General features: G+C 63.0%; 54 protein-coding genes (2 of these 54 running past the window's edge). 30 read left to right on the forward strand and 24 right to left on the reverse strand.

What is annotated here, in order from left to right:
- The 3 genes from BMY68_RS26065 to BMY68_RS26075 all read left to right on the forward strand — a co-directional run.
- Positions 1-169: the 3' portion of a glycogen/starch/alpha-glucan phosphorylase gene (locus BMY68_RS26065; protein ID WP_085533480.1), read on the forward strand. 2282 nt of this gene lie to the left of the window's left edge; only the last 169 of its 2451 coding nucleotides appear in the window; the start codon falls outside the window, past its left edge; it ends in the stop codon at positions 167-169.
- 198 nt (positions 170-367) lie between these two features.
- Complete coding sequence (locus BMY68_RS26070) at positions 368-1378, forward strand: class 1 fructose-bisphosphatase (protein ID WP_085533482.1); 1011 nt, start codon at positions 368-370, stop codon at positions 1376-1378.
- A 3-nt stretch (positions 1379-1381) separates the two neighbouring features.
- Complete coding sequence (locus BMY68_RS26075) at positions 1382-1984, forward strand: DUF924 family protein (RefSeq protein WP_085533484.1); 603 nt, start codon at positions 1382-1384, stop codon at positions 1982-1984.
- A gap of 128 nt (positions 1985-2112) precedes the next feature.
- On the opposite strand, the gene BMY68_RS26080 is transcribed toward BMY68_RS26075, so the two are convergent.
- The 3 genes from BMY68_RS26080 to BMY68_RS26090 all read right to left on the reverse strand — a co-directional run bounded on the left by BMY68_RS26080 (position 2113) and on the right by BMY68_RS26090 (position 4697).
- Positions 2113-2445 carry a type II toxin-antitoxin system RelE/ParE family toxin gene (locus BMY68_RS26080; RefSeq protein ID WP_085533485.1) on the reverse strand — a complete coding sequence of 111 codons (333 nt, stop codon included), beginning with the start codon at positions 2443-2445 and terminating at the stop codon, positions 2113-2115.
- Positions 2442-2714 (reverse strand): type II toxin-antitoxin system Phd/YefM family antitoxin, encoded by a 273-nt coding sequence (locus BMY68_RS26085; protein WP_009041784.1) that lies wholly within the window; start codon positions 2712-2714, stop codon positions 2442-2444. Before BMY68_RS26085 ends, BMY68_RS26080 begins: the two co-directional genes overlap by 4 nt.
- A 90-nt stretch (positions 2715-2804) precedes the next feature.
- Positions 2805-4697 (reverse strand): methyl-accepting chemotaxis protein, encoded by a 1893-nt coding sequence (locus tag BMY68_RS26090; protein WP_204840082.1) that lies wholly within the window; start codon positions 4695-4697, stop codon positions 2805-2807.
- A gap of 283 nt (positions 4698-4980) precedes the next feature.
- On the opposite strand from BMY68_RS26090, the gene BMY68_RS26095 reads away from it, so the two are divergent.
- The gene (locus BMY68_RS26095; protein ID WP_007925924.1) at positions 4981-5235 is read left to right on the forward strand and encodes a hypothetical protein; all 255 of its coding nucleotides are present in this window, start codon (positions 4981-4983) and stop codon (positions 5233-5235) included.
- Between the two features lie 35 nt (positions 5236-5270).
- Positions 5271-5840 (forward strand): lipocalin family protein, encoded by a 570-nt coding sequence (locus tag BMY68_RS26100; protein ID WP_009041786.1) that lies wholly within the window; start codon positions 5271-5273, stop codon positions 5838-5840.
- A gap of 43 nt (positions 5841-5883) precedes the next feature.
- Here the strand turns inward: BMY68_RS26100 and BMY68_RS26105 are convergent, their stop codons facing one another.
- Positions 5884-7248: a formimidoylglutamate deiminase gene (locus BMY68_RS26105; protein WP_085533489.1), complete on the reverse strand. Its 1365-nt coding sequence runs from the start codon at positions 7246-7248 to the stop codon at positions 5884-5886.
- 188 nt (positions 7249-7436) lie between these two features.
- Here BMY68_RS26105 and hutC point away from each other — a divergent pair, with 188 nt between their 5' ends.
- The 19 genes from hutC (at position 7437) to BMY68_RS26200 (ending at position 31488) form a co-directional block, all read left to right on the forward strand.
- On the forward strand, positions 7437-8105 hold the full coding sequence (hutC, locus tag BMY68_RS26110) for a histidine utilization repressor (RefSeq protein ID WP_238437480.1): 669 nt from the start codon (positions 7437-7439) through the stop codon (positions 8103-8105).
- 9 nt (positions 8106-8114) lie between these two features.
- Positions 8115-8687, forward strand: a complete 573-nt coding sequence (locus BMY68_RS26115; protein ID WP_085533491.1) for a HutD/Ves family protein — start codon at positions 8115-8117, stop codon at positions 8685-8687.
- Positions 8688-9181: 494 nt separating this feature from the next.
- Positions 9182-10864, forward strand: a complete 1683-nt coding sequence (gene hutU / locus BMY68_RS26120; RefSeq protein WP_007925917.1) for a urocanate hydratase — start codon at positions 9182-9184, stop codon at positions 10862-10864.
- A 117-nt stretch (positions 10865-10981) separates the two neighbouring features.
- Positions 10982-12445 carry a purine-cytosine permease family protein gene (locus BMY68_RS26125; RefSeq protein ID WP_009041789.1) on the forward strand — a complete coding sequence of 488 codons (1464 nt, stop codon included), beginning with the start codon at positions 10982-10984 and terminating at the stop codon, positions 12443-12445.
- Positions 12446-12519: 74 nt separating this feature from the next.
- On the forward strand, positions 12520-13488 hold the full coding sequence (locus BMY68_RS26130; RefSeq protein ID WP_007925914.1) for an ABC transporter substrate-binding protein: 969 nt from the start codon (positions 12520-12522) through the stop codon (positions 13486-13488).
- Between the two features lie 71 nt (positions 13489-13559).
- Complete coding sequence (locus tag BMY68_RS26135; RefSeq protein ID WP_009046564.1) at positions 13560-14411, forward strand: ABC transporter permease; 852 nt, start codon at positions 13560-13562, stop codon at positions 14409-14411.
- Positions 14408-15238 (forward strand): quaternary amine ABC transporter ATP-binding protein, encoded by an 831-nt coding sequence (locus BMY68_RS26140; protein WP_007925912.1) that lies wholly within the window; start codon positions 14408-14410, stop codon positions 15236-15238. The genes BMY68_RS26135 and BMY68_RS26140 overlap by 4 nt, the downstream gene beginning before the upstream one ends.
- A 135-nt stretch (positions 15239-15373) precedes the next feature.
- Positions 15374-16897: a histidine ammonia-lyase gene (gene hutH / locus BMY68_RS26145; RefSeq protein WP_085533493.1), complete on the forward strand. Its 1524-nt coding sequence runs from the start codon at positions 15374-15376 to the stop codon at positions 16895-16897.
- A gap of 152 nt (positions 16898-17049) precedes the next feature.
- A complete protein-coding gene (gene hutH / locus BMY68_RS26150; protein WP_088019069.1) occupies positions 17050-18588 on the forward strand; it encodes a histidine ammonia-lyase in 1539 nt (512 codons plus the stop codon).
- 155 nt (positions 18589-18743) lie between these two features.
- Positions 18744-20153, forward strand: coding sequence for an amino acid permease (locus BMY68_RS26155; RefSeq protein WP_085533495.1), 1410 nt, complete (start codon positions 18744-18746; stop codon positions 20151-20153).
- Between the two features lie 16 nt (positions 20154-20169).
- Positions 20170-21375, forward strand: coding sequence for an imidazolonepropionase (gene hutI / locus BMY68_RS26160; RefSeq protein WP_085533497.1), 1206 nt, complete (start codon positions 20170-20172; stop codon positions 21373-21375).
- Positions 21376-21385: 10 nt separating this feature from the next.
- Positions 21386-22189 carry an N-formylglutamate deformylase gene (hutG, locus tag BMY68_RS26165; protein ID WP_062823920.1) on the forward strand — a complete coding sequence of 268 codons (804 nt, stop codon included), beginning with the start codon at positions 21386-21388 and terminating at the stop codon, positions 22187-22189.
- A gap of 282 nt (positions 22190-22471) precedes the next feature.
- The gene (gene pip, locus BMY68_RS26170; protein ID WP_085533499.1) at positions 22472-23443 is read left to right on the forward strand and encodes a prolyl aminopeptidase; all 972 of its coding nucleotides are present in this window, start codon (positions 22472-22474) and stop codon (positions 23441-23443) included.
- Entirely contained in the window at positions 23440-23877 is a 438-nt protein-coding gene (gene dtd, locus BMY68_RS26175) for a D-aminoacyl-tRNA deacylase (protein ID WP_007925900.1), read from the forward strand. Before pip ends, dtd begins: the two co-directional genes overlap by 4 nt.
- A 277-nt stretch (positions 23878-24154) precedes the next feature.
- Positions 24155-25948, forward strand: coding sequence for a glucan biosynthesis protein G (locus BMY68_RS26180; RefSeq protein ID WP_085533787.1), 1794 nt, complete (start codon positions 24155-24157; stop codon positions 25946-25948).
- The gene (gene mdoH, locus BMY68_RS26185; protein WP_085533501.1) at positions 25941-28511 is read left to right on the forward strand and encodes a glucans biosynthesis glucosyltransferase MdoH; all 2571 of its coding nucleotides are present in this window, start codon (positions 25941-25943) and stop codon (positions 28509-28511) included. The genes BMY68_RS26180 and mdoH overlap by 8 nt, the downstream gene beginning before the upstream one ends.
- Positions 28512-28866: 355 nt before the next feature.
- The gene (locus tag BMY68_RS26190; RefSeq protein WP_009041799.1) at positions 28867-29664 is read left to right on the forward strand and encodes a transporter substrate-binding domain-containing protein; all 798 of its coding nucleotides are present in this window, start codon (positions 28867-28869) and stop codon (positions 29662-29664) included.
- A gap of 134 nt (positions 29665-29798) precedes the next feature.
- Positions 29799-30761 carry an amino acid ABC transporter permease gene (locus tag BMY68_RS26195; protein WP_062823918.1) on the forward strand — a complete coding sequence of 321 codons (963 nt, stop codon included), beginning with the start codon at positions 29799-29801 and terminating at the stop codon, positions 30759-30761.
- The gene (locus BMY68_RS26200) at positions 30754-31488 is read left to right on the forward strand and encodes an amino acid ABC transporter ATP-binding protein (RefSeq protein WP_085533503.1); all 735 of its coding nucleotides are present in this window, start codon (positions 30754-30756) and stop codon (positions 31486-31488) included. The genes BMY68_RS26195 and BMY68_RS26200 overlap by 8 nt, the downstream gene beginning before the upstream one ends.
- 186 nt (positions 31489-31674) lie before the next feature.
- Here BMY68_RS26200 and BMY68_RS26205 read toward each other — a convergent pair whose 3' ends face one another.
- The 10 genes from BMY68_RS26205 to ubiE all read right to left on the reverse strand — a co-directional run bounded on the left by BMY68_RS26205 (position 31675) and on the right by ubiE (position 39799).
- Entirely contained in the window at positions 31675-33591 is a 1917-nt protein-coding gene (locus BMY68_RS26205; RefSeq protein ID WP_085533505.1) for a methyl-accepting chemotaxis protein, read from the reverse strand.
- Between the two features lie 154 nt (positions 33592-33745).
- A complete protein-coding gene (locus BMY68_RS26210) occupies positions 33746-34453 on the reverse strand; it encodes a 16S rRNA (uracil(1498)-N(3))-methyltransferase (RefSeq protein WP_009041803.1) in 708 nt (235 codons plus the stop codon).
- Complete coding sequence (tatC, locus tag BMY68_RS26215) at positions 34450-35244, reverse strand: twin-arginine translocase subunit TatC (RefSeq protein ID WP_053259344.1); 795 nt, start codon at positions 35242-35244, stop codon at positions 34450-34452. The genes BMY68_RS26210 and tatC overlap by 4 nt, the downstream gene beginning before the upstream one ends.
- Complete coding sequence (tatB, locus tag BMY68_RS26220; RefSeq protein WP_009041805.1) at positions 35241-35681, reverse strand: Sec-independent protein translocase protein TatB; 441 nt, start codon at positions 35679-35681, stop codon at positions 35241-35243. The genes tatC and tatB overlap by 4 nt, the downstream gene beginning before the upstream one ends.
- A gap of 10 nt (positions 35682-35691) precedes the next feature.
- A complete protein-coding gene (locus BMY68_RS26225; protein ID WP_007925884.1) occupies positions 35692-35970 on the reverse strand; it encodes a twin-arginine translocase TatA/TatE family subunit in 279 nt (92 codons plus the stop codon).
- A gap of 25 nt (positions 35971-35995) precedes the next feature.
- Entirely contained in the window at positions 35996-36328 is a 333-nt protein-coding gene (locus BMY68_RS26230) for a phosphoribosyl-ATP diphosphatase (RefSeq protein ID WP_007925883.1), read from the reverse strand.
- A gap of 2 nt (positions 36329-36330) precedes the next feature.
- Positions 36331-36723 carry a phosphoribosyl-AMP cyclohydrolase gene (gene hisI, locus BMY68_RS26235; RefSeq protein ID WP_007925882.1) on the reverse strand — a complete coding sequence of 131 codons (393 nt, stop codon included), beginning with the start codon at positions 36721-36723 and terminating at the stop codon, positions 36331-36333.
- An 81-nt stretch (positions 36724-36804) separates the two neighbouring features.
- The gene (gene ubiB / locus BMY68_RS26240) at positions 36805-38409 is read right to left on the reverse strand and encodes a ubiquinone biosynthesis regulatory protein kinase UbiB (RefSeq protein ID WP_009041806.1); all 1605 of its coding nucleotides are present in this window, start codon (positions 38407-38409) and stop codon (positions 36805-36807) included.
- Complete coding sequence (locus BMY68_RS26245) at positions 38406-39029, reverse strand: ubiquinone biosynthesis accessory factor UbiJ (protein WP_009041807.1); 624 nt, start codon at positions 39027-39029, stop codon at positions 38406-38408. The genes ubiB and BMY68_RS26245 overlap by 4 nt, the downstream gene beginning before the upstream one ends.
- A complete protein-coding gene (ubiE, locus tag BMY68_RS26250) occupies positions 39029-39799 on the reverse strand; it encodes a bifunctional demethylmenaquinone methyltransferase/2-methoxy-6-polyprenyl-1,4-benzoquinol methylase UbiE (RefSeq protein ID WP_009041808.1) in 771 nt (256 codons plus the stop codon). Before ubiE ends, BMY68_RS26245 begins: the two co-directional genes overlap by 1 nt.
- Before the next feature lie 155 nt (positions 39800-39954).
- On the opposite strand from ubiE, the gene BMY68_RS26255 reads away from it, so the two are divergent.
- From BMY68_RS26255 to BMY68_RS26265, 3 genes are all read left to right on the forward strand, one after another.
- Positions 39955-40230, forward strand: coding sequence for a polyhydroxyalkanoic acid system family protein (locus tag BMY68_RS26255; RefSeq protein WP_007925878.1), 276 nt, complete (start codon positions 39955-39957; stop codon positions 40228-40230).
- Between the two features lie 207 nt (positions 40231-40437).
- Positions 40438-40860, forward strand: a complete 423-nt coding sequence (locus BMY68_RS26260) for a phasin family protein (RefSeq protein WP_009041809.1) — start codon at positions 40438-40440, stop codon at positions 40858-40860.
- A 10-nt stretch (positions 40861-40870) separates the two neighbouring features.
- Positions 40871-41686: a phasin family protein gene (locus BMY68_RS26265; protein ID WP_085533507.1), complete on the forward strand. Its 816-nt coding sequence runs from the start codon at positions 40871-40873 to the stop codon at positions 41684-41686.
- A gap of 75 nt (positions 41687-41761) precedes the next feature.
- Here the strand turns inward: BMY68_RS26265 and BMY68_RS26270 are convergent, their stop codons facing one another.
- The 10 genes from BMY68_RS26270 to BMY68_RS26315 form a co-directional block, all read right to left on the reverse strand.
- On the reverse strand, positions 41762-42382 hold the full coding sequence (locus tag BMY68_RS26270) for a TetR/AcrR family transcriptional regulator (protein WP_009041811.1): 621 nt from the start codon (positions 42380-42382) through the stop codon (positions 41762-41764).
- A 57-nt stretch (positions 42383-42439) separates the two neighbouring features.
- Positions 42440-44122 carry a class II poly(R)-hydroxyalkanoic acid synthase gene (gene phaC, locus BMY68_RS26275; RefSeq protein WP_009041812.1) on the reverse strand — a complete coding sequence of 561 codons (1683 nt, stop codon included), beginning with the start codon at positions 44120-44122 and terminating at the stop codon, positions 42440-42442.
- 108 nt (positions 44123-44230) lie between these two features.
- A complete protein-coding gene (phaZ, locus tag BMY68_RS26280) occupies positions 44231-45088 on the reverse strand; it encodes a poly(3-hydroxyalkanoate) depolymerase (protein WP_007925872.1) in 858 nt (285 codons plus the stop codon).
- Positions 45089-45184: 96 nt separating this feature from the next.
- Positions 45185-46864 (reverse strand): class II poly(R)-hydroxyalkanoic acid synthase, encoded by a 1680-nt coding sequence (gene phaC / locus BMY68_RS26285; RefSeq protein WP_085533509.1) that lies wholly within the window; start codon positions 46862-46864, stop codon positions 45185-45187.
- A 258-nt stretch (positions 46865-47122) separates the two neighbouring features.
- A complete protein-coding gene (locus BMY68_RS26290; protein WP_009041814.1) occupies positions 47123-47503 on the reverse strand; it encodes a gamma-butyrobetaine hydroxylase family protein in 381 nt (126 codons plus the stop codon).
- A 75-nt stretch (positions 47504-47578) separates the two neighbouring features.
- A complete protein-coding gene (gene hslU, locus BMY68_RS26295; RefSeq protein ID WP_085533510.1) occupies positions 47579-48919 on the reverse strand; it encodes an ATP-dependent protease ATPase subunit HslU in 1341 nt (446 codons plus the stop codon).
- Positions 48920-48976: 57 nt separating this feature from the next.
- Positions 48977-49507, reverse strand: a complete 531-nt coding sequence (hslV, locus tag BMY68_RS26300; RefSeq protein ID WP_007925866.1) for an ATP-dependent protease subunit HslV — start codon at positions 49505-49507, stop codon at positions 48977-48979.
- Between the two features lie 211 nt (positions 49508-49718).
- Positions 49719-50438 (reverse strand): SPOR domain-containing protein, encoded by a 720-nt coding sequence (locus tag BMY68_RS26305; protein WP_007925864.1) that lies wholly within the window; start codon positions 50436-50438, stop codon positions 49719-49721.
- Between the two features lies 1 nt (position 50439).
- Complete coding sequence (gene argS / locus BMY68_RS26310) at positions 50440-52176, reverse strand: arginine--tRNA ligase (RefSeq protein ID WP_085533512.1); 1737 nt, start codon at positions 52174-52176, stop codon at positions 50440-50442.
- A gap of 189 nt (positions 52177-52365) precedes the next feature.
- Positions 52366-54585, reverse strand: a complete 2220-nt coding sequence (locus tag BMY68_RS26315; protein WP_085533514.1) for a primosomal protein N' — start codon at positions 54583-54585, stop codon at positions 52366-52368.
- A 169-nt stretch (positions 54586-54754) separates the two neighbouring features.
- Between BMY68_RS26315 and rpmE the strand changes: the two genes are divergently transcribed.
- The 3 genes from rpmE to BMY68_RS26330 all read left to right on the forward strand — a co-directional run.
- Positions 54755-54973 (forward strand): 50S ribosomal protein L31, encoded by a 219-nt coding sequence (rpmE, locus tag BMY68_RS26320; RefSeq protein ID WP_007925855.1) that lies wholly within the window; start codon positions 54755-54757, stop codon positions 54971-54973.
- 41 nt (positions 54974-55014) lie between these two features.
- A complete protein-coding gene (locus BMY68_RS26325; protein WP_085533516.1) occupies positions 55015-55797 on the forward strand; it encodes a thermonuclease family protein in 783 nt (260 codons plus the stop codon).
- 184 nt (positions 55798-55981) lie between these two features.
- Positions 55982-56587: the start of a malic enzyme-like NAD(P)-binding protein gene (locus BMY68_RS26330; protein ID WP_085533518.1), read on the forward strand. It continues 663 nt past the right edge of the window; the window shows 606 of its 1269 coding nt (coding positions 1-606); it begins with the start codon at positions 55982-55984; its stop codon lies off the right edge, out of view.

Genomic DNA, 56587 nt, shown 5'->3' on the forward strand with positions numbered 1-56587 from the left:
CGCCGATTTCGACTCCTACTGGAATGCCCAGCTGCATGTCGAAGAGCGCTGGCGCGACAGTAATCAATGGTGGCGTTCGGCGGTGCTCAACAGCGCGCGCATGGGCTGGTTCTCTTCGGACCGGACCATTCGCGAGTACGCCACGGAGATCTGGAAGGCTCTGGAATAGGCCGCTCGGCGCTCCCCGTAGTGTCGAAAGGGCGCAGGCTATCGCAGCCTGCGCCAACGTCTGCGGATCGGATTTCGGGCTACGCTCAACCCCATGCATGAACTCTCTGTGGCGGATCTCGTCTCATAGGAGGAAATGCACCCCGACTCGCGTTAAACTGCGCGGGTTTTTAGCCCCCCCATTCCTCCGGAGCCGTCCATGTCCCGCGTTACCCTGAGTCGCTATTTGATTGAGCAGACCCGCAGCAACAACACTCCTGCCGATCTGCGCTTCCTGATCGAAGTGGTGGCGCGTGCCTGCAAGGAGATCAGCCATGCCGTGTCCAAAGGCGCCCTGGGCGGTGTTCTGGGCAGCATGGGCACTGAAAACGTCCAAGGCGAAGTGCAGAAGAAGCTCGACGTGCTCTCCAACGAGATCCTGCTCGAAGCCAACGAATGGGGCGGCCACCTGGCCGGCATGGCGTCCGAGGAAATGGACAATGCCTACCAGATCCCGGGCAAATACCCGAAAGGCGCGTACCTGCTGGTATTCGACCCGCTGGACGGCTCGTCGAACATCGACATCAACGCCCCGGTCGGCACGATTTTCTCGGTATTGCGTTGCCCGAACGAATACCTGAGCCAGAACGAACCGCTCAATGAAAAGGCCTTCCTGCAGCCAGGCACCCAGCAGGTTGCCGCCGGTTACGCCATCTACGGCCCGCAGACCATGCTGGTGCTGACCCTGGGCGACGGCGTCAAGGGTTTCACCCTGGATCGCGAAATGGGCAGCTTCGTGCTGACCCACGAAGACATCACCATTCCTGAAACCACCCAGGAATTCGCCATCAACATGTCCAACCAGCGTCACTGGGAAGCGCCGGTGCAGCGTTACGTGAGCGAATTGCTGGCAGGCGAAGAAGGCCCGCTGAACAAGAACTACAACATGCGCTGGGTGGCCGCGATGGTCGCCGACGTGCACCGTATCCTGACCCGCGGTGGCCTGTTCATGTACCCACGCGACAGCCGCGAGCCATCCAAGCCGGGCAAGCTGCGCCTGATGTACGAAGCCAACCCGATGTCGTTCCTGGTGGAACAGGCGGGCGGCGCTTCCACCGACGGTCACCAGCGCATTCTCGACATCCAGCCTGAAGGCCTGCACCAGCGCGTAGCGGTGTTCCTCGGCTCGAAGGAAGAAGTCGCCCGCGTCACCGCCTACCACAAGGAATAACCCATGGCCGCGCCCTGGCAGCCTTTGCTCGACTGGTGGTTCGGTTCGTCCGAGAAACCCGCGGACATCAAGGCTGAAAAGGGCAGGCTGTGGTTTGGCAAGCGCGATAGCCAGGACCTCGAAGCGCGCGAGCGTTTCGGGGATCTGGTGGAACAGGCCTTGGCCGGCGGATTGACCGAGTGGGCGCAACGCCCGCAAGGCTGGCTGGCCCTGGTGGTGCTGCTCGACCAGCTACCGCGCATGCTGTATCGCGAAACCCCCAAGAGCTTTGCCGGCGACCTGCGCGCCCAGGCGCTGGTGGCCCAGGGCATTGCCGCGGATTTCGACCGCCAGCTGGCGCCGATGCAGCGCAGCTTTATCTACCTGGTGTTCGAGCATTGCGAAAACCTGGCGGTGCAGAACGAAGCGATCTCCAGGTTCGCCGCCTTGCACGACGAGCAGCCGCTGGCCGACCAACCGGTGTTCGCCGATCTGCTGGACTACGCCGAACGGCATCAGAAAATCATCGCCCGCTTCGGGCGCTTCCCCCATCGCAACCAGATTCTCGGGCGTGAATCGACGCCGGAGGAACTGGCGTTCCTGCGCGAGCCGGGTTCCAGCTTCTAGTTCTTCTGCGTTCCGTAATCGCTATCGCGCGCGGGCAAGTCTCGCTCCTACGGACGCTTGGGTTCTTCTGTAGGAGCGGCCGGTCGACGCTCGATTGCCCGCGATAGGTCTTCAAGACCCATGAATACTTAGCGCCTGACTCGCAGCAGCCGCTTCATCAGCAAGGTTTGCAGGTCTTGGCGGGTATTGGCGATGACATGGATGTAGACGGTAGCGTCTCGTACTTCATAGATGATTCGATTCATCCCCGAGAGTATCTGTCGGTAGTGGCCGACATGCAGTTGTTCGAGTTCTGCGGGAATCACCCCGGCGTAGGGCAGGGTGGCCAGTTGGCGAATGGCCTGTTTCAGGCTGCTGTAGCTGTTGTGCCAGGTAGCGGTGGAGAACCGCTGGGTGAGGTAGGTACGCAACTCGATGAGGTCGGTTTCCGCCGAATGCAGAAGCACTACCTTGAATGTCACGGCTGGTCGGCCTGGTCCAGGTCGGCAAACACGTCCTGCGCATCGCGGAATTGGCCTTCATCGATCTCACGATTACCGAGGGCGAGGATCTTCAGCAGCGCCATGGTTTCTTCCTGCTGCTCGAAGCTTTTCACATCCATGACCACCAGTTTTGCCTCGCCGTTCTGGGTAATGACCATGGGCTCACGGCTTTCGGTGATGGTTTTGACGATCTCGGCGGTGTGGCTTTTCAGGTAACTGATCGGTTTGATCTGAGAAGAAAGCTTCATGGGAGCATCTCGTCTGGGGAAGCAGGACTGAGTTTAGTCTTTATTCAGTCCTATGTGCGCCGCGCCAGACGAGTTGAGTGTTGCTGATCGTTAAATCCGGAAGCTGCCCACCAACTGCTGCAACCGCGCCGCTTGCTGCTCCAGGTCGGCGCAGGCGCGCAGGGTCGCCTGCAGGTTTTCCACGCCTTCCTGGTTGAGGGTGTTGATCTCGGTGATGTCGACGTTGATCGACTCCACCACGGCGGTCTGCTCCTCGGTGGCGGTGGCCACGGACTGGTTCATGCCGTCGATCTCGCCGATGCGCTGGGTCACGCTGCCCAGGCGCTGGCCGGCCTGGTTGGCGATGCCGACGCTGCTTGCGCTCTCGCGCTGGCTTTCGGTCATGGTGTCCACCGCCTGGCGGGCGCCGACCTGCAGTTCCTCGATCATCTTCTGCACTTGCTGCGCCGAGTCCTGGGTGCGGTGGGCGAGGTTGCGCACCTCATCGGCGACCACCGCGAAACCACGGCCGGCCTCACCGGCGCGGGCGGCTTCGATGGCGGCGTTGAGGGCCAGCAGGTTGGTCTGCTGGGAGATGCTGGTGATGACTTCGAGGATCTGGCCGATGTTCACCGTGTTGCTGTTCAGGGTTTCGATATGGCCGCAGGAGTCGCTGATCTTCGCCGACAGTTGCTGCATGGCGGCGATGGTCTGGTCGACCACGGCCTGGCCTTCGCCCGCCAGGTTGCGCGCATCGCTGGAGTGCTGCGACGCCAGGGCGGCGTTCTGGGCGATTTCCTGGGCGGCGGCGCCGAGCTGGTTGATGGCCGCGGCGACGCTGCTGGTGCGCGAGGCCTGCTGGCCGGAGTTGAACATCGACGAGTTCGAGGCACTGACCACCCGCAGGGCGACTTCGTTGACCTGGCCGGTGGCCGAGGCGACTTCGCGGATCGAGCCGTGAACCCGTTCGACGAAACGGTTGAACGACACGCCCAGGGTGCCGAACTCGTCGTGGCCATGGATGGTCAGGCGCTTGGTCAGGTCGCCTTCGCCCTCGGCGATGTCGTGCATGGCGCGGCCCATCAGGTGCAGCGGCTGCATCAGCACGCGGATCAGCATGCCCAGCAGGCTGATGATGATCACTACGGCAATCAGCATGGCGATGATTGCCGAGGTGCGGAACTCGCTGAGCATCGAGAACGCGGTGTCCTTGTCCAGCACCAGTGCCACGTACCAGTCCGCCGACGGTACGCCGTTGACGCGGGTGAAGGAGATGAGCTGGGTCTTGCCGTCCAGCTCGACTTCCTTCAGGCCCGGGCCGACCTGCGGGGCGCCATTGGGGTAGGCGTCGCTGAGGTTCTTGAGCACCAGCTTGCTGTCCGGGTGGATCAGGATCTTGCCGCCGGCGCTGACGATGAACGCCTGGCCATGGCCGCCGAAATTCAGCGAGTTGATGATGGCGCTGACGTTGGACAGGTCGATATCGGCCCCGGCGACGCCGATGAAGCTGCCCTGGTGCTGGACCGGGGTGGCGACGGTGATCACCAGCTTGCCGGAGGAGGCGGCGATGTAGGGTTCGGTGACGATGGTCTGCTGGGCCGAGTTGGCCGCCTTGTACCAGCCACGGGCGCGCGGGTCGTAGTCGGGCGCGCGGTTGCCCGCCGGGACCGAGAACATCGCGCCGTCCTGGCCGCCGAAATAGCTGAGCTGGAAGTTGCTGGCGTAGGCGGGGAGGCCGACGCTGCGTTTCAGGCCATCGGCGCCGCTGCCGTCCACGGCGATTTGCTGGGCCAGGGTGTGCAGCAACTGGATACGGCTTTCCAGCCAGGTCTGGATGTTGCTGCTGGTCAGGCTGCCGAGTTCCTGCATAGAGGACTCGTTGCTGCTGCGCAGGGCCTCGCGCTGTCGATAGTCGTTGAACAGGATAAAACAGGCGAACGCAACGGCGACCACAAGAGCGGCGGCAAGCAGGATCTTATGGCTGAATTTCATGTTTCTGGTCATTAAGTGAGCTACCGCGAAAGGGTGGTCAGCGAGGGGGTGTCAATTTGCCATAGCGGCAGCTTTTGCGCTGCGTTTATGTCGACTGGCCATCATGAAAGATGAGGCGCGCCGACGCCTGCCCGACGAAATGCGTTTTGCCCCCGCAAAGTGGTTGATTCCGGAGGAAATGCTGGGCGCTGCGTCACAATAAATAGGCGTCTGGCTGGGGAACCAGATGGGGCTTTTCTCTTCTAAGCTTCTGGTTGGCAGCATGCCATCCCCCCGTCCGCCCAGGAGTTTCACCATGTCCCTGCGTTCTCTCGCTCTGTTGTCGTTCTGCGTGCTGTTGGCTGCATGCGGCAAGATCAATCAGGAAAACTATTCCAAGCTGTCGGCCGGCATGCCCAAGGCCGAAGTTGAAAAACTGCTGGGCAAACCAACCGATTGTTCCGGCGCGCTGGGCATGTCCAGCTGCACCTGGGGTGACAAGAACAGCTTTATCAGCGTGCAGTACGCCGGTGACAAAGTGCTGATGTTTTCCGGGCAAGGCCTGAAGTAAAAAAACCGGGGCCACGTGCCCACGGGAGAAAAATAATGATGCGTTTGCTAGTCACTCTTCTGGCCGGTCTGTTGTTGGCCGGCTGCGCCACTTCCCGGGACGATTCACTGGCGCCCAAGACCGCTAATCACGTCGATCTCAAGCGTTACCAAGGGACCTGGTACGAGCTGGCGCGTTTGCCGATGTATTTCCAGCGCAATTGCGCGCAATCCGAAGCCCGCTACACCCTGTTGCCAGAAGGCAATATGGCGGTACTCAACCGCTGCCTGACCTCCAATTGGCAATGGGAAGAGGTGCGGGGCACCGCGACGCCGCAGGCGCCGGACAAAACCGACAAGCTGTGGGTCGAGTTCGATACCTGGTTTTCCCGGTTGATACCGGGCCTGGCCAAGGGCGACTACTGGGTGCTGTATGTGAGCGACGACTACAAGACCGCCATTGTCGGCAACCCGGATCGTCGATACCTGTGGCTGTTGTCGCGCCGGCCGAATGTCAGCGAGGCGGTTCGCGAGGACCTGCTGAGCAGGGCGCGCCAGCAGGGTTATGACACCACTCGCCTGATCTGGCGCGTGTCGGACAAGGCGATGGCCAAGACCTCGAAGTGAATCCATGCGGGAGCCAGCGTGCTGGCTCCCGCGGTGACTAGCTTCAGCCGAGCAGGTCGCGCAGCACCTGGGTAAAGGCCCGATTACTTTCTTCCTCGCCTGCGTGACGTCCGTCGCGCACTACCCACTGACCGTTGACCAGCACATCGCGCACCTGGCGATCGCCACCGGCGAACAGCCAGCGGTTGAGAATGCCGTCGCCCTCGGCGGTGGCCAGGTAAGGATCGCTGCCGTCGAGCACCAGCCAGTCGGCGCGCTTGCCCACTTCCAGGGCGCCGATCGGTTGCCCCAGGGCCTGGGCGCCGCCGTCCAGCGCGGCGTCGTACAGGGTCCGGCCAACCATCGGCTGGTCGCTGCGATACAGGCGGTTGCGGCGTTGATCGCGCAGGCGCTGGCCGTATTCCGCCCAGCGCAATTCTTCCACCACGCTCAGCGACACATGGCTGTCGGAACCGATGCCCATGCGGCCGCCTTGGGCGAGAAAATCCACCGCCGGGAAAATCCCGTCGCCGAGGTTGGCTTCGGTGGTCAGGCACAGGCCGGCAATCGCTCGGCTCTGCGCCATGAGGCTGACTTCTTCGGCATTCGCGTGGGTGGCATGGACCAGGCACCAGCGCTGATCGACCTCGGTGTTTTCATATAGCCATTGCAGCGGCCGACGCCCGCTCCAGGTCAGGCAGTCGTCGACTTCTTTCTGCTGTTCGGCAATGTGGATATGCACCGGGCACTGTTTGTCGCTGGCGGCCAGCACCTCGCTGATCTGCTGCGGGGTGACCGCGCGCAACGAGTGGAAACACAGCCCCAGCTGCTGGGCCGGTTGCCGGGCCAGCAGCGGTTGCAGGCGGCTTTGCAGCTTGAGGTAGTTTTCCGTGCTGTTGATGAAGCGGCGCTGGCCTTCGTTGGGCGCCTGGCCGCCGAAACCGGAGTGGCTGTACAGCACTGGCAGCAGGGTCAGGCCGATGCCGGCGGCGCTGGCGGCCTGGCTGATGCGCAGGGACAGCTCGGCCGGGTCGGCGTAGGGCTGGCCGTTGGTGTTGTGATGCACGTAGTGGAATTCGGCGACCGAGGTGTAACCGGCCTTGAGCATTTCGATGTACAGCTGACGGGCGATGATGCCCAACTGGTCCGGGCTGATCTTGCCCACCAGGCGATACATCAGGTCGCGCCAGGTCCAGAAGCTGTCGTTGGGGTTGCCGGCCACTTCCGCCAGCCCGGCCATCGCCCGCTGGAACGCATGGGAGTGCAGGTTGGGCATGCCCGGCAGCAGCGGGCCCTGTAGCTGCTCGGCGCCTTCTGCGCTGGCATCGGCCTGGATGTGGGTCAACAGGCCGTCGGCGCTGACCTCGAGACGTACGTTGTTGGCCCATCCGTTAGGCAGCAGTGCGCGTTCGGCAAAGAAGGCGGACATGGTTCAAGCACCCCGTCGTGTGTTATTTGTATATACATATACAGACGTTTGCCTGCTCGGTAAACTCCGGCAAGCTAGCCTCTTTCTTCAGCCAACAAGGATTTCCCGTGCCGACTCCGCCCGCCAACTCCCCGCTGGCCGCCCATCTGGGCGATAGTCCGGCGCCCCTGTACGCCCGCGTCAAGCAGATGATCACCCAGCAGATCGAGAGTGGAAACTGGCCGCCGCATTACCGCGTTCCCTCGGAAAGCGAGCTGGTCAGCCAGCTGGGTTTCAGCCGCATGACCATCAACCGCGCCCTGCGCGAGATGACCGCCGAAGGCCTGCTGGTGCGCATGCAGGGCGTGGGGACTTTCGTCGCCGAACCGAAAAGCCAGTCGGCGCTGTTCGAGGTGCACAACATTGCCGACGAGATCGCCTCGCGCGGTCATCGCCACACGTGCAAGGTCATCACCCTGGGGGAAGAGGCAGCCGGTTCCGAGCGCGCCGTGGCCCTGGAAATGCGCGAAGGGCAGAGGGTCTTCCACTCGCTGATCGTGCATTTCGAGAACGATATCCCGGTGCAGATCGAGGACCGTTTCGTCAACGCGCTGGTGGCGCCGGATTACCTCAAGCAGGATTTCACCCTGCAGACCCCCTACGCCTACCTGAACCAGGTCGCGCCGCTGACCGAGGGCGAGCACGTGGTCGAGGCGATTCTGGCCGAGCCGGAAGAATGCAAGTTGCTGCAGATCGAGCGCGGCGAGCCGTGCCTGCTGATTCGCCGCCGGACCTGGTCCGGCCGCCAGCCGGTGACCGCCGCGCGCCTGATCCACCCGGGTTCTCGTCACAGCCTGGAAGGGCGGTTTCATAAGTAAGGGGCATCAATGACTCAGTTGAACGTTTTGCGCGCGGCCAACTACCCGCGCATGCCATGGAAGAACGGTGGCGGCAGCACCGAAGAGATCACCCGGGACGCCGGCGTCGGCCTGGAAGGTTTCGGCTGGCGGCTGTCGATCGCCGATATCGGTGAGTCCGGCGGCTTCTCCAGCTTTGCCGGCTACCAGCGGATCATTACCGTGCTGCAGGGTGCGGGCATGACCCTGACGGTGGACGGCCAGGACACCCGCGCACTGTTACCGCTGGACCCCTTTGCCTTCAGTGGCGCCAGCCAGGTCGCGTGCACCCTGATCGACGGGCCGATTCGCGACTTCAACCTGATCTACGCGCCGGACCGCTACAGCGCTCGCTTGCAATGGCTGCAGGGTGGCCAGCGCTTCTTCACCCAGGCCGGCACGGTGCTGGTATTCAGCGTGGCCGAGGAAATGCGCGCCGACCTGGGTGGCGGTGTCGCCGCGTTGCTTGAGCGCCATGACTGCCTGCAACTGCTCGGTAACCCCGGTTTGCGGGAAGTCAGCGTCAGCGGCGCTTGCTGCGTGATCGAGCTGACAGCCATCTGACCTGTAGCCGCTGCCGCAGGCTGCGATAGGCCGGGGTCGCGCTCGACTCGAAGAGCCTCCGGGGCCTGCAAGAGCGCGTCTCCTTTGGAGCCGATCGCAGCCTTCGGCAGCGGCTACACAAGGCTTGTTTCTCTCCCTCCCTGATGTTGTTTCCCTCGCGCACCAATTTGTTACCGAACGCCCCAGCGTGGCGCAAAGCCCTGGCGAAGTAACAGCTCTCACTCCTCTCGTCATATCCCCCGCGAAAAAATAATCGACGCTGAAACCCTTGATCCAAGGGCCTCTTCACCGGTTTCAAGATTTTCTTGAAGGCTCGTTCAGCGAGTTGGCCGATCGATTGCATATGCTTGTATGTACAAGTAAAGACGTATGCGTATGAGTCACTGAAGACTCTTCGCAGCGTCCCCTGATTCGCTTGCTGCGCAGCGCCCTGCGCGTAGGCACGCTCGCCCACTGCCTGGGTTGGTTTGGATTGATCGCTGAGGAGTTTTTTCGTGACTGAGAATAAACCTACGAAATACCGGAACGTCGAAATTCGCGCTGCCCGCGGCAACAAGCTGACCGCCAAGAGCTGGCTGACGGAAGCACCGCTGCGCATGCTGATGAACAACCTCGATCCGGAGGTCGCCGAGAACCCGAAAGAGCTGGTGGTCTACGGTGGCATCGGCCGCGCCGCGCGCAACTGGGAGTGCTACGACAAGATCGTCGAGAGCCTGACCAACCTGAATGACGACGAGACCCTGCTGGTGCAATCCGGCAAGCCGGTCGGCGTGTTCAAGACCCACAGCAACGCCCCGCGCGTGCTGATCGCCAACTCCAACCTGGTACCGCACTGGGCCACCTGGGAACACTTCAACGAACTGGATGCCAAGGGCCTGGCCATGTATGGCCAGATGACCGCCGGCAGCTGGATCTACATCGGCAGCCAGGGCATCGTCCAGGGCACCTATGAAACCTTCGTCGAAGCCGGTCGCCAGCACTACAACGATGACCTCAAGGGCCGCTGGGTCCTGACCGCCGGCCTCGGCGGCATGGGTGGCGCCCAGCCTTTGGCCGCGACCCTGGCCGGCGCCTGCTCGCTGAATATCGAATGCCAGCAGACCAGCATCGATTTCCGTTTGAAGACTCGCTATGTCGACGAGCAGGCCAAAGACCTGGACGACGCCCTGGCGCGTATCGCCAAGTACACCGCCGAAGGCAAGGCGATCTCCATCGCCCTGTGCGGCAACGCGGCTGAAATCCTTCCGGAAATGGTCCGTCGCGGCGTGCGTCCGGACATGGTCACCGACCAGACCAGCGCCCACGACCCGCTCAACGGCTACCTGCCGGCCGGCTGGACCTGGGAGCAGTACCGCGAGCGCGCCAAGACCGAGCCTGCCGCGGTGGTCAAGGCGGCCAAGCAATCGATGGCCGTGCACGTCAAGGCCATGCTCGACTTCCAGAAGCAGGGCATCCCGACCTTCGACTACGGCAACAACATCCGTCAGATGGCCCAGGAAGAAGGCGTCGAGAACGCCTTCGACTTCCCAGGCTTCGTACCGGCCTATATCCGTCCGCTGTTCTGCCGCGGCATCGGTCCGTTCCGCTGGGCCGCGCTGTCGGGCGACCCGCAGGACATCTACAAGACCGACGCCAAGGTCAAGGAACTGATCCCGGACGACGCGCACCTGCACAACTGGCTGGACATGGCGCGCGAGCGCATCAGCTTCCAGGGCCTGCCGGCGCGTATCTGCTGGGTTGGCCTGGGCCTGCGCGCCAAGCTCGGCCTGGCGTTCAACGAAATGGTGCGCAGCGGCGAGCTGTCGGCGCCGATCGTGATCGGTCGCGACCACCTGGACTCCGGTTCGGTATCCAGCCCGAACCGCGAAACCGAATCGATGCAGGACGGTTCCGACGCCGTGTCCGACTGGCCGCTGCTCAACGCTCTGCTGAACACCGCCAGCGGCGCGACCTGGGTTTCCCTGCACCACGGCGGCGGCGTCGGCATGGGCTTCTCCCAGCACTCCGGGATGGTGATCGTCTGCGACGGTACCGACGAAGCGGCCGAGCGTATCGCCCGTGTGCTGCATAACGACCCGGGTACCGGTGTCATGCGTCACGCCGATGCCGGTTACCAGATCGCCATCGACTGCGCCAAGGAACAGGGTCTGAACCTGCCGATGATCACTGGCAAGTAAGCTCCCGGCGGATTGCCGCCAGGATTAGGGAAGAAGCCGTCGCACGCTGTAGTGCGGCGGCTCGGTCCATGTAGCAGTGCTTTGACATGACAAGAATCTCCCGGGAGAACAATAACGATGTCCACGGCCAGCGATAGCTCCAAACCCCTGATCGAACGGCGCTCGATCAACTACATCCCCGAGGCTGAACGCCACGGCAAGCTCTACAGCCAGTTCACCCTGTGGTTGGGGGCTAACCTGCAGATCACGGCCATTGTCACTGGCGCTCTGGCGGTGGTGCTGGGCGGTGATGTGTTCTGGTCGCTGATCGGCTTGCTCATCGGGCAACTGCTGGGCGGCGGTGTGATGGCGTTGCACGCGGCGCAAGGGCCCAAGCTCGGCCTGCCGCAGATGATCTCCAGTCGGGTTCAGTTCGGCGTCTATGGCGCGGCCATTCCGATCGTCCTGGTCTGCCTGATGTACCTGGGCTTCACCGCCACCGGCACGGTGCTTTCCGGCCAGGCGCTGGGCCAGCTGTTCGGGGTCAGCGACAGTGTCGGCATCCTGATCTTCGCCAGCGTCATCGTGCTGGTCACGGTGCTCGGCTACCGGGTGATCCATTTCATCGGTCGCGCCGCCAGCGTCATTGGCGTGATCGCTTTCGTTTATCTGTTCAGTCGCCTGATGAGTCAGACCGACATTGGCGCACTCCTGGAAATCCGCCACTTCAGCTGGAGCAGCTTCCTGCTCGCGGTGTCGCTCGCCGCGTCCTGGCAGATCGCCTTCGGCCCCTACGTGGCCGACTATTCGCGCTACCTGCCGAGCAAGACCTCTTCGGTGAAAACCTTCCTCGCCGCTGGCGCAGGCTCGGTGATCGGCGCGCAGGTGGCGATGATGCTCGGCGTGTTCGCCGCGGCCATGGCCGACGGGCAGTTCGCCGGCCACGAAGTGGCCTACATCGTCGGCCTGGGCGGCAGCGGTGCCACCGCCGCGCTGCTGTACTTCAGCATCGCCTTCGGCAAGATCACCATCTCGACGCTGAACTCCTACGGCAGCTTCATGTGCATCGCCACCATCATCAGTGGCTTTCGTGGCCACCTGGAAGTGACGCGCTTGCAACGCCTGGTGTTCGTGCTGGTCATCGTCGGTACCGCGACCCTGATCGCCTTGCTCGGCCAGCACTCGTTCCTCGGTGCGTTCAAGTCTTTCATCCTCTTCCTGCTGGCCTTCTTCACCCCGTGGAGCGCGGTCAACCTGGTGGACTACTACTGCATTACCCGCGAGCACTATGACGTGCCGGCGCTGGCCGATCCGAACGGTCGCTATGGCCGCTGGAACATCCTCGGTATCAGCGTCTATGTGATCGGTGTGCTGGTGCAGCTGCCGTTCATCGCCACCAAGTTCTACACCGGCCCGCTGGTGGAAACCCTGGGTGGCGTGGATATCTCCTGGATCGTCGGCCTGGTGGTTCCCGCGGCGCTGTATTACGTCTGCGCGAAAAAATGGCATGGCGCCGTACCCGATCGCCTGATCCTGCCGGTAGAGCAGGACTCGATCACAGAACAAAAGCTGAGTGGGGCAGGCCGCGCTACTGCGGTCTAGACCTGATTGGACGTGGACGGGCTGGATGCCTCTTGACTGCCGTAATCCATTTCAATGATTGGGAGCGTCACACAATGAAAATGAATAAGACCCTGCTGACCACTTTGCTTTCCATGGGCCTGCTGGCCAGCGCCGGCGCTACCCAGGCGGCCGGCTGGTGCGAGTCCGGTAAACCGGTGAAATTCGCCGGCCTGAACTGGGAAAGCGGCATGTTGCTGACCGACGTGCTGCAAGTGGTCCTGGAAAAAGGCTACGGCTGCAAGACCGACAGCCTGCCAGGCAACTCCATCACCATGGAGAACGCCCTGAGCAGCAATGACATCCAGGTTTTCGCCGAGGAATGGGTCGGTCGCAGCGAGGTCTGGAACAAGGCCGAGAAGGCCGGCAAGGTGGTCGGCGTCGGCGCCCCGGTGGTGGGCGCCATCGAAGGCTGGTACGTGCCGCGCTACGTGATCGAAGGCGATGCCAAGCGCAAGCTGGAAGCCAAGGCCCCGGACCTGAAGAACATCGCCGACCTGGGCAAGTACGCCAGCGTATTCAAGGACCCGGAAGAGCCGAGCAAGGGCCGTTTCTATAACTGCCCGGCCGGCTGGACCTGCGAGCTGGACAACAGCGAGATGCTGAAAAGCTACGGCCTGGAAAGCAGCTACACCAACTTCCGCCCAGGCACCGGCCCGGCGCTGGATGCCGCGGTGCTGTCGAGCTACAAGCGTGGCGAACCGATCCTGTTCTACTACTGGTCGCCAACCCCGCTGATGGGCCAGGTCGACCTGGTGAAGCTGGAAGAAAAGCCGGGCGTGGACAAGAGCGTGACCATCAAGGTCGGCCTGTCCAAGACCTTCCACGAGGAAGCGCCCGAGCTGGTGGCCGTGCTGGAAAAGGTCAACCTGCCGATCGACCTGCTCAACCAGAACCTGGGTCGCATGGCGAAGGAACGTATCGAATCGCCGAAGCTGGCGAAAATTTTCCTCAAGGAACATCCTGAAGTCTGGCACGCATGGGTGAGCGACGACGCAGCCAAGAAAATCGACGCGGCCTTGTAGGTAGAGCCTTCCCGGCTGCATGAAGCGCAGCCGGGAGCCTTACCGCAACCCACTTGATCGAGAGCCTCTCTATGTTTCCTGAAAGCTTCACGTTTTCCATCGCCGACTGGGTCAACGGTTGGGTCGATTCGCTGGTGACCAACTACGGCGATGTGTTCCGCCACATCTCCGACACCCTGTTGTGGGCCATCGTCAATCTCGAAGGCCTGCTGCGCCTGGCGCCCTGGTGGCTGATGCTGGCGATCGTCGGCGGCATCGCCTGGCATTCGACCCGCAAGCTGGTGACCACCGCGGTGATCGTCGGCCTGCTGTTCCTGGTGGGCGCGGTCGGCCTGTGGGACAAGCTGATGCAGACCCTGGCGCTGATGCTGGTGGCGACCTTCATTTCGGTGCTGATCGGCATTCCCCTGGGGATCCTCTCGGCGCGCAGCAATCGCCTGCGTTCGGTGCTGATGCCGCTGCTGGACATCATGCAGACCATGCCGAGCTTCGTGTACCTGATCCCGGTGCTGATGCTGTTCGGCCTGGGCAAGGTACCGGCGATCTTCGCCACCGTGATCTACGCCGCGCCGCCGCTGATCCGCCTGACCGACCTGGGCATTCGCCAGGTCGACGGCGAAGTCATGGAGGCGATCAACGCCTTCGGCGCCAACCGCTGGCAGCAACTGTTCGGCGTGCAACTGCCGCTGGCCCTGCCGAGCATCATGGCCGGGATCAACCAGACCACCATGATGGCCCTGTCGATGGTGGTGATCGCCTCGATGATCGGTGCCCGTGGCCTGGGCGAAGACGTGCTGGTGGGCATCCAGACCCTCAACGTCGGCCGTGGCCTGGAAGCCGGCCTGGCGATCGTGATTCTGGCCGTGGTCATCGACCGTATTACCCAAGCCTATGGTCGTCCACGCCATGAGGTGAGCAAATGAACGACGCAATCGTGAGCAAGATCGAAGTCAAGAACGTCTTCAAGATTTTCGGCAACCGTTCGGCCGACGCGCTGAACATGATTCGCCAGAACAAGACCAAGGACCAGGTGCTGGCCGAGACCGGCTGCGTGGTCGGGGTCAACGACCTGTCGCTGAGCATCGGCACCGGCGAGATCTTCGTGATCATGGGCCTGTCCGGCTCCGGCAAGTCGACGTTGGTGCGCCACTTCAACCGCCTGATCGATCCGACCAGCGGCGCGATCCTGGTGGATGGCGTGGACATCCTGCAATACGACATGGAAGCCCTGCGCGAATTTCGCCGGCACAAGATCAGCATGGTGTTCCAGAGCTTCGGCCTGCTGCCGCACAAGACCGTGCTGGAAAACACCGCCTACGGCCTCAAGGTGCGGGGCGAGAGCAAGGAAGTCTGCACCGAGCGCGCGCTGCACTGGATCAACACCGTGGGCCTCAAGGGCTACGAGAACAAGTACCCGCACCAGCTGTCCGGCGGCATGCGCCAGCGCGTCGGCCTGGCCCGCGCCCTGGCGGCGGACACCGACATCATCCTGATGGACGAGGCCTTCAGCGCCCTCGACCCGCTGATCCGCGCCGAGATGCAGGACCAGCTGCTGGAGCTGCAAAAGACCCTGCACAAGACCATCGTCTTCATTACCCACGACCTCGACGAGGCCGTGCGCATCGGCAACCGCATCGCGATCCTCAAGGATGGCCGGCTGATCCAGGTCGGCACGCCGAAAGAGATCCTGCATTCGCCGGCGGACGAGTATGTCGACCGTTTCGTGCAGCGACGCGCGGCGGTGGTTTAAAGGCTTGGGAGTGGGTGGGCTGTAGGTTTTTATCGCGAGCAAGCTCGCTCCTACAGATTTTTCACAGCCTGTAGGAGCGAGCTTGCTCGCGATAGGCCGCGAAGCGGTCTCAATAAAGTATTCGAGGGTCCTGGCATGTCGCAGGCTGAAAAAATCGTTATCGCCGACGCCCCGCTGCGTTGGCAGGATGTGGTCGCCGTGGCCCGGCATGGCGCGCAGCTCGAGCTGTCGGCCCAGGCCTGGGCGCGCATCGAGAATGCCCAGGCCATCGTCCAGCGCATCGTCGTCAGCGGCGAACGCGCCTATGGCATCAACACTGGCCTTGGCGCGCTGTGCAACGTTTCGCTGCAGGACGAACAGCTCAGCCAGCTGTCGCGCAACACCCTGCTCAGCCATGCCTGTGGCGTGGGTGCGCCGCTGGCCGACGAGCAGACCCGGGCGATCATCTGCGCGGCTGTCGTCAACTACAGCCACGGCAAGTCCGGCCTGCATCGCCGGGTGGTCGAGGCGCTGCTGGCCCTGCTCAATCGCGGTATTACTCCGCAAGTACCGTCCCAGGGTTCGGTGGGTTACCTGACTCACATGGCCCATATCAGCATCGCCTTGCTCGGTGTCGGCCAGGTCAGCTATCGCGGGCAGGTCGTGTCGGCCGAGCAGGCGCTGGCGGCGGAAGGCCTGGAACCGGTGCAACTGGGGGCCAAGGACGGTCTGTGCCTGGTCAACGGTACGCCGTGCATGACCGGCCTGAGCTGCCTGGCCCTGGCCGATGCCACGCGCCTGCTGCAATGGGCCGACGTGATCGGCGCCATGAGCTTCGAGGCCCAGCGCGGGCAGATCGCCGCGTTCGACGCCGAGATCATCGCGCTCAAGCCGCACCCGGGCATGCAGCAGGTCGGCATCAACCTGCGCGCCTTGCTCGACGGCAGCGAAGTGATTGCCGCCAGCAAAGGCATCCGCACCCAGGATGCCCTGAGCATCCGTTCCATCCCGCAGGTTCACGGCGCCGCCCGCGATCAGTTGGCGCACGCGACGCAGCAGGTCGAAACCGAGCTCAACTCGGTCACCGATAACCCGATGGTGCTGGGCACCCCGGACAACTACCGGGTGATGTCCCAGGCCAACCCCCACGGCCAGTCGGTGGCACTGGCGGCGGACCTGCTGGCGATCGCCATGGCTGAGATCGGCTCGATCGCCGAGCGCCGCCTGGACCGCCTGATCAACCCCCATGTCAGCGGTTTGCCGGCGTTCCTGGTGAGCAACCCCGGGGTCAACTCCGGGATGATGATCGTGCAGTACGTCGCTGCCTCGCTGTGCGCGGAAAACCGCCAGCTGGCGCAACCGGCGGTGCTCGACAACTACGTCACCTCCGGCCTGCAGGAAGACCACCTGAGCCTGGGCACCAACGCCGCGCTGAAGCTTTCCCGCGCGCTGGAAAACTGCACCCAGATCCTCGCCATCGAGTACCTGCTGGCGGCCCAGGCCTTCGAATTTCTCAAGGAGCAGCGTTTCGGTGCCGGCACCGAGGCGGCCTGGAAGCTCCTGCGCCAGCGGGTTCCGGCCTATGACCAGGACCGCTGGCTGGCCCCGGACATCGCCAGCGCGGCGGCGCTGCTCAAGGCTCCGGCCTTGCTGCAGGAGGTTTTACCGGGCGTGCGCTGAAGCGCGCCCTGCAAGTACAGGATTTTCCAAGACAACGGTTTCCACGAAAAACCAGCGTGCCAAGGCGCCACTCGCTCACAAACGGCGGGCTGCGACGGACAACGGAAGCTTCCGGAGCGACTGGTAGTTAATAACAAACTCTCAAAAGGAGCATGAATGTGACTGCGCTAAATCTGATTCCCGGCCAACTGACCCTGGCCCAATTGCGTGCCGTCTACCAACAGCCGGTAACCCTCAGCCTCGATAACAGCGCCTCGGCACAGATCGACGCCAGCGTCGCCTGTGTCGAGCAGATCCTCGCCGAGAACCGCACCGCCTACGGCATCAACACCGGTTTCGGCCTGCTGGCCTCGACCCGTATCGCCAGCGAAGACCTGGAAAACCTCCAGCGCTCCCTGGTGCTGTCCCATGCCGCCGGTGTCGGCGAGCCGATCAGCGACGCCTTGGTGCGCCTGGTCATGGTGCTCAAGGTCAACAGCCTGAGCCGTGGTTTCTCCGGTATCCGCCGCCAGGTGATCGACGCGCTGATCGCCCTGGTCAACGCCGAGGTCTACCCGCATATCCCGCTCAAGGGTTCGGTGGGCGCTTCCGGCGACCTCGCGCCGCTGGCCCATATGTCCCTGGTGCTGCTGGGTGAAGGCAAGGCCCGTTATAAAGGCCAATGGCTGGACGCCACCGAAGCCCTGAGCGTGGCCGGCCTCAAGCCGCTGACCCTGGCGGCCAAGGAAGGCCTGGCGCTGCTCAACGGCACCCAGGTTTCCACCGCGTTTGCCCTGCGTGGCCTGTTCGAAGGCGAAGACCTGTTCGCCGGTGCCCTGGCCTGCGGCGGCCTGACCGTCGAGGCGGTGCTGGGCTCGCGTTCGCCGTTCGATGCGCGGATTCATGCCGCCCGTGGCCAGAAAGGCCAGATCGATGCCGCCGCGGCTTACCGCGACCTGCTGGGCGACAGCAGCGAAGTCTCCAAGTCGCACCAGAACTGCGACAAGGTGCAGGACCCGTACTCCCTGCGCTGCCAGCCACAGGTCATGGGCGCCTGCCTGACCCAGTTCCGCCAGGCCGCCGAGGTGCTGGTGGTCGAAGCCAACGCCGTGTCGGATAACCCGCTGGTGTTCGCCGCCGAGGGCGATGTGATCTCCGGTGGCAACTTCCACGCCGAGCCGGTGGCCATGGCCGCCGACAACATGGCCCTGGCCATCGCCGAAATCGGTTCCCTGAGCGAGCGCCGCATCTCGCTGATGATGGACAAGCACATGTCCCAGCTGCCGCCGTTCCTGGTGGCCAATGGCGGGGTCAACTCCGGCTTCATGATCGCCCAGGTGACCGCCGCGGCCCTGGCCAGCGAAAACAAGGCGCTGGCCCATCCGCACTCGGTGGACAGCCTGCCGACTTCCGCCAACCAGGAAGACCACGTGTCCATGGCGCCCGCCGCTGGCAAGCGCCTGTGGGAAATGGCCGAAAACACCCGTGGCATCCTCGCCGTGGAATGGCTGGCGGCCTGCCAGGGCCTGGACCTGCGTGACGGCCTGAAGACCTCGACCAAGCTGGAAAAAGCCCGTGCCACCCTGCGTAGCAAAGTGCCGTTCTACGAGAAGGACCGCTTCTTCGCCCCGGACATCAATGCCGCGAGCGAACTGCTGGCATCCCGTTGCCTGAACGAGCTGCTGCCGGCCAAGTTGCTGCCGAGCCTGTAACGATCATGCCTGTAGCCGCTGACGAGGCACGAGGCTGCGATGGGCTGCGCAGCAGCCCCCGAGGGCGGTCCTGCGGACCGCTTCGCAGCCTCGTGCCTCGGCAGCGGCTACAGGTGGTTCCGGTTTTCTCCGATAAAAATAATTAGGAACGAGAAATGCAACAGCAAGCTCAAGGATTGAAACGCGGGCTGTCCGCCCGACATATTCGCTTCATGGCGCTGGGGTCGGCGATCGGCACCGGGCTGTTCTATGGTTCCGCCTCGGCCATCCAGATGGCCGGTCCCGCGGTCCTCCTGGCCTACCTGATCGGTGGCGCCGCGGTGTTCATGGTGATGCGCGCGCTGGGTGAGATGGCCGTGCACAACCCGGTGTCCGGCTCGTTTGGCCACTACGCCAGCAATTACCTGGGACCACTGCCGGGCTTTATCCTCGGTTGGACCTACGCCTTTGAAATGATCATCGTCTGCCTGGCCGACGTCACGGCTTTTGGCATCTATATGGGCTTCTGGTTTCCGGAAGTGGCGCGCTGGGTCTGGGTGCTCGGCATCGTGTTCCTGATCGGCGGCCTCAACCTGTGCAACGTCAAGGTCTTCGGCGAAATGGAGTTCTGGCTGTCGCTGCTGAAAGTCGGCGCGATTGTCGCGATGATCCTCGCCGGCTTCGGCATCATGTTGTTCGGTATCGGTTCGGCCGGCAACGAGCAGGCCACCGGGGTGGCCAACCTCTGGGCCCACGGCGGCTTCATGCCCCACGGCATCGGCGGCCTGATCGCTTCGTTCGCGGTAGTGATGTTCGCTTTTGGCGGCATCGAGATCATCGGTATCACCGCCGGTGAAGCCAAGGACCCGCAGCGGGTCATCCCCAAGGCGATCAACGCGGTGCCGATGCGCATCCTGCTGTTCTATGTGCTGACCCTGTTCGTGCTGATGGCCATCTATCCATGGCCGCAGATCGGCAGCCAGGGCAGCCCGTTCGTGCAGATCTTCGACAACCTGGGCATCGGCTCGGCGGCGACCATCCTCAATATCGTGGTGATCTCGGCGGCGGTGTCGGCGATCAACAGCGACATCTTCGGCGCCGGACGCATGATGTACGGCCTGGCCCAGCAAGGGCAGGCGCCAAAAGGCTTTGCCCAACTGTCGAAGCACGGCGTGCCGTGGATGACCGTGGTGGTCATGGGCGCCGCGCTGCTGGGCGGTGTGCTGCTGAACTACCTGATTCCGGAAAACGTGTTCCTGTTGATTGCCTCGATCGCTACTTTCGCCACGGTCTGGGTCTGGCTGATGATCCTGGCCACCCAGGTGGCCATGCGTCGCTCGATGAGCGCCGAGCAGGTTGCCCAACTGAAATTCCCGGTGCCGTTCTGGCCCTGGGCGCCGGCAGCCGCCATCGTGTTCATGCTGTTCGTCTTCGGTGTGCTGGGTTATTTCCCGCAAACCCAGGCGGCGCTGGCGGTGGGGGCGGTGTGGATCATGCTGCTGGTGATCGCTTATCTGTTGTGGGTCAAGCCGGCCGCCGGTCAGGCGGTCCAGGTGCACCGCGACCCTTCTTTGTCCCATCGATAATTAACGGAGTCCTCGGATGAAAACTCTCTGGCAACACTGTCACGTCGCAAGCATGGCGCAAGGTGCTTACTCGATCATCGAGGATGCCGCCATCGTGACGTCAGGAGCGCTCATAGAGTGGATCGGCCCGCGCGACCAGGTCCCGGCTGGTAACTATGCCGAGCTGCATGACCTGGCGGGGGCCTGGGTCACCCCGGGCCTGATCGACTGCCACACTCACACGGTATTCGGCGGCAACCGCAGCGGCGAATTCGAGCAACGCCTGCAAGGGGTGAGCTACGCCGAGATCGCCGCCGCCGGTGGCGGTATCGCCAGCACCGTGCGGGCTACCCGCGCGGCGAGCGAGGACGAACTGTTCGACAGCGCCCGCAAGCGCTTGAAAAGCCTGCTGCGCGACGGCGTGACCAGCGTCGAGATCAAGTCCGGCTACGGCCTGGACCTGGCCAGCGAACGTAAGATCCTGCGGGTGATCCGGCGCCTGGGCGCCGAGCTGCCGGTCAGTGTGCGCAGCACCTGCCTGGCGGCCCACGCCTTGCCGCCGGAATACGCCGAGCGTGCGGACGACTATATCGAGCACATCTGCAACGAAATGCTCCCGGCCCTGGCGGCCGAGGGCCTGGTGGACGCGGTGGACGCGTTCTGCGAATACCTGGCGTTCTCGCCGGAGCAGGTGGAGCGGGTGTTCATCGCCGCGCACAAGCTTGGCCTGCCGGTGAAACTGCACGCCGAGCAGCTGTCGTCGTTGCATGGCTCCAGCCTGGCGGCGCGTTATCACGCGCTGTCGGCCGACCACCTGGAGTTCATGACCGAGGAGGACGCCGTCGCCATGGCCGAGGCCGGCACCGTCGCCGTGCTGCTGCCGGGCGCGTTCTATTTCCTGCGCGAAACCCAGTTGCCACCGATGGACGCGCTGCGCAAGCACGGGGTGAAGATCGCGGTGGCCAGCGACCTCAACCCCGGCACTTCGCCGGCGCTGTCCCTGCGCCTGATGCTGAACATGGCCTGCACCTGTTTCCGTATGACCCCGGAAGAAGCCCTGGCCGGCGTGACCCTGCATGCGGCCACCGCGCTGGGCATGGAGCAGACCCACGGTTCGCTGGAGGCCGGCAAGGTGGCGGACTTCGTCGCCTGGCAGATCGATCGTCCCGCCGACCTGGCCTACTGGCTGGGCGGCGACCTGGAAAAACGCGTCGTGCGCCACGGCGTTGAAGTGGATTTATAGGAGAAGGATTGTGGATAAGGTTCTGAACTTCAAACAAGGCCGGGTGCCGCTGCTGATCAGCATGCCCCACGCCGGCCTGCGCCTGACGCCCGCGGTCGAGGCCGGGCTGATCCCCGAGGCGCAAAGCCTGCCGGATACCGACTGGCACATTCCCCGGCTCTACGCGTTCGCCGAGGAACTGGGCGCCAGCACCCTGGCGGCCGAGTATTCGCGTTTCGTCATCGACCTTAATCGCCCATCCGACGACAAGCCTCTATATGTCGGCGCCACCACCGGGTTGTACCCGGCCACGCTGTTCGATGGCGTGCCGCTGTTCCGTGAGGGGTTGGAGCCGTCGAAGCAGGAGCGGGCGACTTACCTGGAGCAGGTCTGGACGCCTTATCACGGCACTTTGCAGCAGGAGCTGGCACGGTTGAAAGCCGAGTTCGGCTATGCCTTGCTGTTCGATGCACACTCGATCCGCTCGCTGATCCCGCATCTGTTCGAAGGCAAGCTGCCGGACTTCAACCTGGGCACCTTCAATGGCGCCAGCTGCGATGCCGAACTGGCCAGCCAGCTGGAAGCGATCTGCGCCCGCCATGCCGACTACAGCCATGTGCTCAACGGCCGTTTCAAGGGCGGCCATATCACCCGGCACTACGGCAACCCGGCCGAGAACATCCATGCCGTGCAGCTGGAGCTGGCGCAGAGCACCTACATGGAAGAGTTCGAGCCGTTCCGCTACCGCGACGATCTGGCGGCGCCGACCCAGGTGGTGCTCAAGCAGCTGCTGCAAGGGCTGCTGGCCTGGGGGCAGAAGCGTTACGGGCGCTGAAGCCGACAGGAAGCCCTGTAGCCGCTGCCGCAAGCTGCGATAAGGCCGAAGGCCTTCGACGTCCTTCAGACCTTGCGCTCCCTTCGGGAGCGATCGCAGCCTGCGGCAGCGGCTACAGGAGCGAGTCTGTCCGCGGCAAGCCCTTCGACGACAACGCAAAACGCGCAAACAACCCTAATGTCTCCAAGGACATGCTCATTGCGTAATTCGGGTTTATGATGCCGGACGGCAGAATAATTGAAGTCCCCCCAGGGATGACCTCGACCCCTTACGGAGCGCGCAATGCAGACTTTGTACCCGCAGATCAAACCCTATGCCCGGCACGATCTGGCTGTCGACGAACCCCATGTACTGTATGTCGATGAGAGCGGATCCCCGGAAGGTTTGCCGGTGGTGTTCATCCACGGTGGCCCGGGAGCCGGGTGCGATGCCCAGAGTCGCCGTTACTTCGATCCGAACCTGTACCGCATCATCACCTTCGATCAGCGCGGTTGCGGGCGCTCCACCCCGCACGCCAGCCTGGAAAACAACACCACCTGGGACCTGGTCGCCGACCTCGAGCGGATCCGCCTGCACCTGGGCATCGAAAAATGGGTGGTGTTCGGCGGCTCCTGGGGTTCGACCCTGGCCCTGGCTTATGCGCAAACCCATCCTGAGCATGTTCATGGTCTGATTCTGCGTGGGATCTTTCTGTGCCGTCCGCAGGAAATCGAATGGTTCTACCAGGTCGGCGCCAGCCGTCTGTTCCCCGATTACTGGCAGGACTACGTGGCGCCTATCCCGCTGGATGAGCGCGACGACCTGCTCAGCGCCTTCCACAAGCGCCTCGTCGGCAACGACCAGATCGCCCAGATGCATGCGGCCAAGGCCTGGTCGACCTGGGAAGGGCGGACTGCGACCTTGCGGCCGAACCCGCTGGTGGTCGATCGCTTCTCCGAGCCGCAGCGCGCGCTGTCGATTGCCCGGATCGAATGCCACTACTTCACCAACCATGCGTTTCTCGAGCCGAACCAGCTGATTCGCGACATGGGCAAGATCGCCCACTTGCCGGGCGTGATCGTGCATGGTCGCTACGACGTGATCTGCCCGCTGGACAATGCCTGGGAATTGCACCAGGCCTGGCCGAACAGCGAGCTGCAGGTGATCCGCGATGCCGGTCACGCTGCGTCCGAACCGGGCATCACCGATGCGCTGGTGCGTGCCGCTGATCAGATGGCCCGGCGCCTGCTCGACCTGCCGCCCGAAGAAGCATGAAGGGGCTGTTGCAGCGCGTGCGCGGCGCGCGAGTCGAAGTGGCGGGGGAAATCGTCGGGGCGGTGGACCAGGGTTTGCTGGTGCTGGTGGCGGTGGAGCCCGAGGACACTCGGGCCAGTGCCGACAAACTGCTGCACAAGCTGCTTAACTATCGGGTATTCAGTGATGCCGAGGGCAAAATGAACCTGTCCCTGGCCGATGTGGACGGCGGTTTGCTGCTGGTCTCGCAGTTCACCCTGGCCGCGGACACCAAGAACGGCCTGCGCCCGAGTTTTTCCACGGCGGCGCCGCCGGCCCTCGGCGAAGAACTTTTTGATTATCTGCTATGCAAGGCGCAACAGTTGCATGGCAAAGTAGCATCAGGGCGCTTCGGGGCGGATATGCAGGTCCATCTGGTCAATGATGGCCCGGTAACCTTCCTGTTACAGACCTGAAAGTGCTTGAAACATCTTTTTCGGCCGGCAGCGGCCGAAAATAGGCGTTTTTCGCGATAAATACTTGGTCGCCCCTGATGCGTTGTAACGCGGGCTACTAGATAATCGCGCGCTACGGGGATCAGCGTTCGTTGGTCCGTTTTTGACTTAGGTAGAGACTTGTTCGGGACCGTTTGGGGAATCATTTAGCCCCATCGGAGTCGGAACAATGCTCGCCAACCTGGCATATAGATAGCTGGCCGTTGGTTTTTTGATCTGTTTTCGGCGAGGGTTGCTCGTGATTGTTAGTCCCTGTAATGCACCAAAATTGTCTGCCAAACGGTTACGAAACGCACTGGTGACGGGCTCTGCACTGCTTTGCCTGCTTAGCGCCGGCCAACTCTGGGCATTCAATCTGGATGATGTATCGGCCAAGGCTAAGGATCTGGCCGGGCAGAAGTACGAGGCTCCGCGCAGTAACCTGCCGAACGAATTTCGTGAGATGAAGTTCGCGGACTATCAGAAAATCCGCTTCCTGCCTGAAAAGGCCGAGTGGGCCAAGCAGAAAACCCCATTCAAGCTGTCCTTCTATCATCAGGGCATGCATTTCGACACGCCGGTGAAAATCAACGAAATCACGGCGAACACCGTCGAAGAGATCAAATACGACTCGACTCGCTTCGACTTCGGCGACCTCAAGTTCGATCCCAAGGCCACCGAGCAGCTCGGTTATGCAGGCTTTCGCGTGCTGTACCCGATCAACAAGGCGGACAAGCAGGACGAAATCATGACCATGCTCGGCGCGAGCTACTTCCGCGTCGTCGGCAAGGGGCATGTCTATGGCCTGTCGGCCCGTGGCTTGGCCATCGACACCGCGCTGCCGTCCGGTGAGGAATTCCCGCGCTTTACCGAATTCTGGATCCAGCAACCCAAGCCGACCGACAAGCACCTGGTGATCTTCGCCCTGCTGGACTCGCCGCGCGCCACCGGCGCCTATCGCCTGACCCTGCGTCCAGGCAGCGACACCATCGTCGACGTCAAGGCCCGGATGTTCCTGCGTGACAAGGTCGGCAAGCTGGGCATCGCCCCGCTGACCAGCATGTTCCTGTTCGGCGCCAACCAGCCGTCGAAAGTCCTCAACTACCGTCGCGAGCTGCACGACTCCAGCGGTCTGTCGATCCATGCCGGCAACGGCGAGTGGATCTGGCGTCCGCTGAACAACCCGAAACACCTGGCCGTGAGCAACTTCTCGGTGGAAAACCCGCGTGGTTTCGGTCTGCTGCAGCGTGGCCGCGACTTCAGCCACTACGAAGACCTCGACGACCGCTACGACAAGCGCCCAAGCGCCTGGATCGAGCCGAAGGGCGACTGGGGCAAAGGCACCGTCGACCTGGTAGAGATCCCGACCGCGGACGAAACCAACGACAACATCGTGGCGTTCTGGAGCCCGGAAAAGCAGCCTGAACCAGGCCAGCCGTTTGATTTCGCCTATCGCCTGCACTGGACCATGGACGAAGCCTCCCTGCATTCGCCGGACAGCTCCTGGGTCGAGCAGACCCTGCGTTCCACCGGTGACGTCAAGCAATCCAACCTGATCCGCCAACCGGACGGCAGCGTGGCTTACCTGGTGGACTTCGAAGGTCCATCCCTGGCGGCATTGCCGGAAGACACCGAGGTGCGCAGCCAGGTCAGCGTCGGCGACAACGCCGAGCTGGTGGAAAACAGCGTGCGCTACAACCCTGAAACCAAGGGCTGGCGCCTGACCCTGCGGATGAAGATCAAGGACCCGAGCAAATCCACCGAGATGCGCGCGGCCCTGGTCAAGAACGCCACCCCTGTCGAACCGGCCAAGGCCGTGTCGCCAGCCTCCAGCGCCTCCATTGCCAAGGCCGACAAAGTCGCCGCCAAGCAGCAGGAGAAGAAAGAGGCGGATGCCAAGCAAGCCGAAGCCAAGCCGGCCAAGGACGCCAAGAACCACAAAGACGCCAAGCAGCCTGCTGCTGCCGAGGCGGCCCCAGCCACACCGGAATCTGTCCCGACCGAGCAAGTCCTGACCGAGACCTGGAGCTACCAGTTGCCTGCCGATGAGTAACGCTCAAGTACAGCCAGAGACTCTTGCCGAGTATCTGGCGCACCTGCCAATGACCGATGAGCAGCGCGCGGAACTCGCGGGCTGCAAGTCCTTCAGTGAACTGCACGAACGCCTGTCGTCCTCGACGTTCGACGCGCCCGCCGATGCCGCCCAGGCCTCGGTGGGCCGCCGGCTGACCCTGGGTTCCGCCGAGGAACTGATCGATGCCGAGATGCTGGCGCTCGACGCCAGCGGTCGTGTGTGCCTCAAGGCCACGCCGCCGATTCGTCGGACCAAGGTCGTTCCCGAGCCGTGGCGCACCAATATCCTGGTGCGTGGCTGGCGGCGCCTGACCGGTCGGACCAATCCGCCGCAGCCACCGAAAGATCAGAACGTGCTGCCGGTCGCCCGCTGGCGTACCGTCGGTTCGATCCGTCGCTACATCCTGTTGCTGCTGATGCTTGGCCAGACCATCGTCGCCGGCTGGTACATGAAAGGCATCATGCCGTACCAGGGCTGGTCGTTCGTCGACCTGGAAGAAATCACGCGTCAGCCATTGATGCAGACCGCCACCCAGGTACTGCCGTATGCCCTGCAGACCAGCATCCTGATCATGTTCGGCATCCTGTTCTGCTGGGTCTCGGCCGGTTTCTGGACCGCGCTGATGGGCTTCCTCGAGCTGCTCACCGGGCATGACAAATACCGCATTTCCGGCAAAAGCGCCGGTAACGAGCCGATCCCCAAGGATGCCCGTACCGCGCTGGTCATGCCGATCTGCAACGAAGACGTGCCGCGGGTATTCGCCGGCTTGCGGGCGACCTTCGAGTCGGTCGCGGCCACTGGCGACCTGGACCGCTTCGACTTCTTCGTGCTCAGCGACAGTAACGAGACCGATATCTGCGTGGCCGAGCAACAGGCCTGGCTGGACGTCTGCCGCGAAACCAAGGGTTTCGGCAAGATCTTCTATCGCCGTCGCCGCCGTCGGGTGAAGCGCAAGAGCGGTAACCTCGACGACTTCTGCCGTCGTTGGGGCGGCGACTACAAGTACATGGTGGTGCTCGACGCCGACAGCGTGATGAGCGGCGAATGCCTGACCAGCCTGGTGCGCCTGATGGAAGCCACGCCGGACGCGGGTATTATCCAGACCGCGCCGAAAGCCTCGGGCATGGACACCCTGTATGCGCGCATGCAGCAGTTCGCCACCCGCGTCTACGGCCCGCTGTTCACCGCCGGCCTGCACTTCTGGCAGCTGGGCGAATCCCACTACTGGGGCCACAACGCGATCATCCGCATGAAGCCGTTCATCGAGCACTGCGCCCTGGCGCCGTTGCCCGGTAAAGGTGCCTTCGCCGGTGCGATCCTGTCCCACGACTTCGTCGAAGCGGCGCTGATGCGTCGCGCCGGCTGGGGCGTGTGGATTGCCTACGATCTGCCGGGCAGCTATGAAGAGCTGCCGCCGAACCTGCTGGACGAGCTCAAGCGCGACCGGCGCTGGTGCCACGGCAACCTGATGAACTTCCGCCTGTTCCTGGTCAAGGGCATGCACCCGGTGCACCGTGCGGTGTTCCTCACCGGGGTGATGTCCTACCTGTCGGCGCCGTTGTGGTTCTTCTTCCTGGTGCTGTCGACGGCGCTGCTGGCGGTCAACACGCTGATGGAGCCGCAGTACTTCCTGGAGCCGCGCCAGCTGTATCCGCTGTGGCCGCAATGGCATCCGGACAAGGCGATCGCGCTGTTCTCGACCACTATCGTGCTGCTGTTCCTGCCGAAGCTGTTGAGCATCATCCTGATCTGGGCCAAGGGCGCGAAAGAGTTCGGCGGCAAGTTCAAAGTGACCCTGTCGATGCTGCTGGAGATGCTGTTCTCCATGCTGCTGGCGCCGGTACGGATGATCTTCCACACCCGTTTCGTGCTGGCCGCGTTCCTGGGCTGGGCCGCGACCTGGAACTCGCCACAGCGTGACGACGACTCCACGCCGTGGAGCGAAGCGGTGCGCCGCCATGGTCCGCAGACCCTGCTGGGCTTCTGCTGGGCGCTGCTGGTGATCTGGCTGAACCCGAGCTTCCTCTGGTGGCTGGTGCCGATCGTCGGTTCGCTGATGCTGTCGATCCCGGTGTCGGTGATTTCCAGCCGCGTCGGCCTGGGCCTGAAGTCCCGTGACGAAAGCCTGTTCCTGATCCCCGAGGAATACGCACCGCCCCAGGAACTGCTGTCCACCGATCAGTACACCCATGAAAACCGTTGGCATGCGCTGAACGACGGTTTCATCCGGGCAGTGGTCGATCCGCAGCAGAACGCCCTGGCCTGTGCCCTGGCGACGTCCCGGCACGGCCAGGCCGAGCCGATCGAGTGGCTGCGTATCGAACGTGTCCGCCATGCCCTGAAAGTGGGGCCGGCGGCGCTGAACAACGGCGAGCGCCTGGCGCTGTTGAGCGATCCGGTGGCCCTGGCCCGCCTGCACGAGCAGGTCTGGAGCGAAGGCCACGCCGACTGGCTGAGCGCCTGGCGGCAATCGGTGGATGAAGATCCTCATGCACCGTTGTTGCCGTTGCGACCGCCAACGACAATCGCCCAACCGGCCTGATGACAACGCCCTTGAGAGCACTCTCAAGGGCGTTGTTGTTTGTGGGCCCGCTCTTGTAGCCGCTGCCGCAGGCTGCGATCGATTGGGCGGCATTCCGTACCGAAGGGGACGCAGGATCTTGGGATCGCAGGAGGTCCTACGGACCTATCGCAGCCTGCGGCAGCGGCTACAGGGAGATTGTCGTCCCCTCTGTAACAACAAATCCTGGTCAAGCCCTTGTGCAAATAGGCGGGTGAGTTAGCATCGCACCCCGAATTGCCGCGAGCGGGCCCATGGTGTCCGTATCTGCCGGTTTTCCAAGGGAAAACCTGCCGCGGGTTCACCTCACAATAAAATGGGTTCAGGGGACTTGAAGATGAAGAAGTATCTCTCGATGCTGCTGCTCGGCGTCACGGCAATGGTGGCGGTCAATGCAGCCCAGGCTGGCGCCATCGATGATGCGGTCAAGCGCGGCACGCTGAAAGTCGGCATGGACCCGACCTACATGCCGTTCGAGATGACCAACAAGCGCGGCGAGATCATCGGTTTCGAGGTCGACATCCTCAAGGCCATGACCAAGGCCATGGGCGTCAAGCTGGAGCTGGTTTCCACCGGCTACGACGGGATCATCCCGGCCCTGCTGACCGACAAGTTCGACATGATCGGCAGCGGCATGACCCTGACCCAGGAACGCAACCTGCGTCTGAACTTCAGCGAGCCCTTCATCGTGGTCGGCCAGACCCTGCTGATCCGCAAGGAGCTGGAAGGCACCATCAAGTCCTATAAAGACCTGAACAGCGCCGACTACCGCATCACCTCCAAGCTGGGCACCACCGGCGAGATGGTCGCCAGGAAGCTGATCGCCAAGGCCAAGTACCACGGCTACGACAACGAGCAGGAAGCCGTGCTCGACGTGGTCAACGGCAAGGCCGACGCCTTCATCTACGACGCCCCGTACAACGTGGTGGCGCTGAGCAAGGTCGGCAACGGCAAGCTTACGTTCCTCGACAAGCCGTTCACCTACGAGCCTCTGGCCTTCGGCCTGAAGAAGGGGGACTACGACAGCCTCAACTTCATCAACAACTTCCTGCACCAGATCCACGAAGACGGCACCTACGATCGTATCCATGACAAGTGGTTCAAGAGCACCGAGTGGCTCAAGGACATGGAGTAAATCTACAACCGCTGCGCGGTTGATCGCGAGCAAGCTCGCTCCTACAGGAACCGCATACCCCCTGTAGGAGCGAGCTTGCTCGCGATGGCGTCCTGATCGGCACCACCGAACTTCCCCGAGCTGGAACCTGCAAAGTGATCAAACATAAAAAAGCCCAATGGCCCTGGCACGTACTGACCGTGCTGGTGCTGATCGGCCTGGCCGGCGCGTTGTACTACGCCACCTCGCTGATGTCCTACGAGTGGCGCTGGAACCGCGTACCACAGTACTTCGCCTACCAGGCCGAGGAATCGCAGCGGGCGGCGGACATCTCCACCGTCAGCGAGCTGGTGCGCAAAGGCGGCAAGGCCGAAGTCACGCTGCGCAACGACGCGGGCGACGAGCAACAGCTGACGGTCGACGAGAACAGCCTGCAAGTCGCCCGTGGCGACGATGTGGCCGAAGGCGATGTGATCGGCGTGACCCGTCACTGGGCGGCCGGACCGCTGCTGCTGGGCCTGTGGACCACCTTGTGGCTGTCGGTGGTGTCCGGGGTGCTGGGCTTGTTCATCGGCCTGGCGACCGGGCTTTGCCGGCTGTCGAACAACCCGACCCTGCGCGACCTGTCGACCATTTACGTCGAACTGGTGCGTGGTACGCCGCTGCTGGTGCAGATCTTCATTTTCTATTTCTTCATCGGCACGGTGCTGAACCTGTCCCGCGAGTTCGCCGGGATCGCCGCGCTGTCGCTGTTCACCGGTGCCTATGTGGCGGAAATCGTCCGCGCCGGCGTGCAGTCGATCGCCCGTGGCCAGAATGAAGCGGCCCGTTCCCTGGGCCTGAACGCCAGCCAGTCGATGCGCCATGTGGTGCTGCCACAGGCCTTCAAGCGCGTGCTGCCGCCGCTGGCCGGGCAGTTCATCAGCCTGGTGAAGGACACCTCGCTGGTGTCGGTGATCGCCATCACCGAGCTGCTCAAGAGCGGACGTGAGGTCATCACCACCTCGTTCTCGCCGTTCGAGATCCTGTTCTGCGTGGCGGCCCTGTACCTGTTGATCAACCTGCCGCTGTCGAAGATGGCCAGCCGGCTTGAGCGGAGGCTCGCGCAAAGTGATTGAAGTTCGCGATCTGGTAAAAGTCTTCGACACCCGGGGCCAGGTGGTCCGTGCGGTGGATAACGTCACCACCCGCGTGGCCAAGGGCGAAGTGCTGGTGGTGATCGGTCCGTCCGGTTCCGGCAAGTCGACCTTCCTGCGTTGCCTCAACGGCCTGGAGCAGTTCGATTCCGGTTCGGTGAGCATCGACGGCCTGCAATTGGCCGACCCGAAGACCGATGTGAATGCCTATCGCCGCGAAGTCGGCATGGTGTTCCAGCACTTCAACCTGTTCCCGCACATGACCGTGCTGGAAAACCTCTGCCTGGCGCAGAAGGTGGTGCGCAAGCGTGGCAAGCAGGAGCGCGAGGCCAAGGCCCTGGCGTTGCTGGAGAAGGTCGGTATCGCGCAGAAGGCCAACGAATTCCCCTCGCGCCTCTCCGGCGGCCAGCAGCAGCGCGTGGCCATCGCTCGGGCGCTGGCCATGGAACCCAAGGTCATGCTGTTCGACGAGCCGACTTCGGCGCTGGACCCGGAAATGGTCGGCGAAGTATTGGACGTGATGAAGACCCTGGCCCTGGAAGGCATGACCATGGTCTGCGTGACCCACGAAATGGGCTTCGCCCGGGAAGTGGCGGATCGGGTGCTGTTTTTCGATCACGGCAAACTGCTGGAAGACGCCTCGCCAGCGGCGTTCTTCGATGCGCCCCAAGACCCGCGGGCCCAGGCGTTCCTGCGTCAGGTCCTGTAACCCACCCCGATACCCTGCTTGGCAATACGCCCTGTAGCCGCTACCGAAGGCTGCGATAAGGTCCGCAGGACCTTGGTTCCCGATCTCAGGCCGAACATCTGACGGCCTTGAGATCGCTGCGCCCCTTCGGGGCGATCGCAGCCTCGCGGGCTCGGCAGCGGCTACAGGGATCGCCGTCGTCCTGGTTCAGACCCGGAAGCGCCCGACCAGGGTCTGCAGATGGGTCCCCAGGCGCGCCAGCTCGACGCTGGAGGCCGCTGTCTCTTCACTGGCTGCCGAGGTCTGCTCGGACACGTCACGCACGTTCAGCACGCTTCTGTTGATTTCCTCGGCCACCGCGCTCTGCTGTTCGGCCGCGGCGGCGATCTGCTGGTTCATCGCCTGGATCGCCGAGACGGTGCGGGTGATGTTTTCCAGCGAGCCGCCGGCACGGCGGGTCAGTTCGACGCTGCTGTCGGTCAGGCTGCGGCTGTTGTCCATGATGTTGGCCACTTCCTGGGTGCCGTTCTGCAGGCCGACGATCAGCTCCTCGATCTCTTCGGTGGACTTCTGGGTGCGCTGCGCCAGGCTGCGCACCTCGTCGGCGACCACGGCGAAACCGCGACCGGCTTCGCCCGCGCGGGCGGCTTCGATGGCGGCGTTGAGGGCCAGCAGGTTGGTCTGCTGGGCGACCGACTTGATCACGTCGAGCACGCTGCCGATCTTGTCGCTTTCCTGCTTCAAGTGGCCCATGGCGGCGGTGGAATTGCCAACCTCGGCGGCCAGGCGCTCGATCTGCGCGATGGCCTCGCCGACCACCTTGTCGCCTTCGCGGGCCTGCTGATCGGCGGCGACCGCCGCTTCCGAGGCTTCTTCGGCGTTGCGCGCGACTTCCTGGACCGTGGCGGCCATTTCATTCATGGCGGTGGCGACCTGGTCGGTCTCGACTTTCTGGCTGTTGACCCCGGCGCTGGTCTGTTCGGTCACCGCCGACAGCTGCTCGGCGGCGCTGGCAATCTGGGTGACGCCATCGCTGATGCCGCCGATCAGCTCGCGCAGGCTCAGGGTCATGCGTTGCATGGCCTGTTGCAGCTGGCCGAGCTCGTCGCGCCGCTCGACCTGCAGGTTCTCGCTGAGATCGCCCGAGGCGACACGCTCGACCACCTTGAGGGTCTGGCGCAGCGGGATGACGATCTGCCGGGTGATGCTCCAGGCGGCGACTAGGCCGAACAGTAGGGCCAGCGCGGTGACGATGGCCAGGGTGCTTCTGGCCTGGGCGGCATCGCTGTCGCGTTTGTGGGTTTGCGCGGCGGTCAGCTGCTTGCTGACGTCCATCAGGCGGTCGCCCTGGGCTGCCATGCGTTTGAGTGCGGCGGCGCTGGCCACCTGGGAGTCGCGGAAGTCGCTGACCGCCGAGCGATAGCCTTTCAGGGCGTCGGTGGCCTGTTGCAGGTTGGCCAGGTGCTGTTCCGGCAGCTTGGCCGGCAGGCTGGCGAGGTTGTTCAGGGCGTTGTCGATAGCGTCCAGCGCCGGCTGTTCGGCCTCGGCCTTGCCGCTGTAGGTGTAGCCGCGGACCTGGAAACGCGCCTGCTGGATCAGTTTGCTCAGGTCGATGACGCTATTGAACTGCGCCACGCTGTCGCCCTGCAGCATGGATTTCTCCACTTCGGCTACCCGGGCCACGGCATTATCGGCGGTGGCGCCCAGTTTGGCGCGGGCGGCTTCACGGCTGGCGGTGGCGCGGGTCATGTCGGCGAAGGCCAGCTTGTACTCGCTGACGGCGGCGATCTGTTGGTCGATCATGGCGATGCTTTCAGGCATTTCCAGCATCTTGCGTGCGCGTTGCAAGCCTTCGTCGAGTTTGTTCAGCAACTCGCTGACGGCCCCCGGCCCCTGCTCGCCACGGCGCATTTCATAGTCCAGGCGCGCGATGCGCAGGTCCTTGGTCAGCTCGTTGAGGGTGGAGATGTAGCCCAGCTTGTCGCCGCGCTCGATCACATTGCCCAGGCCCAGCCAGCCGGTCGTGGTGATCAGCAGGGTCAGTAGCAGCACCAGGCCGAAGCCAACGCCGAGTTTGAGGTTGACGCTCACATTTCCCAGACTCTGGGCTAACCAACGGTACATGCCGCGAACTCCCTTGGGCGATTAATAGGTTTTGTACCCAGGTTATCGGCTTGATCAGATAAATCTGAAGCAGAGCGAGGCTTGCCCGCGATGGCGCGGTGTCAGGCACATCGCTATCGCGGGCCAGCCTCACTCCTACGGGAGTGGGGGCTAATCAGAAGAGGCGGGCGAGAAGGGCGGTGACGGCGGTTTCGACCCGCAGGATACGCTCGCCGAGCTGCACCGGTTGTAGGCCGGACTTGCCCAGCAGGTCGATTTCGTAGGGGATCCAGCCGCCTTCCGGGCCGATGGCCAGGGTCACCGGCTCATCCAGGCCGCGAGGGCAGGCCGGGTATTGGCCGGGATGGCCGACCAGGCCGAGGGTGCCTTCGACCAGCGCTGGCAGACGGTCTTCGACGAAAGGTTTGAAGCGCTTTTCGATGACCACTTCCGGCAGCACGCTGTCGCGGGCCTGTTCCAGGCCAAGAATCAGTTGCTCGCGAATCGCCTCGGGTTCGAGGAACGGGGTTTGCCAGAAGCTTTTCTCGACTCGGTAGCTGTTCACCAGCACCAGCCGGGGCACACCCATGGCGGCGACGGTTTGCAGCACCCGGCGGAGCATTTTCGGACGGGGCAGGGCCAGCACCAGGGTCAGGGGCAGCTTGGTCGGCGGCGGCTGGTCGAGGCTGACTCGCAGTTCGGCTTCCCCGGGCTCCAGGCGCAGCAGTTCGGCCGAGCCCATCAGGCCGCCGATACGGCCGACCCGCAGGCTGTCGCCCACCGCGGCCCGATGGACTTCCTGCATGTGGGTCAGGCGGCGATCGCGCAGGATCACCCGGTCGGCCGCGATGAAGTCGGCCTCTTCAAGAAGCAGCAGGTTCACGCTTGGGTCGCTGGCGGCTGGTCGTTGTGATCTTCAGCCGGCTGGTCGTCCGGATGGTCGCCGCGCTTGCTGATCAGGCTGCCGAACAGGATGCCGATCTCGAACAGCAGCCACATCGGTACTGCCAGCAAGGTCTGGGAGAAAATGTCCGGCGGGGTCAGGATCATGCCGACCACGAAGCAGCCGATGATTACGTACGGGCGGATCTTCTTCAGGTAGGCAACGTTGACCACGCCGATCCACACCAGCAGCACCACCGCCACCGGGATCTCGAACGCCACGCCGAAGGCGAAGAACAGGGTCATGACGAAGTCGAGGTAGCTGGTGATGTCGGTCATCATTTCCACGCCGGCCGGGGTGGCCGCGGCGAAGAACTTGAAGATCAGCGGGAACACCAGGAAGTAGGCGAAGGCCATGCCGATGTAGAACAACAGGATGCTGGAGACCAGCAGCGGTACGGCGATGCGCTTTTCATGCTTGTACAGGCCGGGGGCGATGAAACCCCAGATCTGGTGCAGGATCACCGGGATCGCCAGGAACAGCGAGACCATCATTGTCAGCTTGAGCGGGGTCAGGAACGGCGACGCCACGTCGGTGGCGATCATCGTTGCGCCCGCCGGCAGGTACTGGCGCAGCGGCGTGGAGACGATGGTGTAGATCTGCTGGGTGAAGGCGAACAGCCCGCCGAAGATCAGGAAGATCGCCGCCACGCAGCGCAGCAACCGGGTGCGCAACTCGGTGAGGTGCGACACCAGCGGCATATGTTGGTCGTTTTCCGGAATATCGCTCATGGGGCTCGCGGCGGCAAAGTAGGGTCGTGGGGGGCTGGCGTGACAGGCGTTGTCACGGGCGCAGCCGGTTCGGCCGGTGCAGTTGCGGCAGTGGGGCTCGCCGTGGTCGCGCTGGCTGGTGCTTCAGGCGCCGCGGCGGGCGCATGAATGCTCTGCTCGGCCACGGGCTCGACCGGTGTCGGTTGTTGCTGGGTCGGATTGAGGATCTTCCGCGCTTCCTGTTCCAGCGACAGAATGTGTTCGTTGTGCAGTTGCCGACGAATTTCATCGGCACCGATTTCCCGTTCAACTTCCTGCTTGATCGCATTGAAGCTGCGCTTCAAGCGGCCGATCCACAGGCCTGCCGTGCGCGCGGCACCCGGCAGACGCTCGGGGCCGAGCACCAGCAGGGCCACCAGGCCGACGAGCAGCAGTTCAGAGAAGCTGATACCAAACATTAGTCAGTGCTCACGAGTCTTTGCGGGTCGGCTCTTCGACTTTTTGCGCCTGCACGTCGATGGTGTGCGGCTGGTTCAACGGAGCGCTTTGCGGCTGGACCGGCGGAGCAGGCTGGGCGGTCGGTGGCACGCCGGGTTCGGCGGGTTTTTCGTCGTCGTTCATGGCCTTGCGAAAGCCCTTGATCGATTCGCCGACGTCGGTGCCGAGGTTTTTCAGTTTCTTGGTGCCGAACACCAGCACCACGACAACCAGGATGACGATCCAGTGTTTCCAGTCAAAAATGCCCATGCTGCGTTTCCTCTCTAAATGATGTTCAGGCGGACGGACGCGAGGCTTTCTCGGCGTGTCCGGACAAACCGAAGCGCCGGTCCAGTTCATCGAGAACGGCCTGCGGATGCTGCCCCAGCTGGGCGAGCATGACCATGGTGTGGAACCACAGGTCGGCGGTTTCGTAGATCACATCGCTGCAGTCGCCGCTGTGGGCGGCGTCCTTGGCGGCGATGATGGTTTCCACCGATTCCTCGCCGACTTTTTCCAGAATCTTGTTCAGGCCCTTGTGGTACAGGCTGGCGACATAGGAAGTGTCGGCGGCGGCGCCTTTGCGCTCTTCCAGCACCTGGGCCAGACGGGTCAGGGTATCGCTCATGTTCAGTGTCCTGCTTGATAGATCGCGTGCGGGTCTTTGAGTACCGGATCGACCGTTTTCCAGTCGCCGTTTTCATAAACGCGGTAGAAGCAGCTCTGGCGGCCTGTATGGCAGGCAATGTCGCCGATCTGTTCGACCATCAGGATGATGACGTCGGCATCGCAGTCCAGGCGCATTTCATGGAGCTTTTGCACATGCCCGGACTCTTCTCCCTTGCGCCATAGCTTGCCACGCGAACGTGACCAGTAGATGGCACGGTTTTCGGCAGCGGTCAGGCTCAGCGCCTCGCGGTTCATCCAGGCCATCATCAGCACGCGCCCGGTCTTGTGATCCTGGGCGATGGCTGGCACCAGGCCGTCAGCGTCCCATTTGATCTCGTCCAGCCAATCTTTCATCTTCGACTCCGACAACAGGGCTCGACGCGCTCGTCGAGCCTCGGCGATGGGAAACAGTGTGCCAGCCGCTAGCCCGGCTGGCTATCGGCGCACGACCAGATACAAGCCCACGGCAATCATGATTCCAGCCGGCCAGTGACCCAGCCCGTTCAGCGGTCCGCCGGCCGCGAGGATCGCCCCACCGCCCAGGTGCGCCGCGCCGAGAAGGCGCAGGAACCAGTCGTCCTTGCGCCGTTTCCAGGGAGGAGAAGGGTCCTGGGCATGGGGCTGGGACATGCGTTCGAGCAAGTCGCGGGTCATGTTGGCCAGGTGCGGCAGTTGCTCGACCTGGCTGTGCAGGTTGCCCAGCAAGGCTTTCGGGCTGACGCGCTCGCGCATCCAGCGTTCGAGGAACGGCTGGGCGGTGTTCCACAGGTCCAGCTCCGGGTACAGCTGGCGGCCCAGGCCTTCGATGTTCAGCAGGGTCTTTTGCAGCAGCACCAGCTGCGGCTGCACTTCCATGTTGAAGCGGCGAGCGGTCTGGAACAGGCGCATCAGCACCTGGCCGAAGGAAATATCCTTTAACGGTTTTTCGAAGATCGGCTCGCACACGGTACGGATCGCCGCTTCGAATTCGTTGAGTTTGGTCTCTGCCGGCACCCAGCCCGAATCGATGTGCAACTGCGCCACGCGCCGGTAATCGCGCTTGAAGAACGCGAACAGGTTGCGGGCCAGGTAGTCCTGGTCTTCCGGAGTCAGGCTGCCGACGATGCCGCAGTCGATGGCAATGTACTGCGGGCTCCAGGGCTGCACGGTGCTGACGAAGATGTTGCCCGGGTGCATGTCGGCGTGGAAGAAACTGTCGCGGAACACCTGGGTGAAGAATATCTCCACGCCGCGCTCGGCGAGCATTTTCATGTCGGTGCGCTGGTCGGCGAGGGTGGCCAGGTCGGTCACCTGGATCCCGTAGATGCGTTCCATGACCAGCACTTTCGGCCGGCACCAGTCCCAGTAGACCTGCGGCACGTAGAGCAGTGGCGAGCCTTCGAAGTTACGCTTGAGCTGGCTGGCGTTGGCCGCTTCGCGCAACAGGTCGAGTTCGTCGTAGATGGTCTTTTCGTAGTCGCTGACCACGTCCACCGGGTGCAACAGGCGGGCGTCGGCCGAGACCTTCTCGGCGGCGCGGGCGAGGATGAACAGCCAGGCCAGATCCTGCGCGATGACTGGCTTGAGGCCTGGGCGGATGACCTTGACCACCACCTCTTCGCCGCTCTTGAGCTGGGCGGCATGGACTTGCGCCACCGAGGCGGAGGCCAGGGGCTCGATATCGAAGCGGCTGAACACCTCGCTGATTTTCTTGCCCAGTTGCTCCTCGATCAGCGCCACCGACTTCTTCGAGTCGAAGGGCGGTACGCGGTCCTGCAGCAGCATCAGCTCGTCGGCGATGTCTTCGGGCAGCAGGTCGCGGCGGGTCGAGAGAATCTGCCCGAACTTGATGAAGATCGGTCCCAGGTCCTGCAAGGCCAGGCGCAGGCGTGCGCCGCGGCTCAGTTCCAGTGGCTTGCGCGGGAACCAGCGCCAGGGCAAGGCGTAGCGCAGCGCCAGGAGGAACCAGGGCAGTGGCAGGGCGAACAGCAGGTCATCGAGGCGGTAGCGGATCACGACGCGCTGGATGCGCAACAAACGGCGGACGGCAAGCAGCTTCATGCGTTATCGCTTGGGTCAAGGGATCGGGAAAGGCGCTCGAAGCGCGCCTCGAGACGTTCCAGGTCGAGCTTGACCCGGTCCAGTTCGCTGAAACGGGCTTCGGCTTCGCGCTGGCCCACCAGGGTGCGCGACTCTTCGGCCAGGTATTCGGCAAGGTTCTGGTTCAGGCTGGCGAAACCCTGGCGGTACCAGCGCGCGCGGCTACGGATATGGCCGCTGAACAGCTGGGTGGCCACCGGGCCGAGCCAACGCGAGAGTTCGTATTCCCAGTCCAGCTCCAGGTCCTGGAGGACGGCCGCCAGTTCCAGCAGCACGCCGCTGTCGCCTTCCAGCTCGACCTCGGGACCGTGCAGCACCGCGGTCTTGTCCTGGCTCAGGGCCAGGCGCACCAGGCTCGAGGCCGGCGCCCGCAGGGTGCAGTCGGCGTCGGCGGCCCAATGCGCAGCGAGGGTCAGGCCCTCGTCGCCGGGAATGACGAACAACTGCACGCTCGGGCTGCGGCAATCGACGGCGATGACCTTGCCGTTCAAAGGCTGCAAGCGTGGCAAAGCCGTGCTGTCGAGACGCAGTACACGGTTGAGGCCGTGTTCGACGCTGGCGAGCAGGCCGCTGAACAACATCAGGGTTTGATGCCGCGGTGCAGGGCGACGATGCCCGCGGTCATGTTGTGGTAGGTCACGCGATCGAAACCGGCCTCGATCATCATCGACTTCAGGGTTTCCTGATTCGGGTGCATGCGGATCGATTCGGCCAGGTAGCGATAGCTTTCCGAGTCGTTGGTGATCAGCTTGCCGGCCAGTGGCATGAAGGCGAACGAGTAGGCGTCGTAGACCTTGGACATCAGGGCGTTGGTCGGCTTGGAGAATTCCAGCACCAGCAGGCGGCCACCGGGCTTGAGTACCCGCAGCATCGAGCGCAGGGCATCTTCCTTGTGGGTCACGTTGCGCAGGCCGAAGGCGATGGTCACGACGTCGAAATGGTTGTCCGGGAACGGCAGTTTTTCCGCGTCGGCCTGAACGAACTCGATGTTGCCGGCCACGCCCTTGTCGAGCAGGCGGTCGCGACCGACCTTGAGCATGGAGGCGTTGATGTCGGCCAGCACCACCTGGCCGGTAGGGCCCACCAGATGGGAGAACTTGCGGGTCAGGTCACCGGTGCCGCCGGCGATGTCCAGCACGCGATTGCCGGGGCGAACGCCGGACAATTCGATCGTGAAGCGTTTCCACAGGCGATGCATGCCACCGGACAGTACGTCGTTCATCAGGTCGTACTTGGCGGCTACCGAGTGGAACACCTCAGCGACTTTTTCCGCCTTCTGGCTTTCCGGAACGTTTTTGAAGCCGAAGTGAGTGGTGGGTTCGGCATCGCTGCCTTTGCGCTGATCAGTCATATCGCTGTCACCAAAAGAGAATGCGGGACATTCTAATCCCGGTGGCGGTCTTTGTCTTGGCAAGGCTGAATGTAAGATAGTGAAGCGCCGGGGCGTTTTGACGCAGCGCAGCTCAAGACGCTCAAGGCAAGTCCCGATAAATCAGGAGTCATTCAATGGCCCGTATAAGTGTTGAGCGTGCCCACGGCCTGGGTAAGGAGGCAGCCCGCGAAAAGGCTGACCAGTTGGCGCAGAAACTGGCCGATCAGTATGGCCTGGAGCCGCAATGGTCGGGCGATACCCTGAACCTCAAGCGTTCGGGGGTCAAAGGTGCGGTGCAGGTGGGCGACGATTCGATCAGGGTCGATGTCGAGCTGGGCCTGTTGATGTCCGCCATGAGCGGCATGATCAAGTCGGAAATCGAAAAGGCGCTGGATAAAGCCCTGGTCTGAGGCGCTTTCGCGGAAGTCGGCTTGCCGGCGATTTCGGGTGTTGTCATGACGCCTGGGAAAGCATCGCTGGCGAGCTGGTTTCTCCAATAATCGTCCACTCTTTTATGACATTGGTTAGGGTGCCGATTCTAATTTTTCTCACTACTTTGTGCCTGAGCCCACTTTCCTGCGGGCAGTTCCTCAAACCTTCTGCGCGTGAGGTGCACTATGGCCAAAGTAATTCTGAAGAAAAAAGTTGATGCCGCATCAACCACTCTGAGTGAAGTCAAATCCTATGCCCGCAAGATCTGGCTGGCAGGCCTGGGTGCCTACACCAAGGTTGGCCAGGAGGGCAGCGAGTACTTTCAAGAGCTCGTCAAAGCCGGTCAAACTATTGAAAAGAAAGGCAAAAAAGTTGTGACTGAACAACTTGAGGCCGCCAACAGTCAGATTGATAGCGTGAAGGGGGATGTCACCAGTCTCAGAGGCAAAGTCGAAGTGCAGCTGGATAAAGTCGAGAGGGCTTTTGACACGCGCGTCGCAAGTGCCTTGAATCGCATCGGCATTCCGTCTAAACATGACGTTGAGACACTCTCTGCTAAGCTCGATGAGCTGACGGCATTGCTCGAACGTGTCGCGCGTAAACATTAAGGAGAACGGGATGGCTGGTAAAAAGAATACTGAAAAAGAAGGCAGCTCGTGGATCGGGAAGGTCGAAGACTACTCCCGTAAAATCTGGCTTGCTGGTTTAGGCGTGTACTCGAAAATCGACACTGACGGCAGCAAGCTTTTCGAGTCGCTGGTCAAGGATGGCGAGAAAGCCGAGAAGCTCACCAAAAGCGCTGTCGGCAAGAAAGTCGACGCCGCCAAGGACTCCGCGAGCTCGGCAAAATCGCGCATCAGTGGCGTCAAGGACCGCGCGCTGGGCAAGTGGGACGAGCTGGAAGGTGCATTCGACAAGCGCTTGAACAGTGCCATTTCGCGTCTGGGCGTGCCTAGCCGCAATGAAGTCAAGGCGCTGCACAGCAAGGTCGACACCCTGACCAAACAGATCGAAAAACTCACAGGCGCCAAGGTGGCTCCGATCGCGGCCAAGACGGCAGCGGCCAAACCGGCAGCCAAGCCTCTGGCTAAAGCAGCGGCCAAGGCTCCGGCCAAGGCAGCAGCCAAGCCTGCCGCGAAACCGGCAGCCAAAACTGCGGCGGCCAAGCCGGCTGCAAAACCTGCCGCCAAGCCGGTAGCCGCCAAGCCAGCGGCAAAACCTGCTGCCAAACCAGCGGCCAAGCCCGCCGCGAAACCGGCAGCGAAAAAACCAGCAGTGAAGAAACCGGCAGCACCCAAGGCCGCTGCACCGAAGCCTGCGGTTGCCGCCAAGCCGGCAGCACCGGTCAGCCCTGCGAACTCCGCAGTGGCGCCAACCCCTGCCGTCACCCCGACTGCCGCGCCAGCACCCGCGACGCCAACCAGTCAGTCCTGAGTTTTTCGGGGCATACAAAAACGCCCGGCCTGCAAAGGTCGGGCGTTTTTGTTCGTGGGGCTCTTGCGGCACCGGTCAATCGTGCTCGTCGAGGTAGCGCAGGGCCATCTGCTCGGTGGCCAGTTTCGCCGGTGGCAGCAAGTGCGGCGCCACCAGCATCATGATCTGGTAGACCACCACCCGTACCTCGCCCTCGCGATCGAGAATGCGCTGATAGTCCAGCGAGAACAGCAGGGTCATGGTGATCTGTTCCACCAGTTGCCCCAGTGCCTGGGTATCGCTGACCAGTTGGCCCGAAGCCTTGAGCCTGGCCAGCAGCGAGGCCAGGGTGCGCTTCAGGGCGTTGAGCAGGTTGCGAATTCCCTTGGCCAGCTTCGGCAGGCGTCCGGCCAGGTTGGACAGGTCCTGGAACAGGAAGCGGTAGTGCGCCAGGCGCTCGACGATCAGGTGCAGGAACAGCCAGTAGTCTTCGGGAGCCAGGTGCACATCGGCGGGCGGATCGAGCAGGGGCGCCAGCTCATTCTGAAAGCGCTCGAACAACCCGAGGACCAGCGGCTCCTTGCCGTGAAAGTGGTAGTAGAGGTTGCCGGGGCTGATCCCCATTTCGTTGGCAACTTCCATGGTCGAGACATTGGGTTCGCCCTTGTGATTGAACAGTTGCAGGGCGCATTCGAGTATCCGGTCGCGGGTTTTCATCCAGTCTTCTTGGTTGTTCAGTCAGGCCGCGACCCTAGGGCCGCGGCGCGGGGAAATTCAGCGGACGCGCACGTAGGTGCCAGGCGCCGCCTCCATCGGTGGGTAATTCTGGTTACCCAGGGTCATCAGGGTTTCGCGCTGGGCGCCGGAACGCTGCTGGATCCACTCCAGCCATTGCGTCCACCAACTGCCGTCGACGTGCTTGGCGTCGTAGTACCAGGCCCGCGGGTCGCTGCTGAGCTTGCCGTTTTCGACGTAGTTGGCCTTGGGGTTGCTCGGCGGGTTGAGGATGCTCTGTACATGCCCGCTGTTGGACAGCACGAAGCGCTTGTCGCCGCCCAGCAGCAGGGTTGAGCGATACACCGCATCCCAGGGAGTGATGTGGTCGTTGATGCCGGCGACGCTGAAGCTGTCGACCGTGACCTTTTGCAGGTCGATTGGCGTGCCGCACACTTCCAGGCCCCCGGGATGAGTCATCGGGTTGTGCTTAAAGAAATCCAGCAGATCGCCATGAAAGGCAGCCGGCAGCCGGGTGTTGTCGTTGTTCCAGTAGAGGATGTCGAACGCGGGCGGCTCCTTGCCCAGCAAGTAGTTGTTGACCCAGTAATTCCAGATCAGGTCGTTGGGCCGCATCCAGGCGAACACCTTGGCCATGTCACGACCGTCAAGCACACCGCGTTGATAGGAGCGGCGCTTGGCTGCCTCCAGGGTCTGTTCGTCGGCGAACAGGGTCGCCGGGCTGTCCAGCTGGCTATCCAGCAGGCTGACCAGGTAGGTGGAGCTGGCGACCCGGCGCAGTTGTCGCTTGGCTTGCAGGTGGCCTTGCAGGGCGGCAATGGTCAGGCCGCCGGCACAGGCACCCATCAGGTTCACGTCACGACTGCCGGTGATCGCCCGGCAGGCATTCATGGCTTCCTCCACGGCCTCGACATAGCTCGACAGGCCCCATTCACGATGCCGGACATCGGGGTTGCGCCAACTGATCATGAAGGTCTGCAGGCCGTTTTTCAGGGCGAACTGCACGAAGCTGTTGGTGGGGCTGAGGTCGAAGATATAGAACTTGTTGATCTGCGGCGGCACTACCAGCAGGGGCCGGGCGTACTGTTTTTCGCTCATCGGCTTGTACTGGATCAGTTCCAGCAGCTCGTTGCGAAACACCACCGAACCGGGAGTGGTGGCCAGGCTCCTGCCGACCTCGAAGGCCTGTTTGGTGACCTGGCTGGGCAGGCCGTTGTTATGCAGCAGGTCGTCGACCAGATGACTGATGCCGCGGATCACGCTGTTGCCGCCGGAGTTGAAGATTTCCTTGATCGCCAGCGGATTGAGCAGGGTGTTGGACGGGGCCACCGCATCGTTGAGCAAGTTGAAGGCAAAGTGCGCGCGGGCCCGGTCGTCCGCGCTCATGCCGCTGTCGTCGATCCAGCTTTTGATCTGTTTCTGCCAGCTGAGATAGGCCTGCAGGCCGCGTCGGTAAAACGGGTTCAGGCTCCAGGTCGGATCGGAGAAGCGGTTGTCCTGGGGGTTGGGTTTGTGCAGTGTTTCGCCCAGCAGTACACGGCCCAATTGGCCACCTAGCGCCAAGGCATGGCGCGCGCTGTGCACCGGGTTACGCAGGCCGTAAGTGGCCACGCTGCGCAGAGTCGACAACAAGTCACGGCCACGCAGGCCGGTGATGGCACTCTGGGCAGTGATGTAAGTGGCGGGCGTGGGCAACGAGCCCGCCGTTGGTTTGTCTCGCATGCTTCAACACTCCTTCGTCAAGCCATCAACAAGCACACCAAGACAAACACCATAGTCGGTCCTGAACCATCCTGCGCGCGCGACGATCCTGTCGGCAGACGCTTTTTGCTACGTACCGCTGAACGGCGTCGGATGCGGGTGCATCACTGCCCGTTGTCGTTCCTCCTCGAGGAATTTCATGATGATCGGCGCCACGGCCTCAGCCCGGGTAATCAGGAACAGATGCCCGTCGTCGATGATGTGTAGCTGGGCATTGGGAATGCGCCACGCCAGCATGCGCATGTTGATCAGCGGGATCAGCGGGTCGTCGTCGCCGGCCAGCACCAGGGTCGGCTGATGGATCTTGTGCAGCCAGTGGATGCTGGTCCAGCCGAGGCCGGCGAACAATTGCCAGTAGTAGCCCAGCTTGCCCGCCGAGCGGACCTTGCTGGCATGTTCGGCGGCGAGGTTGGGATCACGGCGGAACGAGCCGCCGTAGATCAGGGGGGCGATGCGGATCACATGGGAGGGCTGGATGTAGCGCCGTGGGCTGGCCATCATCCACAGCACCTTGGGTTTGCCCGGCACCATGAAGGCGCCCGCGGCGGTGGCGGCCAGCACCAGTTTCTTGCAGCGTTCGGGGTAGTCGTAGGCGAACTGCTGGGCCAGTGCCCCGCCCCAGGACACCCCGACCACATTGACCTGCCCATAGTCGAGGTAATCGAGCATGCGCGCGGTCAGCTTGGCCAGGCCGGGAAACCGGTAGGGGCGGCTCGGCGTCGAGGAGCCACCCACGCCCGGTACGTCGAAGGCGATGACTTCCAGGTCCGGGTCCAGAGCCTGGACGAATGGAAACACCAGCTCCAGGTTGGCGCCGATACCATTGAAGATCAGCAAGGGTGTCAAGTGAGGCTTGCCTGGGCGTACCGCGGTGCGGATGGTCTGGCCATCCAGGTCGACGGTGCGAAAGATGAACGGTTGAGGCATGCCTTGGCCCTGTTGGTGGAATCGTTGCCTGTAGGGGGGAGTCGCTTGCGCAGCAGCATGCTCGCAAGCGGCTCGATCCTACAGGCTTGCTATCGGTTAACGTTCATGGACATAAGTACCCGGCGCCGCCTCGGCCGCTGGATACGCCTTGTTGCCGAGAATGCTCGGCGTCTTTTTCAGTTTGCCCGAACGCTCCGCCTGCCAGGCCTGCCAGTGCAGCCACCAGGAGTCGGTGTGCTTGGTCGAGTTTTCCTGCCAGGCGTCGGCGCTGGGCGGCATCTCTTCGCTGGTCATGTAGCGCGACTTGGGGTTGCCCGGCGGATTCAGGATGCTCTGGATATGCCCGCTGCTGGAGAGGACGAATTCGACCTTGCCGCCGAACAGCTGGGCCGACTTGTAGCAGGACTTCCACGGGGTGATGTGGTCGTTGGTGCCGGCCAGGGAGAAGATGTCGGTGGTGACCTGCTTCAGGTCGATCGGCGTGCCGCACACTTCCAGTGCATTGGGGCGGATCAGCGGATTGTTTTTGAACATTTCGATCAGGTCGCCGTGGAAGGCCGCGGGCAACCGGGTGGTGTCGTTGTTCCAGAACAGGATGTCGAACACCGGCGGCTCGTTGCCCAGCAGGTAGTTGTTCACCCAGTAGTTCCAGATCAAGTCGTTGGGCCGCATCCAGGCGAAGACCTTGGCCATGTCGCGGCCCTCCAGCACGCCGGCCTGGTAGGAGTGACGCTTGGCGGCCTCCAGGGTCTGCTCGTCGACGAACAGCGCCACCTGGGTATCGAGGGTGGTATCGAGCACGCTGACCAGCAGGGTCAGGGCATTGACCTTCTTCTCGCCCAAGGCTGCGTAGTGCCCCAGCAGCGCGGTGCAGGTGATGCCGCCGGAGCAGGCACCGAGCATGTTCACGTCCTTGCTGCCGGTAATGGCGGTGACCACATCGACCGCTTCTTTCAGCGCTTCGATGTAGGTCGACAGGCCCCACTCGCGCTGCGCCTTGGTCGGGTTGCGCCAACTGACGATAAAGGTCTGCACGCCATTGCGCAGGCAGAAGCGCGCCAGGCTCTTGTCCGGGCTGAGGTCGAAGATATAGAACTTGTTGATCTGTGGCGGGACCACCAGCAGCGGGCGCTCGTGCACCTGTTCGGTCACCGGGCGGTACTGGATCAGTTCCAGCACGTCGTTGCGAAACACCACTGCGCCTTCACTGGTGCCCAGGTTCTTGCCGATCTCGAAGGCGTCCATGTTGACCTGGCTCGGCATGCCGCCGTTGTGCACCAGGTCCTTGGCCAGATGGGAGAGGCCATCGAGCAGGCTTTTACCGCCAGTTTCGAAGAAGCGTTTGACTGCCGCGGGGTTGGCGGCGGTGTTGGTCGGCGCCATGGCTTCGGTCATCAGGTTGATGACGAAGTGGCCGCGACTGATGTCCTGTTCGGAGAGGTTGCTCTGGCCGATCCAGTCGTGAAGCTCCTTGCGCCACGCCAGGTAGGTTTGCAGATAACGCTTGTACAGTGGGTTCTGGCTCCAGGCCGGATCGTTGAAGCGACGGTCATCGCTCTCCGGCTGCAGCGTCGATTTTCCGAATATCACGTTCTTCAATTCGACGCCGAAATGGGCCACATGTTTGGCGCTGTGCAGCGGTTGTCTGATGGCCTGGGTCAGCACCATACGAGCAGAGGTAAGCAGATCTTTCCGACGTAAACCGATGACAGGATTCAGGCCCAGAGTGTTTTCCGAGGCTTGGCGTTTCAGGTCATCGTTATTCTTGTTACTCATCTACGACGCTCCATTGTCCTGAGACGAGTACCGGACCTGCTGTGTAGTCACACAGCAAAAATGCCAGGTACTACTGCTCGGGTGACCGTTGATTCTGCATTACTGCTTTTTTGTTCAGAGAACACTGCAGGGAACTTGCCAGCTCCATTGGTTACCCGAGTTTAATTTTTTTCGCAAGCAGGCCAATCGTTGGCCATGCAGCCCAGCATTCAAACAGATGAATCTAGAAAATGCCCTCTAAAGCTTCAGAGGTCTGATCTAGAGCATCAGCTTGACGATAGACTCATTTGGATCGCGGGACTTTCCGGCTGCTTGAAGTTCGGCAAGATAATCCTTCCACAGATCGTCCTGACGCACCGCCAACTGGTACAGGTAGTCCCAGGTGAACAGGCCGCTGTCATGCCCGTCGTCGAAGGTCAATTTCAGTGCGTACTGACCGGCCGGTTCGACCTTGGTCAGGCCGACGCCGATCTTGCCAAATTGCAGGATGGGTTTGCCGTGGCCCTGGACCTCGGCGGAGGGGGAGTGCACCCGCAGGAATTCGGCGGGCAGGTGGTAGACCTCGTCTGGCGCGTAGGTCAGCGTCAGGGTCTTCGAGGCTTTGTGCAGGTTGATGGCGGTGGGAAGTCGAGTGGTCATGGGGCAGCCTGCGGTCCGTCTGTACAAGGAATCCCCGCGACAGCGAGCTTGCTCGCTGTCGCGGGAACGTGCTCGTTACAGGATATAACGGGACAGGTCTTCGTTCTGCGCCAATTCGCCCAGGTGGCTGTTGACGTAGGCGGCGTCGATGCGGATCGGCTCTTCGTTGTGGGCGCTGGCCAGGTCGCCGGCGCTGAACGACACCTCTTCGAGCAAGCGCTCGAGCAGGGTGTGCAGGCGACGGGCGCCGATGTTCTCGGTCTTCTCGTTGACCTGCCAGGCGATCTCCGCCAGGCGCTTGATACCGTCCGCCTGGAACTCGATGACCAAACCTTCGGTTTTCAGCAACTCGCGATATTGCTCGGTCAGGGAGGCGTGAGGCTCGCTGAGAATCCGCTCGAAGTCTTCCGGCGACAGCGCCTTGAGCTCGACGCGGATCGGCAGGCGGCCTTGCAGCTCGGGCACCAGGTCACTTGGCTTGCTCAGGTGGAACGCGCCGGAAGCGATGAACAGGATATGGTCGGTCTTGACCATGCCCAGCTTGGTGTTGACGGTGCAGCCCTCGATCAGCGGCAGCAGGTCGCGCTGGACGCCTTCGCGAGAGACGTCGACGCCACCGGAGTTACCGCGCTTGGCAACCTTGTCGATTTCGTCGATGAACACGATGCCGTGCTGTTCGACCGCTTCCAGGGCCTTGGCCTTGAGTTCTTCATCGTTGACCAGGCGGCTGGCTTCTTCGTCGCGGATCAGCTTGAGCGCGTCCTTGATCTTGAGCTTGCGGTTCTTGCGCTGGCCCTTGCCCATGTTGGCGAAGAGGCTCTGCAGCTGGTTGGTCATCTCTTCCATGCCCGGTGGCGCGGAAATGTCGACGCCGCTGACTTCAGCCACTTCGATCTCGATTTCCTTGTCGTCCAGCTGGCCTTCGCGCAAGCGCTTGCGGAACAGCTGGCGGGTGTTGGAGTCCTGGGCCGGGGCGGCGTCCTCGTTGCTGAAGCCCATGCGCGCCGGCGGCAGCAGGGCATCGAGGATGCGTTCTTCGGCGGCATCTTCGGCGCGGTGGCGCACGCGGGTCATTTCCTGTTCGCGGAACAGTTTGATCGCGGCATCGGCCAGGTCGCGGATGATCGATTCAACGTCGCGGCCGACATAACCGACTTCGGTGAACTTGGTCGCTTCGACCTTGATGAACGGAGCGTTGGCCAGCTTGGCCAGGCGCCGGGCGATCTCGGTCTTGCCGACGCCGGTCGGGCCGATCATCAGGATGTTCTTCGGGGTCACTTCGGCACGCAGCTCTTCAGGCAGCTGCATGCGGCGCCAGCGGTTACGCAGCGCGATGGCGACGGCGCGCTTGGCATCGTCCTGGCCGATGATATGGCGGTTGAGTTCGTGGACGATTTCGCGGGGGGTCATGGGCATAGTAATTGGCGGTCCTCAAGCAAGAATGAATGCCGTGGCGCGATGGCCGAAACAGGCTTATTCCGCGAGATCCTGCTCCTCAATGGTCTGGGTGTGGTTGGTGAATACGCAGATGTCGCCGGCGATGCCCAAGGCGGTTTCGACGATTTCGCGGGCCGACAGGTCGGTTTTCTTCAGCAGGGCGCTGGCCGCGGCCTGGGCGTAGGCGCCGCCGGAGCCCATGGCGATCAGGCCGTCTTCCGGCTCGACCACGTCACCGTTGCCGGTGATGATCAAGGAGGCGTCCTTGTTGGCGACCGCGAGCATGGCTTCGAGGCGGCTGAGGGAGCGATCGGTACGCCATTCCTTGGCCAGTTCGACGGCGGCGCGTACCAGATGCCCCTGATGCTTCTCAAGCTGGCCTTCGAAGCGTTCGAACAGGGTGAAGGCGTCAGCGGTGGCCCCGGCAAAGCCGGCGATGACCTGGCCGTGATACAGGCGGCGAACCTTTTTCGCGTTGCCTTTCATCACGGTGTTGCCGAGGGAAACCTGGCCGTCGCCGCCCATGACGACTTTGCCGAAGCGGCGGACTGAAACGATGGTGGTCAAGGGGAGAGTCTCCACGCTGCGGGGCGAAAATGCCCTGATGGGAACTCATATGGGGGTGACGTGGGGTTTTTCAACTGCGCTGGGGGTTGTGGGACGAGCGGTCTTTGCTGCTGGGGGAGGCGGTGTCAATGAGGACGTCATCGCGAGCAAGCTCGCTCCTACAGGTTTGACGCAGGCCTTGTAGGAGCGATCTTGCTCGCGATCGGTCGTCTTAGCGGCTCTGGCGCTGTTGTAACAGCAGGTTGCTGAAGCCGGCGCCGGCCAGTTGCTTCTGCGCGGTGGTCAGCTGTTCGCGGTTGCTGAACGGGCCGACCAGTACGCGGTACCAGGTCTCGTCCTTGACGGTGCCGGACTCGACGGACACCGATTGCCCCAGCAGGATGATCTGCGCGCGGACCTTGTCGGCATCGGTCTGCTTGCGGAACGAACCGGCCTGCAGGAAGAATCGGGTCACCGGCGCGGCCTTCGCCACCTGCGCCACCGGTGGTGCGGGCGGCGGGGTGATGCCGGCCAGGGCTGCCTGGGCCCGCGCGGTGTCGATCTTCGCCGCTTCCGCCGGGGTCACCGGCGTGGTCGGAACCACCGGCGCGGTCTGCGGCGTCGGCAGGGTTTTTTCCGGCACCGCTTCCGGCGGCACTATCACTTCCGATTCCGGCAGCAGGGTGTAGAAGTCGTACTTCGGCTTCACCGGTTGCTGCGGGCTCGGCGGGGTCTTGTTGGCCTCGGCGATCTTGGTGGTTTTCTGTTGCTCCAGCCGCTCGCGCTTGACGCTGTCACCGCCCTTGCCCGGCTCGAGCTTCATCAGGAACACGATGAAGGCGCCCACGGCCAGGCCGATGGCCATCCACAACCAACCCGGGATCGGTTGCTTCGCAGGAGCTTGGTAACGGCTGGCGCCACGCTTGGGTGCAGGTTTTTTCTTGGCAGCCAACTTACATTTGCTCCAGAACTTTCAGGCCCAGCAACTCCAGACCTTGCTTGAGGGTACGACGGGTCAGCTCGGTGAGGCGCAAGCGACTCTGCATCTGCGTCGGCGATTCGGCACTGAGGATCGGGCAGTTCTCGTAGAAGCTGGAGAACAGCCCGGCCACGTCGTAAAGGTAAGTGCACAGGATGTGCGGCGTACCCTTGTCGGCCACGTTGTTCAGCACTTCGCCGAACTGCGCCAGCTTGGCCGCCAGCTCCAGCTCATGGGCGGCTTCGAGGGTGATCTGGCCCTGCACTTCGCTGAAGTCCTTGCCCAGCTTGCGGAACACACCGGCGGCGCGGGTGTAGGCGTACAGCAGGTAAGGCGCGGTGTTGCCTTCGAAGTTCAGCATCAGGTCGAAGTTGAAGCTGTAGTCGCTGGTGCGGTGCTTGGACAGGTCGGCGTATTTCACCGAGTCGATGCCCACCACCTTGGCGATGTTGCGCAGATCGGCCTCGGCCAGCTCCGGGTTCTTTTCCTTGACCAGGCTGTAGGCGCGCTCTTCGGCTTCGGTCAGCAGGTCGATCAGCTTCACGGTGCCGCCGTCGCGGGTCTTGAACGGACGGCCGTCGGCGCCGTTCATGGTGCCGAAGCCCATATGCTCCATGTCCATCGGGTGGGTCACGAAGCCGGCCTTGCGGGCCACCGCGAACACTTGCTGGAAGTGCAGGGCCTGGCGCTGGTCGACGAAGTACAGCGCGCGGTCGGCCTTGAGCTTGCCGCTGCGGTAGCGCACGGCGGCCAGGTCGGTGGTGGCGTACAGGTAGCCGCCGTCGGCCTTGACGATGATCACCGGCAGCGGCTCGCCTTCGGCGTTCTTGAACTCGTCGAGGAACACGCACTGGGCGCCGTTGCTCTCGACCAGCATGCCCTTGGCCTTGAGGTCGTTGACCACGTTGATCAGGTCGTCGTTGTAGGCGCTTTCGCCCATCACGTCGGCCATGGTCAGTTTGACGTTCAGCAGTTCGTAGATCTTCTGGCAGTGGGACAGGGAGATGTCCTTGAACTTGGTCCACAGTTCCAGGCAGTCCGCGTCACCGGCCTGCAGCTTGACCACCAGGCCGCGGGCACGGTCGGCGAACTCTTCGGATTCGTCGAAGCGCTGCTTGGCGGCGCGGTAGAAGTTTTCCAGGTCCGACAGCTCGTCGCTGTTGATCGGGTTTTCCTGCAGGTAGGCCATCAGCATGCCGAACTGGGTACCCCAGTCGCCCACATGGTTCTGGCGGATCACGGTATCGCCGAGAAACTCCAGGACCCGCGCCACACCGTCGCCAATGATGGTCGAGCGCAGGTGGCCGACGTGCATCTCTTTGGCCAGGTTCGGTGCCGACAGGTCGACCACGGTGCGCTGCAACGCGCCGGCTTTGCGCACGCCGAGGTGGGCGTCGGCGAGGGCGGCATCCAGGCGGGTGGCCAGGGCCTGGGTGTTCTGGAAGAAGTTGATGAAGCCGGGGCCGGCGATCTCGGCCTTGCTGACCTGTTCGTCGGCGGGCAGGGCGGCGATGATTTTTTCCGCCAGGTCGCGTGGTTTCATGCCGGCCGGCTTGGCCAGCATCATGGCGATGTTGCTGGCGAAGTCGCCGTGGGTCTTGTCGCGGGAGTTTTCTACCTGGATCGCCGGCGTCAGGCCTTCTGGCAACACACCTTCGGTGACGAGTTGGGTGATGGCTTGCTGGATGAGCTGGCGAATGGTGTCTTTCATGGTCTTCTCTTTCAACCGCTGGCGCGGCGGCGCTTCGATGCGCAGGTGGAAAAACTGGGCATTATCCGTTGCGAAGACGGGCTTGCCAACTATAGCGGGCCGCTTGTGGATATGCGGTGGCTATTCGGGCCACATCGCGGGCAAGCCTCGCTTACAGAGGTGTGCTTGCCTGAGATGGCCGTTCTTCTATCAATACAGGTCCACAGGGTCAACATCCAGCGACCAGCGTACCTGGCGCCCGCTGGGCATCTGTTCCAGCACCAGCAGCCAGTGACTCAACAGCTTGTGCAGCGGCGCCCGCGCATTGGCCTGTAACAGCAGTTGCGCGCGGTAACGCCCGGCGCGGCGCTCCATGGGCGCCGGTACCGGCCCCAGCAATTCGATACCGCCCAGGTTCATCTCGGCCAGCAAGCGTTCGGCCTCGCTGCAGGCTTCGTCGAGGAAGCCTTCGGCCTGTCCCGGCTTGTGCGCCTCGGCGCGCAGCAGCGCCAGATGGGCGAACGGCGGCAGGCCAGCGGCGCGGCGTTCGCTCAAGGCCTGTTCGGCAAAAGCGAAGTAACCCTGCTCGGTCAATTGCACCAGCAGCGGATGGTCGGCCAGGTGGGTCTGGATGATCACCTTGCCCGGCTCTTCGGCCCGCCCGGCCCGCCCGGCGACCTGGACGATCAGTTGCGCCATGCGTTCGCTGGCGCGGAAGTCGCCGGAGAACAGGCCGCCGTCGGCATCGAGGATCGAGACCAGGGTCACCCGCGGGAAGTGGTGCCCCTTGGCGAGCATCTGGGTGCCCACGAGGATGCAGGGCTGGCCCTTCTGGATAGTGGCGAACAACTGGTTCATCGCGTCCTTGCGCGAGGTGCTGTCGCGATCGACCCGCAGCACCGGGTAGTCCGGGAACAGGATTGCCAGCCGCTCTTCGGCGCGCTCGGTGCCGGCGCCGACCGGGCGCAGGTCGACCTTGCCGCATTTCGGGCAATGCCGCGGCACGCGCTCGGAGTGACCGCAGTGGTGGCAGCGCAGCTCGCCGTAGCGCTGGTGCACGGTCATCCGCGCGTCGCAGCGTTCGCACTCGGACATCCAGCCGCAGTCGTGGCACAGCAGGGTCGGCGCAAAACCACGACGATTGAGGAACACCAGCACCTGCTGGCCTGCCGCCAGGGTCTGGCCGATGGCTTGTTGCATGGGGCCGGAAATGCCACTGTCCAGCGGCCGGCTCTTCACATCCAGGCGCAGGAAGCGCGGCTGCTTGGCGCCGCCGGCCCGCTCGTTCAGCCGCAACAGGCCATAACGGCCGGTGTAGGCGTTGTGCAGGCTTTCCATCGACGGGGTGGCGGAGCCCAGCACGATGGGGATGTTTTCCTGGCGGGCGCGGACCAGGGCCAGGTCGCGGGCGTGGTAGCGCAGGCCTTCCTGCTGTTTATAGGAGCCGTCGTGCTCTTCATCGATGATGATCAGCCCGGGGTTCTTCATCGGCGTGAACAGTGCCGAGCGGGTGCCGATAATAATGTCGGCCTCGCCGTCGCGGGCCGCCAGCCAGGCATCCAGGCGCTCGCGGTCGTTGACCGCCGAGTGCAGCAGGGCGATGCGGGCGTTGAAACGTTGTTCGAAGCGCGCCAGGGTCTGCGGGCCGAGGTTGATTTCCGGGATCAGCACCAGCGCCTGCTTGCCGGCTTCCAGGGTTTCGCGGATCAGCTGCAGATAGACTTCGGTCTTGCCGCTGCCGGTGACCCCGGCCAGCAGGAAGGCGTGATAGCTGTCGAAGCCGGAGCGGATGGCCTCATAGGCGGCGCGCTGTTCGCTGTTGAGCGGCAGTTCCGGCTGGGCCAGCCAATGTTCGTGGCGTTCGCCCGGGGCGTGCCGGCGGACTTCCACCTGCACCAGATCCTTGGCCAGCAACAGGTCCAGGCTGTCTTTGCTCAGCATCAGCTTGCTCAGTAACTGGTGGGCGACACCGTGAGGATGCTGGGCCAGGGTCGCCAGAGCTTCGCGCTGGCGTGGGGCGCGGGCGATGCGTGGATCGTCGAGACTGGCGCCGGGGCTGACCGACCAGAAGCGTTCCTGCCGGGCCTCGGCCGGCTCGCCCTGGCGCAGCAGGACCGGCAGCGCCCAGCTCAGGGTGTCGCCGAGGCTGTGCTGGTAGTACTGCGCGGTCCACAGGCACAGCTTGAACAGCGCGGGCGGCAGCGGCGGGGTGGCGTCCAGCAGGGCCAGTGCCGGTTTGAGTTTCTCGGCCGGGACTTCGCTGCTGTCCGTGACCTCGACCAGGATGCCGATCATTTCCCGGCGACCGAACGGCACTCGCAGGCGCATGCCCGGATGCAGCTGGGTGCGCAGTACGCCGGCAGGGGCCCGGTAATCGAACAGGCGGCGCAGGGGGGAGGGCAGGGCGAGGCGCAAAATGGCGTCGGGCACGCGGGGAAATCTCATTGAACGGGCGGTGAAGAAGGCCCGGAGCCTAGCAGACGGTCGGTGCAAGGGACAGCTTGCGTGATCGCAAAGGTCTGGTAGAATCCGCGGCCTAATTACGTGCGGTATTCAACAATAGTGTTGGGTGGCGGCACGCTAGCCTGAGGAAGACACCATGAAAGCCGATATCCATCCAGAATACCCAGCAGTTGCCGTAACCTGCAGCTGCGGCAACAAGTTCGAAACTCGTTCGACCTTCGCTAAGCCGCTGGCGATCGACGTTTGCAACGAATGCCACCCGTTCTACACCGGTAAGCAGAAGACTCTGGATACCGGCGGCCGCGTTCAGAAGTTCGCCGACCGTTTCGGCGCTTTCGGCGCGAAAAAGGCCTAAGGCTGATCGGTCTGGAAAGCTGTTTCAGCTTCTCCTCGCTGATGAAAAAGGCGTCCCTTGCGGGCGCCTTTTTTGTGTCCGCGATTTGGCTCTCCAGCGCCCAGGCGTTCTGCCCGGCGCCGGTCGGGCTGGCCTCTGTGCAGGTCCAGCGGGTGGTCGATGGCGACACCTTGCGTCTCGTCGATGGCCGCAGTGTGCGCATGATCGGCCTCAATGCGCCGGAACTGGGTAAGAAAGGCCGCACCGACGAGCCCTTCGCGGTTGCCGCCCGCCAGCGCCTGCAGGCGTTGGTGAAGGCCAGCAACGGTCGGGTCGGCCTGCTTCCCGGTCGGGAAAGCAGGGATCACTATGGGCGGACCCTGGCCCATGTCTATGGTGCCGATGGCGCCAACCTTGAGGCGCAATTGCTTGCCGAAGGCCTGGGCTACCAGGTGGCGGTTGCGCCGAACGTCGATTTGTTCAGCTGTCAGCAAGCCGCCGAGCGTAGCGCCCGGCAGGCCCGGCTGGGGCTGTGGCGGCAATCGTCTGTACTGAAAGCGGATCAGATAAAGGCCTCCGGATTTGCGCTGCTCAGTGGTCGGGTGAGCAAGGTGCAACGCAATCGGGGCGGTGTCTGGATCGAATTGCAGGATTCGGTTGTATTGCGCATTGCACCCAATCTGCTTGGCCAATTCGATGGCGTGCAGCTGGATCGCCTACCGGGGCAGCAGATCGAGGCGCGCGGCTGGGTGCTCGATCGTTCACGCAAGGGTGGCTTGAAATCGGGTCAGGCGCGCTGGATGTTGCCGTTGACCCATCCCGGAATGTTCCAGCTGGTTCAATAAATAAAAAATTGTAGACATTTTTTATTTCGATTGTGAACAGTCTATCCCTTGTGTTCCGTGGCTCTTGGCCCAAAGTCGTAGCCTGCGGGCCTTGACAGGGGTGACTGGTCAGTCTTGTAGGGACTTTGCGACACGCGTATCCTCGGCGGTCCGTCTGTCCAACAGTAAAAAGCGGAATGCCCACATGTCTGATTTGAAAACTGCCGCTCTCGAATATCACGCCAATCCCCGTCCAGGGAAACTGAGTGTCGAGCTCACCAAGGCCACCGCTACCGCTCGCGACCTGTCGCTGGCCTACAGCCCCGGCGTAGCCGAACCAGTACGCGAAATCGCCCGCGATCCTGAGCTGGCCTACAAATACACCGGCAAGGGCAACCTGGTTGCAGTCATTTCCGATGGCACCGCGATTCTCGGCCTGGGTAACCTCGGCCCGCTGGCCTCCAAGCCGGTGATGGAAGGCAAGGGCGTGCTGTTCAAGCGCTTCGCCGGCATCGACGTATTCGACATCGAAGTCGACTCCGAAAGCCCGCAAGCCTTCATCGACACCGTCAAGCGCATCTCCATCACCTTCGGTGGCATCAACCTGGAAGACATCAAGGCGCCAGAGTGCTTCGAGATCGAGCGCGCCCTGATCGAGCAGTGCGACATTCCGGTATTCCACGATGACCAGCACGGCACCGCTATCGTGACCGCAGCCGGCATGATCAACGCCCTGGAAATCGCTGGCAAAACCCTGCCGGACGCGAAGATCGTCTGCCTGGGCGCTGGCGCCGCCGCCATCTCCTGCATG

The sequence above is a fragment of the Pseudomonas sp. NFACC41-3 genome, from assembly GCF_900109505.1.
GTDB classification, from domain to species: Bacteria; Pseudomonadota; Gammaproteobacteria; order Pseudomonadales; family Pseudomonadaceae; genus Aquipseudomonas; species Aquipseudomonas chlororaphis.

What these genes read in the sequence shown, in the direction of transcription:
- BMY68_RS26070 (WP_085533482.1), top strand. Translation starts at nt 368, where the DNA reads ATGTCCCGCGTTACCCTGAGTCGCTATTTGATTGAGCAGACCCGCAGC.
- BMY68_RS26075 (WP_085533484.1), top strand. Translation starts at nt 1,382, where the DNA reads ATGGCCGCGCCCTGGCAGCCTTTGCTCGACTGGTGGTTCGGTTCGTCC.
- BMY68_RS26085 (WP_009041784.1), bottom strand. Translation starts at nt 2,714, where the DNA reads ATGAAGCTTTCTTCTCAGATCAAACCGATCAGTTACCTGAAAAGCCAC.
- BMY68_RS26090 (WP_204840082.1), bottom strand. Translation starts at nt 4,697, where the DNA reads ATGACCAGAAACATGAAATTCAGCCATAAGATCCTGCTTGCCGCCGCT.
- BMY68_RS26095 (WP_007925924.1), top strand. Translation starts at nt 4,981, where the DNA reads ATGTCCCTGCGTTCTCTCGCTCTGTTGTCGTTCTGCGTGCTGTTGGCT.
- BMY68_RS26100 (WP_009041786.1), top strand. Translation starts at nt 5,271, where the DNA reads ATGATGCGTTTGCTAGTCACTCTTCTGGCCGGTCTGTTGTTGGCCGGC.
- BMY68_RS26105 (WP_085533489.1), bottom strand. Translation starts at nt 7,248, where the DNA reads ATGTCCGCCTTCTTTGCCGAACGCGCACTGCTGCCTAACGGATGGGCC.
- hutC (WP_238437480.1), top strand. Translation starts at nt 7,437, where the DNA reads ATGATCACCCAGCAGATCGAGAGTGGAAACTGGCCGCCGCATTACCGC.
- BMY68_RS26115 (WP_085533491.1), top strand. Translation starts at nt 8,115, where the DNA reads ATGACTCAGTTGAACGTTTTGCGCGCGGCCAACTACCCGCGCATGCCA.
- BMY68_RS26125 (WP_009041789.1), top strand. Translation starts at nt 10,982, where the DNA reads ATGTCCACGGCCAGCGATAGCTCCAAACCCCTGATCGAACGGCGCTCG.
- BMY68_RS26130 (WP_007925914.1), top strand. Translation starts at nt 12,520, where the DNA reads ATGAAAATGAATAAGACCCTGCTGACCACTTTGCTTTCCATGGGCCTG.
- BMY68_RS26135 (WP_009046564.1), top strand. Translation starts at nt 13,560, where the DNA reads ATGTTTCCTGAAAGCTTCACGTTTTCCATCGCCGACTGGGTCAACGGT.
- BMY68_RS26140 (WP_007925912.1), top strand. Translation starts at nt 14,408, where the DNA reads ATGAACGACGCAATCGTGAGCAAGATCGAAGTCAAGAACGTCTTCAAG.
- hutH (WP_085533493.1), top strand. Translation starts at nt 15,374, where the DNA reads ATGTCGCAGGCTGAAAAAATCGTTATCGCCGACGCCCCGCTGCGTTGG.
- hutH (WP_088019069.1), top strand. Translation starts at nt 17,050, where the DNA reads ATGAATGTGACTGCGCTAAATCTGATTCCCGGCCAACTGACCCTGGCC.
- BMY68_RS26155 (WP_085533495.1), top strand. Translation starts at nt 18,744, where the DNA reads ATGCAACAGCAAGCTCAAGGATTGAAACGCGGGCTGTCCGCCCGACAT.
- hutI (WP_085533497.1), top strand. Translation starts at nt 20,170, where the DNA reads ATGAAAACTCTCTGGCAACACTGTCACGTCGCAAGCATGGCGCAAGGT.
- pip (WP_085533499.1), top strand. Translation starts at nt 22,472, where the DNA reads ATGCAGACTTTGTACCCGCAGATCAAACCCTATGCCCGGCACGATCTG.
- dtd (WP_007925900.1), top strand. Translation starts at nt 23,440, where the DNA reads ATGAAGGGGCTGTTGCAGCGCGTGCGCGGCGCGCGAGTCGAAGTGGCG.
- mdoH (WP_085533501.1), top strand. Translation starts at nt 25,941, where the DNA reads ATGAGTAACGCTCAAGTACAGCCAGAGACTCTTGCCGAGTATCTGGCG.
- BMY68_RS26190 (WP_009041799.1), top strand. Translation starts at nt 28,867, where the DNA reads ATGAAGAAGTATCTCTCGATGCTGCTGCTCGGCGTCACGGCAATGGTG.
- BMY68_RS26205 (WP_085533505.1), bottom strand. Translation starts at nt 33,591, where the DNA reads ATGTACCGTTGGTTAGCCCAGAGTCTGGGAAATGTGAGCGTCAACCTC.
- tatC (WP_053259344.1), bottom strand. Translation starts at nt 35,244, where the DNA reads ATGAGCGATATTCCGGAAAACGACCAACATATGCCGCTGGTGTCGCAC.
- tatB (WP_009041805.1), bottom strand. Translation starts at nt 35,681, where the DNA reads ATGTTTGGTATCAGCTTCTCTGAACTGCTGCTCGTCGGCCTGGTGGCC.
- BMY68_RS26225 (WP_007925884.1), bottom strand. Translation starts at nt 35,970, where the DNA reads ATGGGCATTTTTGACTGGAAACACTGGATCGTCATCCTGGTTGTCGTG.
- BMY68_RS26230 (WP_007925883.1), bottom strand. Translation starts at nt 36,328, where the DNA reads ATGAGCGATACCCTGACCCGTCTGGCCCAGGTGCTGGAAGAGCGCAAA.
- hisI (WP_007925882.1), bottom strand. Translation starts at nt 36,723, where the DNA reads ATGAAAGATTGGCTGGACGAGATCAAATGGGACGCTGACGGCCTGGTG.
- ubiB (WP_009041806.1), bottom strand. Translation starts at nt 38,409, where the DNA reads ATGAAGCTGCTTGCCGTCCGCCGTTTGTTGCGCATCCAGCGCGTCGTG.
- BMY68_RS26245 (WP_009041807.1), bottom strand. Translation starts at nt 39,029, where the DNA reads ATGTTGTTCAGCGGCCTGCTCGCCAGCGTCGAACACGGCCTCAACCGT.
- ubiE (WP_009041808.1), bottom strand. Translation starts at nt 39,799, where the DNA reads ATGACTGATCAGCGCAAAGGCAGCGATGCCGAACCCACCACTCACTTC.
- BMY68_RS26255 (WP_007925878.1), top strand. Translation starts at nt 39,955, where the DNA reads ATGGCCCGTATAAGTGTTGAGCGTGCCCACGGCCTGGGTAAGGAGGCA.
- BMY68_RS26260 (WP_009041809.1), top strand. Translation starts at nt 40,438, where the DNA reads ATGGCCAAAGTAATTCTGAAGAAAAAAGTTGATGCCGCATCAACCACT.
- BMY68_RS26265 (WP_085533507.1), top strand. Translation starts at nt 40,871, where the DNA reads ATGGCTGGTAAAAAGAATACTGAAAAAGAAGGCAGCTCGTGGATCGGG.
- BMY68_RS26270 (WP_009041811.1), bottom strand. Translation starts at nt 42,382, where the DNA reads ATGAAAACCCGCGACCGGATACTCGAATGCGCCCTGCAACTGTTCAAT.
- phaC (WP_009041812.1), bottom strand. Translation starts at nt 44,122, where the DNA reads ATGCGAGACAAACCAACGGCGGGCTCGTTGCCCACGCCCGCCACTTAC.
- phaZ (WP_007925872.1), bottom strand. Translation starts at nt 45,088, where the DNA reads ATGCCTCAACCGTTCATCTTTCGCACCGTCGACCTGGATGGCCAGACC.
- phaC (WP_085533509.1), bottom strand. Translation starts at nt 46,864, where the DNA reads ATGAGTAACAAGAATAACGATGACCTGAAACGCCAAGCCTCGGAAAAC.
- BMY68_RS26290 (WP_009041814.1), bottom strand. Translation starts at nt 47,503, where the DNA reads ATGACCACTCGACTTCCCACCGCCATCAACCTGCACAAAGCCTCGAAG.
- hslU (WP_085533510.1), bottom strand. Translation starts at nt 48,919, where the DNA reads ATGCCCATGACCCCCCGCGAAATCGTCCACGAACTCAACCGCCATATC.
- argS (WP_085533512.1), bottom strand. Translation starts at nt 52,176, where the DNA reads ATGAAAGACACCATTCGCCAGCTCATCCAGCAAGCCATCACCCAACTC.
- rpmE (WP_007925855.1), top strand. Translation starts at nt 54,755, where the DNA reads ATGAAAGCCGATATCCATCCAGAATACCCAGCAGTTGCCGTAACCTGC.
- BMY68_RS26325 (WP_085533516.1), top strand. Translation starts at nt 55,015, where the DNA reads ATGAAAAAGGCGTCCCTTGCGGGCGCCTTTTTTGTGTCCGCGATTTGG.